This is a genomic window from Bacillus sp. CBEL-1 (assembly GCF_004348885.1).
Taxonomy (GTDB): domain Bacteria; phylum Bacillota; class Bacilli; order Bacillales; family Bacillaceae_H; genus Priestia; species Priestia aryabhattai_A.
In genome coordinates this window covers 227,230-284,900 of sequence record NZ_SBIM01000011.1, presented here as the reverse complement: position 1 = coordinate 284,900, position 57,671 = coordinate 227,230, and the positions used below count along the sequence as shown (strand labels likewise).

The 57,671-nt window shown below is 38.1% G+C and carries 57 protein-coding genes (2 of these 57 only partly in view); 42 read left to right on the top strand and 15 right to left on the bottom strand.

Annotation, left to right across the window (positions count from 1 at the left end; translation table 11 throughout):
- The 3 genes from pdxK to EPL02_RS09590 all read right to left on the bottom strand — a co-directional run.
- Positions 1-734, bottom strand: partial view of a pyridoxine/pyridoxal/pyridoxamine kinase gene (gene pdxK, locus EPL02_RS09600; protein ID WP_094910984.1) — the 5' portion only. 91 nt of this gene lie to the left of the window's left edge; 734 of the gene's 825 nt are visible here — the first part of the coding sequence; its start codon is at positions 732-734; its stop codon lies off the left edge, out of view.
- 240 nt (positions 735-974) lie between these two features.
- Positions 975-2,108 carry an alanine dehydrogenase gene (gene ald, locus EPL02_RS09595; protein WP_094910985.1) on the bottom strand — a complete coding sequence of 378 codons (1,134 nt, stop codon included), beginning with the start codon at positions 2,106-2,108 and terminating at the stop codon, positions 975-977.
- Positions 2,109-2,347: 239 nt separating this feature from the next.
- Entirely contained in the window at positions 2,348-3,595 is a 1,248-nt protein-coding gene (locus EPL02_RS09590; RefSeq protein ID WP_094910986.1) for a PucR family transcriptional regulator, read from the bottom strand.
- 229 nt (positions 3,596-3,824) lie between these two features.
- Between EPL02_RS09590 and EPL02_RS09585 the strand changes: the two genes are divergently transcribed.
- Both EPL02_RS09585 and gndA read left to right on the top strand, forming a co-directional pair.
- Positions 3,825-5,234, top strand: coding sequence for an alanine/glycine:cation symporter family protein (locus tag EPL02_RS09585; RefSeq protein WP_205687707.1), 1,410 nt, complete (start codon positions 3,825-3,827; stop codon positions 5,232-5,234).
- A 180-nt stretch (positions 5,235-5,414) separates the two neighbouring features.
- The gene (gene gndA, locus EPL02_RS09580; protein WP_094910987.1) at positions 5,415-6,827 is read left to right on the top strand and encodes an NADP-dependent phosphogluconate dehydrogenase; all 1,413 of its coding nucleotides are present in this window, start codon (positions 5,415-5,417) and stop codon (positions 6,825-6,827) included.
- A gap of 111 nt (positions 6,828-6,938) precedes the next feature.
- Here gndA and zwf read toward each other — a convergent pair whose 3' ends face one another.
- Positions 6,939-8,441, bottom strand: a complete 1,503-nt coding sequence (zwf, locus tag EPL02_RS09575) for a glucose-6-phosphate dehydrogenase (RefSeq protein WP_094910988.1) — start codon at positions 8,439-8,441, stop codon at positions 6,939-6,941.
- Positions 8,442-8,645: 204 nt separating this feature from the next.
- The gene (locus EPL02_RS09570) at positions 8,646-9,092 is read right to left on the bottom strand and encodes a staygreen family protein (RefSeq protein ID WP_094910989.1); all 447 of its coding nucleotides are present in this window, start codon (positions 9,090-9,092) and stop codon (positions 8,646-8,648) included.
- Positions 9,093-9,276: 184 nt separating this feature from the next.
- Here EPL02_RS09570 and EPL02_RS09565 point away from each other — a divergent pair, with 184 nt between their 5' ends.
- The 3 genes from EPL02_RS09565 (at position 9,277) to EPL02_RS09555 (ending at position 10,754) form a co-directional block, all read left to right on the top strand.
- Entirely contained in the window at positions 9,277-9,957 is a 681-nt protein-coding gene (locus tag EPL02_RS09565) for a uracil-DNA glycosylase (RefSeq protein WP_094910990.1), read from the top strand.
- A 101-nt stretch (positions 9,958-10,058) separates the two neighbouring features.
- Positions 10,059-10,370 (top strand): YwdI family protein, encoded by a 312-nt coding sequence (locus EPL02_RS09560; RefSeq protein ID WP_094910991.1) that lies wholly within the window; start codon positions 10,059-10,061, stop codon positions 10,368-10,370.
- A 15-nt stretch (positions 10,371-10,385) separates the two neighbouring features.
- Positions 10,386-10,754 carry a DUF423 domain-containing protein gene (locus EPL02_RS09555; protein ID WP_094910992.1) on the top strand — a complete coding sequence of 123 codons (369 nt, stop codon included), beginning with the start codon at positions 10,386-10,388 and terminating at the stop codon, positions 10,752-10,754.
- Between the two features lie 35 nt (positions 10,755-10,789).
- Here EPL02_RS09555 and gerQ read toward each other — a convergent pair whose 3' ends face one another.
- The 3 genes from gerQ to hemQ form a co-directional block, all read right to left on the bottom strand.
- Positions 10,790-11,272: a spore coat protein GerQ gene (gene gerQ / locus EPL02_RS09550; RefSeq protein WP_094910993.1), complete on the bottom strand. Its 483-nt coding sequence runs from the start codon at positions 11,270-11,272 to the stop codon at positions 10,790-10,792.
- Between the two features lie 27 nt (positions 11,273-11,299).
- Positions 11,300-11,722, bottom strand: a complete 423-nt coding sequence (locus EPL02_RS09545) for a cell wall hydrolase (protein WP_094910994.1) — start codon at positions 11,720-11,722, stop codon at positions 11,300-11,302.
- A 113-nt stretch (positions 11,723-11,835) separates the two neighbouring features.
- Positions 11,836-12,579: a hydrogen peroxide-dependent heme synthase gene (gene hemQ / locus EPL02_RS09540; RefSeq protein WP_094910995.1), complete on the bottom strand. Its 744-nt coding sequence runs from the start codon at positions 12,577-12,579 to the stop codon at positions 11,836-11,838.
- A 276-nt stretch (positions 12,580-12,855) separates the two neighbouring features.
- On the opposite strand from hemQ, the gene pta reads away from it, so the two are divergent.
- A complete protein-coding gene (gene pta, locus EPL02_RS09535) occupies positions 12,856-13,827 on the top strand; it encodes a phosphate acetyltransferase (protein ID WP_094910996.1) in 972 nt (323 codons plus the stop codon).
- Positions 13,828-13,862: 35 nt separating this feature from the next.
- Here the strand turns inward: pta and lipL are convergent, their stop codons facing one another.
- Together lipL and EPL02_RS09525 are read right to left on the bottom strand one after the other, a co-directional pair.
- Positions 13,863-14,717, bottom strand: coding sequence for an octanoyl-[GcvH]:protein N-octanoyltransferase (gene lipL, locus EPL02_RS09530; protein WP_131887549.1), 855 nt, complete (start codon positions 14,715-14,717; stop codon positions 13,863-13,865).
- A gap of 121 nt (positions 14,718-14,838) precedes the next feature.
- Complete coding sequence (locus EPL02_RS09525; protein WP_094910998.1) at positions 14,839-15,504, bottom strand: RsfA family transcriptional regulator; 666 nt, start codon at positions 15,502-15,504, stop codon at positions 14,839-14,841.
- A 208-nt stretch (positions 15,505-15,712) separates the two neighbouring features.
- Between EPL02_RS09525 and EPL02_RS09520 the strand changes: the two genes are divergently transcribed.
- The 3 genes from EPL02_RS09520 (at position 15,713) to EPL02_RS09510 (ending at position 17,895) form a co-directional block, all read left to right on the top strand.
- Positions 15,713-15,937 carry a YuzB family protein gene (locus tag EPL02_RS09520; RefSeq protein ID WP_094910999.1) on the top strand — a complete coding sequence of 75 codons (225 nt, stop codon included), beginning with the start codon at positions 15,713-15,715 and terminating at the stop codon, positions 15,935-15,937.
- A gap of 112 nt (positions 15,938-16,049) precedes the next feature.
- Positions 16,050-17,351: an HD domain-containing protein gene (locus EPL02_RS09515; protein ID WP_131887548.1), complete on the top strand. Its 1,302-nt coding sequence runs from the start codon at positions 16,050-16,052 to the stop codon at positions 17,349-17,351.
- A 28-nt stretch (positions 17,352-17,379) separates the two neighbouring features.
- Complete coding sequence (locus EPL02_RS09510) at positions 17,380-17,895, top strand: YwgA family protein (RefSeq protein WP_094911001.1); 516 nt, start codon at positions 17,380-17,382, stop codon at positions 17,893-17,895.
- Positions 17,896-17,953: 58 nt separating this feature from the next.
- Here EPL02_RS09510 and EPL02_RS09505 read toward each other — a convergent pair whose 3' ends face one another.
- Positions 17,954-18,139, bottom strand: coding sequence for a 2-hydroxymuconate tautomerase (locus tag EPL02_RS09505; protein WP_025908713.1), 186 nt, complete (start codon positions 18,137-18,139; stop codon positions 17,954-17,956).
- A gap of 146 nt (positions 18,140-18,285) precedes the next feature.
- On the opposite strand from EPL02_RS09505, the gene EPL02_RS09500 reads away from it, so the two are divergent.
- The gene (locus EPL02_RS09500; protein WP_094911002.1) at positions 18,286-18,933 is read left to right on the top strand and encodes a site-2 protease family protein; all 648 of its coding nucleotides are present in this window, start codon (positions 18,286-18,288) and stop codon (positions 18,931-18,933) included.
- An 18-nt stretch (positions 18,934-18,951) separates the two neighbouring features.
- Positions 18,952-19,461: a YwhD family protein gene (locus EPL02_RS09495; RefSeq protein ID WP_131887547.1), complete on the top strand. Its 510-nt coding sequence runs from the start codon at positions 18,952-18,954 to the stop codon at positions 19,459-19,461.
- A gap of 35 nt (positions 19,462-19,496) precedes the next feature.
- Here the strand turns inward: EPL02_RS09495 and EPL02_RS09490 are convergent, their stop codons facing one another.
- Positions 19,497-21,569 carry a transglycosylase domain-containing protein gene (locus EPL02_RS09490; RefSeq protein WP_131887546.1) on the bottom strand — a complete coding sequence of 691 codons (2,073 nt, stop codon included), beginning with the start codon at positions 21,567-21,569 and terminating at the stop codon, positions 19,497-19,499.
- A gap of 368 nt (positions 21,570-21,937) precedes the next feature.
- On the opposite strand from EPL02_RS09490, the gene speE reads away from it, so the two are divergent.
- From speE to argS, 4 genes are all read left to right on the top strand, one after another.
- The gene (speE, locus tag EPL02_RS09485) at positions 21,938-22,765 is read left to right on the top strand and encodes a spermidine synthase (RefSeq protein WP_094911005.1); all 828 of its coding nucleotides are present in this window, start codon (positions 21,938-21,940) and stop codon (positions 22,763-22,765) included.
- Between the two features lie 157 nt (positions 22,766-22,922).
- On the top strand, positions 22,923-23,801 hold the full coding sequence (gene speB / locus EPL02_RS09480) for an agmatinase (RefSeq protein WP_061785339.1): 879 nt from the start codon (positions 22,923-22,925) through the stop codon (positions 23,799-23,801).
- Positions 23,802-23,958: 157 nt separating this feature from the next.
- Positions 23,959-24,408 carry a YwiB family protein gene (locus EPL02_RS09475; RefSeq protein ID WP_025908719.1) on the top strand — a complete coding sequence of 150 codons (450 nt, stop codon included), beginning with the start codon at positions 23,959-23,961 and terminating at the stop codon, positions 24,406-24,408.
- Positions 24,395-26,065, top strand: a complete 1,671-nt coding sequence (gene argS, locus EPL02_RS09470; RefSeq protein WP_094911006.1) for an arginine--tRNA ligase — start codon at positions 24,395-24,397, stop codon at positions 26,063-26,065. The genes EPL02_RS09475 and argS overlap by 14 nt, the downstream gene beginning before the upstream one ends.
- Before the next feature lie 29 nt (positions 26,066-26,094).
- Here argS and uvsE read toward each other — a convergent pair whose 3' ends face one another.
- On the bottom strand, positions 26,095-27,048 hold the full coding sequence (gene uvsE, locus EPL02_RS09465) for a UV DNA damage repair endonuclease UvsE (RefSeq protein WP_131887545.1): 954 nt from the start codon (positions 27,046-27,048) through the stop codon (positions 26,095-26,097).
- 23 nt (positions 27,049-27,071) lie between these two features.
- A complete protein-coding gene (gene cls, locus EPL02_RS09460; RefSeq protein ID WP_131887544.1) occupies positions 27,072-28,268 on the bottom strand; it encodes a cardiolipin synthase in 1,197 nt (398 codons plus the stop codon).
- A gap of 191 nt (positions 28,269-28,459) precedes the next feature.
- Between cls and EPL02_RS09455 the strand changes: the two genes are divergently transcribed.
- The 9 genes from EPL02_RS09455 (at position 28,460) to EPL02_RS09415 (ending at position 41,656) form a co-directional block, all read left to right on the top strand.
- Positions 28,460-30,574 (top strand): (Fe-S)-binding protein, encoded by a 2,115-nt coding sequence (locus EPL02_RS09455; protein WP_094911008.1) that lies wholly within the window; start codon positions 28,460-28,462, stop codon positions 30,572-30,574.
- Between the two features lie 144 nt (positions 30,575-30,718).
- On the top strand, positions 30,719-31,897 hold the full coding sequence (locus EPL02_RS09450; RefSeq protein WP_131887543.1) for an acetyl-CoA C-acetyltransferase: 1,179 nt from the start codon (positions 30,719-30,721) through the stop codon (positions 31,895-31,897).
- A gap of 15 nt (positions 31,898-31,912) precedes the next feature.
- Entirely contained in the window at positions 31,913-32,767 is an 855-nt protein-coding gene (locus EPL02_RS09445) for a 3-hydroxybutyryl-CoA dehydrogenase (RefSeq protein ID WP_131887542.1), read from the top strand.
- 11 nt (positions 32,768-32,778) lie between these two features.
- Positions 32,779-33,891, top strand: a complete 1,113-nt coding sequence (locus EPL02_RS09440) for an acyl-CoA dehydrogenase family protein (protein WP_131887541.1) — start codon at positions 32,779-32,781, stop codon at positions 33,889-33,891.
- Positions 33,892-33,907: 16 nt separating this feature from the next.
- Positions 33,908-35,047, top strand: a complete 1,140-nt coding sequence (locus EPL02_RS09435; RefSeq protein WP_094911012.1) for an acyl-CoA dehydrogenase — start codon at positions 33,908-33,910, stop codon at positions 35,045-35,047.
- A 22-nt stretch (positions 35,048-35,069) separates the two neighbouring features.
- Positions 35,070-35,699, top strand: a complete 630-nt coding sequence (locus EPL02_RS09430; RefSeq protein WP_094911013.1) for a TetR/AcrR family transcriptional regulator — start codon at positions 35,070-35,072, stop codon at positions 35,697-35,699.
- 18 nt (positions 35,700-35,717) lie between these two features.
- The gene (gene icmF / locus EPL02_RS09425) at positions 35,718-38,945 is read left to right on the top strand and encodes a fused isobutyryl-CoA mutase/GTPase IcmF (protein WP_131887540.1); all 3,228 of its coding nucleotides are present in this window, start codon (positions 35,718-35,720) and stop codon (positions 38,943-38,945) included.
- A 210-nt stretch (positions 38,946-39,155) separates the two neighbouring features.
- Positions 39,156-39,701 carry a DNA-directed RNA polymerase subunit delta gene (gene rpoE / locus EPL02_RS09420; RefSeq protein ID WP_131887539.1) on the top strand — a complete coding sequence of 182 codons (546 nt, stop codon included), beginning with the start codon at positions 39,156-39,158 and terminating at the stop codon, positions 39,699-39,701.
- Positions 39,702-40,048: 347 nt separating this feature from the next.
- A complete protein-coding gene (locus EPL02_RS09415; RefSeq protein WP_094911016.1) occupies positions 40,049-41,656 on the top strand; it encodes a CTP synthase in 1,608 nt (535 codons plus the stop codon).
- Positions 41,657-41,695: 39 nt separating this feature from the next.
- On the opposite strand, the gene EPL02_RS09410 is transcribed toward EPL02_RS09415, so the two are convergent.
- Entirely contained in the window at positions 41,696-42,226 is a 531-nt protein-coding gene (locus tag EPL02_RS09410; protein ID WP_094911017.1) for a DUF2529 domain-containing protein, read from the bottom strand.
- Between the two features lie 237 nt (positions 42,227-42,463).
- Here EPL02_RS09410 and EPL02_RS09405 point away from each other — a divergent pair, with 237 nt between their 5' ends.
- The 18 genes from EPL02_RS09405 to EPL02_RS09320 all read left to right on the top strand — a co-directional run.
- On the top strand, positions 42,464-42,838 hold the full coding sequence (locus tag EPL02_RS09405) for a response regulator (RefSeq protein WP_094911018.1): 375 nt from the start codon (positions 42,464-42,466) through the stop codon (positions 42,836-42,838).
- Between the two features lie 225 nt (positions 42,839-43,063).
- The gene (locus tag EPL02_RS09400) at positions 43,064-43,921 is read left to right on the top strand and encodes a class II fructose-bisphosphate aldolase (RefSeq protein WP_131887538.1); all 858 of its coding nucleotides are present in this window, start codon (positions 43,064-43,066) and stop codon (positions 43,919-43,921) included.
- A gap of 122 nt (positions 43,922-44,043) precedes the next feature.
- Complete coding sequence (gene fsa, locus EPL02_RS09395) at positions 44,044-44,688, top strand: fructose-6-phosphate aldolase (RefSeq protein WP_131887537.1); 645 nt, start codon at positions 44,044-44,046, stop codon at positions 44,686-44,688.
- 204 nt (positions 44,689-44,892) lie between these two features.
- Positions 44,893-46,179 (top strand): UDP-N-acetylglucosamine 1-carboxyvinyltransferase, encoded by a 1,287-nt coding sequence (locus tag EPL02_RS09390; protein WP_094911021.1) that lies wholly within the window; start codon positions 44,893-44,895, stop codon positions 46,177-46,179.
- 493 nt (positions 46,180-46,672) lie between these two features.
- Positions 46,673-47,947 (top strand): transcription termination factor Rho, encoded by a 1,275-nt coding sequence (gene rho / locus EPL02_RS09385; RefSeq protein WP_025908737.1) that lies wholly within the window; start codon positions 46,673-46,675, stop codon positions 47,945-47,947.
- Between the two features lie 216 nt (positions 47,948-48,163).
- Entirely contained in the window at positions 48,164-48,364 is a 201-nt protein-coding gene (gene rpmE / locus EPL02_RS09380; protein ID WP_025908738.1) for a 50S ribosomal protein L31, read from the top strand.
- A gap of 201 nt (positions 48,365-48,565) precedes the next feature.
- A complete protein-coding gene (locus tag EPL02_RS09375; protein ID WP_179289231.1) occupies positions 48,566-49,177 on the top strand; it encodes a thymidine kinase in 612 nt (203 codons plus the stop codon).
- Positions 49,178-49,266: 89 nt separating this feature from the next.
- Complete coding sequence (locus EPL02_RS09370) at positions 49,267-49,653, top strand: hypothetical protein (protein ID WP_094911023.1); 387 nt, start codon at positions 49,267-49,269, stop codon at positions 49,651-49,653.
- Positions 49,654-49,739: 86 nt separating this feature from the next.
- Complete coding sequence (gene prfA, locus EPL02_RS09365) at positions 49,740-50,807, top strand: peptide chain release factor 1 (RefSeq protein ID WP_094911024.1); 1,068 nt, start codon at positions 49,740-49,742, stop codon at positions 50,805-50,807.
- 2 nt (positions 50,808-50,809) lie between these two features.
- Positions 50,810-51,652: a peptide chain release factor N(5)-glutamine methyltransferase gene (gene prmC / locus EPL02_RS09360; RefSeq protein WP_094911025.1), complete on the top strand. Its 843-nt coding sequence runs from the start codon at positions 50,810-50,812 to the stop codon at positions 51,650-51,652.
- A gap of 80 nt (positions 51,653-51,732) precedes the next feature.
- Positions 51,733-52,500, top strand: a complete 768-nt coding sequence (gene spoIIR / locus EPL02_RS09355; RefSeq protein ID WP_094911026.1) for a stage II sporulation protein R — start codon at positions 51,733-51,735, stop codon at positions 52,498-52,500.
- A gap of 81 nt (positions 52,501-52,581) precedes the next feature.
- Entirely contained in the window at positions 52,582-53,025 is a 444-nt protein-coding gene (locus EPL02_RS09350; protein ID WP_131887536.1) for a GNAT family N-acetyltransferase, read from the top strand.
- A 187-nt stretch (positions 53,026-53,212) separates the two neighbouring features.
- The gene (locus EPL02_RS09345; protein WP_094911028.1) at positions 53,213-54,253 is read left to right on the top strand and encodes an L-threonylcarbamoyladenylate synthase; all 1,041 of its coding nucleotides are present in this window, start codon (positions 53,213-53,215) and stop codon (positions 54,251-54,253) included.
- A 70-nt stretch (positions 54,254-54,323) separates the two neighbouring features.
- Positions 54,324-54,884 carry a manganese efflux pump MntP gene (locus tag EPL02_RS09340; protein ID WP_076512295.1) on the top strand — a complete coding sequence of 187 codons (561 nt, stop codon included), beginning with the start codon at positions 54,324-54,326 and terminating at the stop codon, positions 54,882-54,884.
- 182 nt (positions 54,885-55,066) lie between these two features.
- Positions 55,067-55,501, top strand: coding sequence for a low molecular weight protein arginine phosphatase (locus EPL02_RS09335; protein WP_094911029.1), 435 nt, complete (start codon positions 55,067-55,069; stop codon positions 55,499-55,501).
- Between the two features lie 50 nt (positions 55,502-55,551).
- Positions 55,552-55,989, top strand: a complete 438-nt coding sequence (gene rpiB, locus EPL02_RS09330) for a ribose 5-phosphate isomerase B (RefSeq protein WP_094911030.1) — start codon at positions 55,552-55,554, stop codon at positions 55,987-55,989.
- 24 nt (positions 55,990-56,013) lie between these two features.
- Positions 56,014-56,565 carry a TIGR01440 family protein gene (locus EPL02_RS09325; RefSeq protein ID WP_094911031.1) on the top strand — a complete coding sequence of 184 codons (552 nt, stop codon included), beginning with the start codon at positions 56,014-56,016 and terminating at the stop codon, positions 56,563-56,565.
- A 122-nt stretch (positions 56,566-56,687) separates the two neighbouring features.
- On the top strand, positions 56,688-57,671 hold the 5' portion of the coding sequence (locus tag EPL02_RS09320; protein WP_094911032.1) for a serine hydroxymethyltransferase. The gene runs 261 nt beyond the window's last position; only the first 984 of its 1,245 coding nucleotides appear in the window; the start codon lies at positions 56,688-56,690; its stop codon lies beyond the right edge, outside the window.

Sequence of the window (57,671 nt, the reverse complement as noted above, 5' to 3'; positions counted from 1 at the left end):
TCGGTAATAAATTCTTTAGCTGTATAAATAGCTGATTTCACATCATTCCCTTTAGCTAATTCCGCCGTAATTGCTGCAGAATATGTGCAGCCAGCTCCATGAGTAAAAGTCGTTTGAATTAGTTCAGACTCTAACAGTTCGAACGTTTCACCGTCGTATAGAACATCTACAGCCTTATCATGATTTAATTTACTTCCACCTTTAACTAATACAAACTGTGCACCTAAACTATGGATTTCTTTCGCAGCTTTTTTCATTTCTTCAATTGTCTTAATTGATCCAATGCCGCTTAATTGTCCTGCCTCAAATAAGTTTGGAGTAACAACCGTTGCTCTTGGTACTAATACATCGCGTAGACTAACTGCTGTTTCTGGGTGTAGTACTTCATCTTCTCCTTTACAAACCATAACAGGATCAATTACTACATTTTTAAGAGCATGCTCATCAATAGTCTTTGCTGCTAGCTCAATAATTTCGACTGAGCCAAGCATACCTGTTTTAAGAGCTTGCACACCTACCCCTTTTACAATGGTATCTAACTGCTTCTCGACAGTTGATGTTTCCTGTGGAAAAACATTATGTGACCAGCCGTTTTCTGGATCCATCGTGACAATTGTAGTAAGAGCAGTCATGCCATAAACACCTAACTCTTGAAATGTTTTTAAATCCGCTTGGATGCCTGCACCACCACTAGTATCTGAACCAGCAATTGTAAGCACTTTATTCATACTCATGGAAAATCCTCCTTCGATCTAAGCTACTTATTTTCTTTTATTCTAGCGCTTTTATAGTAGAGATTCAATTTACAAAATTAAACTTTTTGAATCAAAAATAACTATTCAATGAAAGATAATAATGTTTTACTAATATATAATTTTTGAAAAAATAGCGAAGTGTGAGAGACGAGGGATGTTTTCTTTGAATAATTTGTTATAAACAACAAAGGTCTCTCTAGATAGAGAGACCTTAATTTATTAAATAGAAGTTAACTCTTTGTTTAAGGCAACTTCAACTGGTACATAATCATAGTCTAGGTCGCGTGCCACTGCTTCATATGTGATTGCGCCATTTGCTACGTTTACACCTAATTTAAGTGCAGGGTTTTCTTGAATTGCTTTATAAGCACCTTTGGATGCAATTTGTAAAGCGTATGGTACAGTTACATTTGTAAGAGCAATTGTAGATGTACGAGGTACTGCACCTGGCATATTAGCAACAGCATAGTGAACTACACCGTGCTTTTCGTACGTTGGTTGATCATGAGTGGTGATATGATCTACTGTTTCTACAATACCACCTTGGTCAATTGCTACGTCAACAATCACAGACCCTGGTTTCATTGTTTGTACCATTTCTTCTGTTACAAGTTTAGGTGCTTTTGCACCTGGAATTAACACAGCACCAATTAATAAGTCCGCTTGAGCAACAGCATCGGCGATGTTATAAGGGTTTGAAACCAGCGTATTGATTTGATTGCCGAAAATATCGTCTAATTGGCGAAGACGTTCAGGGCTTAGGTCAATGATTGTTACATCTGCACCAAGTCCGATTGCTAACTTAGCAGCATTTGTTCCAACAACACCGCCGCCGATAATCGTTACTTTGCCACGACTCACTCCAGGTACGCCAGCTAATAGAATACCTTTACCACCGTTTGATTTTTGTAGGAATTGAGCACCGATTTGAGAAGCCATGCGTCCTGCTACTTCACTCATTGGTGTTAATAACGGTAACGTTCTGTTTACTGCAACTGTTTCATATGCGATAGCTGTGACACCTTTATCTTTAAGCGCTTGTGCTAAAGCAGGCTCCGCAGCTAAGTGTAAATAAGTAAATAAAATTAAACCTGGGCGGAAATAATCATATTCGCTAGGTAGAGGCTCTTTTACTTTCATGACCATTTCAGCTTGAGCCCAAACGTCAGCAGCTAATTCAATGATTTCTGCTCCAGCTTTCATGTAGTCTTCATTCGTAAATCCACTTCCGATTCCTGCTTCAGCTTCTACTAAGACGCGATGACCTGTACCAACAAATGATGCTACTCCTGCAGGCGTAATCGCTACACGGTTTTCGTTGTTTTTAATCTCTTTTGGTACACCAATAATCATAATATGTTTCCTCCCTTAAAATAGACGAAATCTTATTTCTAGGTACAGTATATAAAAAACTTTTTTCTTTTTCTTTGTTAGGAAAAAAGAAATCAATCATATTATTTTGTAAAAATACACAAATGGAAGCGGTTACTATTTAGATTTTTCTGATTATTTGTTAGGTGTTCTGACATAGTTTGAGTCTTTTGGTCTATCTGAAGAAAAGAGCCATTCTTCAGGAAGAATGGCTCTGTTACTTAATTTGATGGAGGATTTTTATACTTTTGTAATTTAATATCTAAATAAAGCGTAATTTTTTGGTTTGTATCCTTTAAGTTAATATCACCAATCTCTGAAATGCGCTTTAAACGATAACTTAAAGTATTAATGTGAACATTTAATACTTTAGCAGCATCGTTAATGTTATTATCCGAATCTAAAAATACTTCGAGTGTTTCCACTAAGTTACTGTTGTGGCGCAAATCGTACTCGTTTAATTTAGCCAATGAGTAATTTTCAAAGCGATCTTGCGTTCTTTTTTCTAGCAGCACGTCTAAAAATTGATAGATACCTAATTCTTGATAGCCCGCGATATGAGCTGTTTCTTTTGGGAACTTTTTCTTAATGTCCAATACGTTTAGTGCTTCATTGTAGCTTTTGGCGATGTGGTCATAAGAAGAATACATGCTGCTAAAGCTAGATTCAATTTGCTCAATTGAGAATCGTTCCTCCATTGTATCTTTAAAGAATGTTACAAACTCATGCTGATCTTTTAATGGAGCTAAAATTGAATCTAAAGAAAGGAACAAAATTAGATCATTGCAGTCAATTGTATATAGAATAATTTTCAAACGGTGCATGGTTTTTAATAAATAAGAAATTTGACGTTCAGCTTCTGGTGTAATATCTTCCTGAAATCGAAATACTGCAATCGAAAAAGACGTAGGTGGAGTAATTTGCGCATCATAAAAAGCTTGCGTAATATCTTCTTTTGACTCCATGTGTCCTGTGAGTAGCTTCCAAAAAAACTCTTGTGAGCGTTCCTCACGCTTGTACTTGCGAATTTGAAGCTGAAGTAATTTATTGCGAAGTACCGTAGCGGCTTTCTTTAATAGAAGTAACTCTTCTTCATTTAAGGCCTTATCGACTTCTACAGCCCAAATAAAACCTAGCACCTCTTCGTTTTTCCAAATTGAAATAGCTACGCGATTTCCCAATCCAATTTCATTGATATTTTCGACGCGAATAGGGTCATCTGTTTTTAATAATTGAGGAATGATCCCTTCTTTCCACAAGTTATTAATTACTTTCTCTGGTACACGTCGGCCAATTATTGTTGCGATACGGGCTTGATCTGTCCGTTCGTCATGCGTACTATATGCCAAAAGACGGTGGTTAGAATCTTCAATAGTAATTGGGCATTGTAAAACTTCACTAATACGGTCTGCAAACTCTTCAAGCGTGTCAAAGTTTTCCTTAAATGGATCTCGAATCGGTTTGTTCATATTAAATCCCTCTTTAATAAAAATAATTACATATTGATTTATCATAAATCTTTTGATAATCTTTTGACTATTGATTAAAAACATTTTGTGAAAATAGACAAAAACAAATTAGTCTTTTTAATGATTTTAACAAAAAAACTTGTCTAAGAAAATGTTAAAATTATATCAGGGAATCATTTATTAGAGCTTATTTAGAATGTAAGCGCTAACAGATGGGGAGGAAACATCAATGGACATTCTAGATATTTTAGGGAAAATCAATGGAGTTCTTTGGGGAACACCTAGCTTAATTCTTTTATTTGGGACAGGCTTATTTTTAACCTTTGCATTAAGAGGCCTACAGTTCCGTAAGTTGATGTATGCGTTCAAATTAGGATTTACAAAAGAAAAGGAAGAAGATGCAAAGGCTGAAGGTGATGTAAGTAACTTTAAAGCTTTGATGACAGCTTTAGCTGCAACAATTGGTAACGGTAATATTGCTGGTGTAGCAACAGCCATCACGCTAGGTGGACCAGGGGCAATCTTCTGGATGTGGATTGTAGGGTTACTGGGAATGGCTACAAAGTATGCTGAAGCCTTATTAGCAATGAAATTCCGTGTGAAAAATGATAAAGGTGAATATTCAGGTGGTCCGATGTATTATGTCGAAAGAGGGTTAGGACCAAAGTTTAAAATTTTAGCTATCGCATTTGCTCTTTTTGGAGCCTTTGCCGCATTAGGTATCGGAAACAGCGTTCAGTCTAATACAATTGCAAGCGTTGTAGACGAAAGTTTTGGGATTAGTGGCATTATAACAGGGATTGTATTAGCTGTTTTAACAACTTTAATTATCTTTGGTGGTATTCAGCGTATTAGTACAGTGGCAGGGGTTTTTGTACCGCTGATGGCTTTACTATACATTGCTGGTTCACTATTAATTATTTTCTTAAATGTTGATAAAATTATTCCATCATTTGCATTGATTTTCGAATATGCATTTTCACCAGTAGCTGCAACAAGTGGATTTGTTGGGATTGCGGTTTCTGAAGCAATTCGTAGCGGAGTATCACGTGGAATCTTCTCAAATGAAGCAGGTTTAGGAACGGCTGCTTTAATTGCAGGGAATGCTCGTTCAGATCATCCGGTTAAACAAGCCCTTGTGGCGATGACAGGTACATTTATTGTTACTATCGTTGTTTGTACAATGACAGGTTTAGTACTAATTATTACAGGGTTCTGGGACCCAACAGGAGGAGCTATCTCTGGTGTGGCGCACAACGCTAACTTAGATGGAGGAGCCTTAACTTCAGCAGCCTTTGCCGCATCTTTAGGCAAAATTGGGGAATATATTGTTGCATTTTCTGTTATTTTCTTCGGATTCTCAACAATTGTAGGTTGGTATGTATACGGAGAAAAATGTTTTGAATATTTATTTGGCACAAAAGCAACAGGTCTTTATCGTGCAATTTATGTAGCGGCTTGTGGCCTTGGGGCAGTAGCAAACTTAACGGTTGTTTGGGCATTTGCAGATATGGCGAATGCACTGATGATGATTCCAAACTTAATTGCTCTTGTGTTGTTATATAAAGTTGTTGTTCATGAAACAAATGATTATTTTGAAAATCATTACAAAGTAGCAACAATGAAAAAAGCAAGCTGATATCAAAAAAGCGTCTGCATAAGCAGGCGCTTTCGTTTTTTTTTAAATAAAACCGTGGTACTATACAGATATGTATAATACATGATATGAAGGTTGCTGCTTCTAGCTTGAATGTTTTTGTGTGGTTCAGTTAAGATTAAAGTGACTAATTCATATTAAAAAACGAAGGGAAGAGAGAACATGACAAAGCAGCAAATTGGTGTTATTGGCTTAGCGGTTATGGGAAAAAACCTTGCGCTAAACATTGAAAGCAGAGGCTATTCAGTATCTGTTTACAACCGTTCACCGGAGAAAACAGAAGAGTTTTTAAAATCCGAGGCAGAAGGTAAAAACTTTGTTGGTACATACAGTGTCGAAGAGTTTGTTAATTCTCTTGAAAAACCACGTAAAATTTTATTAATGGTTAAAGCTGGTGCAGCAACAGATGCAACAATTGATTCGTTAAAACCATACCTTGAAAAAGGCGATATTTTAATTGACGGTGGTAACACATTCTTCCAAGATACAATTCGTCGAAATAAAGAATTAGAAGAGCTTGGTATTAACTTTGTTGGTACAGGCGTTTCAGGCGGAGAAGAAGGCGCATTAAAAGGTCCTTCAATCATGCCTGGTGGTCAAAAAGAAGCTTATAAGCTAGTAGAGCCAATCTTAAAGTCTATCTCTGCTAAAGTAGAAGGAGATGACTGCTGCACATACATCGGACCAAATGGTGCAGGGCACTATGTAAAAATGGTTCATAACGGAATTGAATATGGCGATATGCAGCTGATTTCTGAAGCGTACTTCATTATGAAAAACGTTTTAGGTTTAGAAGCAGATGAATTACACGAGGTATTTGCTGAGTGGAACAAAGGAGAATTAGATAGCTACCTTATCGAAATTACAGCTGATATCTTTACAAAGAAAGATGACGAGACAGGCAAGCCGCTTGTTGACGTGATCTTAGATACAGCAGGACAAAAAGGTACTGGTAAATGGACAAGCCAAAGCTCATTAGACTTAGGTGTGCCTCTACCAATTATCACAGAGTCTGTATTTGCCCGTTTTATTTCAGCAATGAAAGAAGAGCGTGTAAAAGCAAGCAAAGTATTAAGTGGTCCAGAAACAACTTCTTATGAAGGCGATAAAACAGAGCTAATCGAAGCAATTCGAAAAGCGCTATATATGAGTAAAATTTGTTCATACGCACAAGGATTCGCTCAAATGAAAGCTGCGTCTGAAGAGTATGATTGGAATCTACAATATGGCGATATTGCGATGATCTTCCGCGGTGGTTGCATCATTCGTGCACAATTCCTACAAAAGATTAAAGAAGCATACGATCGTGATGCAGACTTAACAAACTTATTGTTAGATCCGTATTTCAAAGATATCGTAGAAGGATATCAATCTGCGCTTCGTGAAGTGATTTCAATCGCAGTTAAACAAGGTATTCCAGTACCAAGTTTCTCAAGCGCGTTAGCTTACTATGACAGCTACCGTACAGAAACACTTCCAGCCAACCTTTTACAAGCACAACGCGACTACTTTGGAGCTCATACGTACCAACGTATTGACAAAGAAGGCGTATTCCACACAGAGTGGTTAAAATAAAAATAATGAATAAGAAAGCGGGTTGCTTTTGACAGCAACCCGCTTTTTCTATTCGACAAAGCATTTGTCGAATAAAAACGCAGCGAATATTTCGCTGCGTTTTTGCTTTCATTATTTATTGTTTGAGAAGTTGCCTTCCCCAACAGGCCACCACTGGAAGCCTTCTTCAGCAAGAAGAGCATCCGATGCTTTTGGTCCCATTGAACCTGATTCATAGTTCGGGAAGTCTGTTGCTTTATTTTGCTCCCAAGCTTCTGAGATAGTATCAACAAATTTCCATGATAGAGCAACTTCATCCCAGTGTGTAAAGTTTGTCGCATCTCCAAGCATGCAATCGTAAATTAAGCGTTCATAAGCTTCTGGCGTATTCATCTTATCTCCGCAGTTATTGCAGTAGTTAAGGTTAATTGGCGTAGAAGCTGTTGCTCCTGGTGTTTTACGCGCATTTAAATGAAGAGTAATCCCTTCTTCTGGTTGAATATGAATAACAAGTAGGTTAGGATGAATATCCTTACCACGATTGAAGTATAAGTTCATTGGTAAATCTTTAAACTGAACAACAATAGTTGTTGCTTTTTCTTTCATGCGTTTACCTGTACGAATATAAATTGGTACACCAGCCCATCTAAAGTTGTCAATCATTAGTTTACCTGAAACAAACGTTGCAGTATTAGACTCTTCATCCACAGAATTTTCTTCACGGTAGCCAATTACTTCGTTTTCTTCCACAATCCCTTTTCCGTACTGGCCGCGTACAAAGTATTGATCTACCTCATCCGTTGACATTGAACGAAGCGCACGTAATACTTTTACTTTTTCGCTACGAATTTCTTCTGGTGTAAGTTTAATTGGTGGCTCCATAGCTAATAGAGCAACCATTTGTAAAATATGGTTTTGAACCATGTCGCGTAGTGCACCTGAAGATTCATAATAGCGTCCACGATCTTCTACACCAAGCGTTTCACTTGATGTAATTTGGATGTTTGAAATATATTGGTTGTTCCAAAGAGGCTCAAATAGCGCATTTGCAAAGCGAATTACTTCAATGTTTTGAACCATTTCTTTTCCAAGGTAGTGGTCAATACGATAAATTTGATCTTCAGAGAAAGCGTGACGAATTTGCTCGTTAAGCTCTTTAGCAGATTCATAATCGTGACCAAATGGCTTTTCAATTACAAGGCGGCTCCAACCTTCAGTAGCTGTTAAACCTTCATTTTTTAAATTAGACGCAATTGTTCCAAAGAATTCTGGGGCCATTGCTAAATAGAAAATACGGTTTCCAGGAACATTGTATTGTGTATCAAGCTCTTCCGTTAATGTTTTTAACTCTTGATATGATTCTACGTTTGTAACATCAAATGGCTGGTAGTAGAAGTGTGAAGCAAACGTATCAATATCAGCGTCTTCTGTTTGCAGATTACCAACAGACTTTTTAACGTTTTCACGTAACTCTTCGTTTGTCCATGGTCTTCTGGCTACTCCAACAACTGCAAAATCTTCGGATAGTTTATTTTCTCTATATAAGCGGAAAATAGATGGAAATAGTTTACGTTTTGCTAAATCACCTGTAGCTCCAAAAATTACAATAATTGATTTTGGCTGTTCATTTGTCATTGCTTCTAGACCCTCTCTTTATCAAAATTACGTTTAGTTTAAGCTAATATATCTAATATAAAATTGTAACGATTTATAAATGGTAAAGCAAATCTATATGATTTGTAGTTATTATTCCATGTTTTGCATGAGTTTAAAAGTATTTTGTTTGGTAAATGAAAAAAGCTACGCCAATTAAACGGCAGTAGCAATGTTTTGAAAGCGCTATTTGTATTGATATAATGCACCTAATGATTTTTTACGATCTAAAAAAGAATGGGCAGAGTCAATATATAAAAAAATAGGACAATGTTCTAGCAGAGGATGCCTTTGAAAGAATGCTTTTTCAGAATGATATAGGGTATTTAAATAAAGCGGCAAAATTTCTAAAAGATGCATATAACGCTCTAGTGCTGTATCTTCTGAAATAGTATGGTCAATATAAAAATAAAGTGACAGTGAGTAGAATCCTTTATTGAATAAAAAAGAAGCCAAGCATTCGTTACGACTTTTACTAATATGATCATAGGCAAATTCTAAACCGACGTAAATGGACGGTATTGACGATTGATGAGATGGGAAAATGGTATATTTTCGAGGAATCATCGGTTCGGTAGGTGTAATTCCTAATCCGTATGTGACATCCACTTGGCGGGGACTAGCAATTATCATATAAACCCCTCCTTAATAGGAAAAGATGCACTCTTTATAGTGTATACAAAAGCAACTTGAACATGACTTTAACTGGAGAAATATGGTGATTATAATGTGTTATTCACTGAAAGCATGCAGTTTAGGTACAATAACAAAAGAATGAAGAATTACATAATGACTAAATATGAAAGGGATGAACGATATGTCTATTTTAAAAAATGATTGGAATGAGTTATTAAAGGCGGAATTCGAAAAGGAATATTATATTCAACTGAGGCAGTTTCTTGTGAATGAATATAATAGCGAAACTATATATCCTGACCGATATGATATTTTTAACGCTCTACATTATACTCCTTACAAGGATGTTAAAGTTTTATTATTGGGTCAAGACCCTTATCATGGACCTGGTCAAGCTCACGGGTTAAGCTTTTCCGTTCAGCCTGGAGTAAAAACTCCACCTTCACTTGTAAACATTTATAAAGAATTACATCAGGAGCTAGGATGTGAAATTCCTAATAATGGATACTTGACTAAATGGGCTAAGCAAGGGGTATTGCTTTTAAATACGGTATTAACTGTTCGACGCAGCCAGCCGAACTCCCATAAAGGACAAGGTTGGGAGATTTTCACAGACCGTATTATTGAACTGGTTGCTCAAAAAGAGGAGCCCGTGGTTTTTTTACTTTGGGGTAAGCATGCGCAAGCCAAGAAAAGCTTGATTACGGGAAAACATCATTTAATTTTAGAAAGTCCTCATCCAAGTCCATTTTCTGCAAATCGTGGATTCTTTGGTAATAATCATTTTCTCTTAACAAATAATTTTTTACAAGAAAATGATTGTACACCAATTGACTGGCAAATTGATAACATCAAATCGTGAACATTTAGCGAACTACAATTGAATCATCGCTCAACTTATGAATTTTTGATAAACTATAAACAGATTAGATTCGCAATAGGCAAAGTAAAAGAGGTGAAATGATGGAAATAAAGTTAGAACAGCTATTAGATAAAATGAGTGCGGAGTTAGCAAAAGCGAAACAAGAAGCGCATCATTCTGCTCGCGTGAGGGATCAATTAATCGCAATTAAAACATTATGTGAACTGGCATTAGCTGACGGAAATTCATCTTCTTCAGTCAAATCAACAGCTCCATCAAGCGTTGTCATGCCTTCACAAATTCAAGCTCAGCCTTCGATGCAACAACAAATCATTCAATCATCTAGGCAAAATTTTGAAGGGGAAAAGCTTGCTTCAGACGATGCTAACGGAGATAGCTTATTTGATTTTTAAAAAAGGGGTAGGAACATGAAAATCTTTGTTATTTTAGGTGCTATCAATGCAGCTTTAGCTGTTGCTTTAGGTGCATTCGGAGCTCATGGATTAGAAGGCAAGATATCGGAAAAATATTTAGAAGTATGGAAAACAGGTGTTCAATATCATATGTTCCATGCTATCGGCTTATTTGTAGTCGCTTTCTTACTTGCAAAGGCTCCTCAGTCAACGTTGTTGTCAACGTCAGGTTGGTTGATGATGGGTGGTATTGTATTATTTTCAGGTAGCTTATATGTTTTAAGTACGTCTGGAATCAAGGTATTAGGAGCTATCACACCTTTAGGCGGGGTAGCATTCATCACAGCTTGGGTATTAATTGTTATTGCAGCGTTGAAATGGTGAAAAAAGGCCTCTAGCTTAAAGCTAGAGGCCTTTTTTTAACGAGGTGAGTAATTGCTTAATGGTGGTCCGCCACCATTAAAGGGATAGGTATACTGAATTTCCTCATCGAACGTAATGTAATCTAAGTAAACCATTAATAGTAAGTAACGCTTCCCTGTTTGTGGGTCGCTTAAGATTAAGTGGTCACGCCCAGCAGCTTCAATGATACCTTTGAAGACTTTAGCATTCCATTGATTATTATTTTCAAATGTCATGTAAACCGTTGCAATTTTTCCGCGATTTAAACGCAAAATGTTTTCAATATATGACTCTTCTATTGGTAGCTGGCCAGGGTCTTGAGGAGCACCGGAACCTCCCGATGGAATTTGAGGCGGCATTTGTCCCGATGGACTTTGTTGCTGACCTCCACCACCTCCTTGTTGCTGTTGATAAGGCGTATAGTAAGGATAGTTATAGCTCATATATGGGTTTTGCATATAAGGCTGGGTCTGATTTTGGTTACCTTTTGGTTTTTTCATAGTACCCTCCTTTAATTCTACATGTATTTAGTAAACACTCGGACAATCCGCTTGAGTTGGTGCAAAAAAGCAATGAGACTTGAACCTTCCAGTGTTTGGTTGGTTATACCATGTAGCGGGACAGTTGCCACCTGGTTTAAAAAACCATAAAGAATTTGTAGCTGGTGAAAATCTTTCTCCTCTTAATACACGGCGAGCTAAATCAATATCTGCTTGCCGTGCACGCTGATAAAAATATCCTTTTTGCGTGGCTTCAAAACCTCCAGGGCTTTGGAAGACCATCTGTCTGATGGTTCGAATATCTTTAAAGTCTAAACAAGAAGCTCTTGCTCGGTTCACACCCACGTTACCTACAAGAAGCATTCCTTGTTTTCCTTCACCTTCAGCTTCAGCTCGCAGGAGTCTGGCTAGAAGCTTAACATCTTCTTCGGTGTGCGCGACAACCGCCATTTCCTCACCTCGCTTACCTGTGACGCTATTGTATGTATATGAATAAAAAGAGAGAATATGACCATTAAAAGGGCATAAAAAATGCTTCCCCTTATAAGAGAGGAAGCATAGGATTAGACTGAAAGAAAGTGATTGAATCGATCGACTTCAAGTAAGTTCCCAACGAAGAAACTACCAAACTCTCCATAGCGTGCACTTACTTCATCAAATCTCATTTCATATACGAGTTTTTTAAATTGTAATACGTCATCAGCGAATAACGTAACGCCCCATTCATAGTCATCAAAGCCAACAGAGCCTGTAATAATTTGCTTCACTTTACCTGCATATTGACGGCCAATCATACCGTGACTGCGCATTAAGCTACGGCGCTCTTCCATCGGCAACATGTACCAGTTGTCGTCACCTTGACGACGCTTATCCATTGGATAGAAGCAAACATACTTCGATTTTGGAAGAGTTGGGTATAAGCGTGCACGAATGTGCGGATTTTCATATGGATCTTCACCTGCTGGTAAGTAGTTACTTAACTCAACAACAGATACATATGAATAAGCTGGGACAGTGAATTCTGCTAGCTTTGTTTTATTGAATTCATTTTCAATTTCATTTAGTTCTTCCATCGTTGGACGTACAAGCATGATCATAAAATCTGCTTTTTGACCGACAATACTATATAGTGCATGACTTCCTTCAGCTGCATTTTCCGTACTTGTCCACTTTTCTGTTAAGGCTAAAAATTCATGAATAGCGGTTTCGCGTTCTTCGTTTGATAGCTGTTTCCATGCTGTCCAATTGATTGTTCGAAAATCATGAAGAGCGTACCATCCATCCAGTGTTTGAGCTGCTTCTGCCATATTCTTTCACTCCTAAACTACAGTATAATGACTTCTAGTTTTACTATATCATAGTTTATCCGAATGCTTGGATTGAAAAACTCATGAATTGTGATTAAAAAAGCACAATTTACGCTATGCTAAAAGGGAAGTTGAAAGTATATTTAATTGAATTTTAGAAATTTAAAGACTTTTTACTGTTATCAAATTGTTAAAGGACATGCCTTTGATTTTTTTTCGAAGTGGAGTATCCTATTACATGGAAACTGTTTTTTAACATATTGAGGAGGACTTAGTTTGAGCAATTTATTTACTGGTTTAAAAGAAAAGGTATCTGCAAGCAATGTATCAATCGTATTTCCAGAAGGTTTAGATGAGCGTATTCTTGGAGCGGTAGCTCGTTTAGCTGCAGATAAAGTTGTAACGCCAATCGTTATTGGAAACGAAGAAGAAGTACAGGCTAAAGCAAAAAGCTTGAACGTAATTTTAGATGGAGTGCAAATCTTTGATCCTCATAATTATGATGGATTTGATGAAATGGTAGCTGCATTTGTAGAGCGCCGTAAAGGAAAAGCGACTGAAGAAGCAGCGCGTAAAATTTTATTAGACGAAAATTACTTTGGCACAATGCTTGTTCATATGGGCAAAGCAGATGGCCTTGTAAGCGGAGCTGCACATTCAACAGCTGATACAGTGCGTCCAGCGCTACAAATTATTAAAACAAGAGAAGGCGTAACAAAAACATCAGGCGTATTCATCATGGTTCGTGGTGACGAGAAGTACGTATTTGCTGATTGTGCAATTAATATTGCTCCAAATAGCCAAGATTTAGCTGAAATTGCAATCGAAAGTGCACGCACAGCTAACATGTTTGACGTAGATCCACGTGTTGCAATGCTTAGTTTCTCAACAAAAGGATCAGCTAAATCACCAGAAACTGAAAAAGTAGCAGATGCTGTTAAAATTGCAAAAGAGATGGCACCAAACCTAACTTTAGACGGTGAATTCCAGTTTGACGCAGCATTTGTACCATCTGTTGCTGAAAAGAAAGCACCGGGTTCAGATATTAAAGGTGATGCAAATGTATTTGTATTCCCAAGTCTTGAAGCTGGTAATATTGGATACAAGATCGCTCAACGCTTAGGTAATTTCGAAGCAGTTGGCCCAATTCTTCAAGGTTTAAACAAGCCGGTTAACGACCTTTCACGTGGTTGTAACGAAGAGGATGTATACAAATTAGCTTTAATTACAGCTGCTCAAGCACTGTAAACGCATAAAAAAAACGCCATTTAACGGCGTTTTTTTTATGCATTTAGAAAAGCCCCTAACGCTTTTTCGTTTCGGTCATACATTCGTTGTAGCTGTGTGTCAAACAATTCAAGTTCTGCTGCTTGTAGGGGAACCATCTCTAAGGAAGCTCCGGTGGATTGTAATGTTTGAAACGTTAGCATCATTACATCGCTTACCGTTAGCTCAACGTTTAACAGCTGTGAAAGAGAGGCCATTGTCTCTGGAACAATCGTTGGATATGTAAACTTTGTCTCAGTATTTGCTAGGCCTCTTTGGTAAAATTCTTTAATAACACTAGCTCTTTTGGCTCCATCACCTGATACGCAGAGATAAATCTGTACAGCAACTCCACCTCGTACACGGCGCTGTGAGATACCTGCAAATTTTTGACCACCGATGCTTAAGTCGTAGCTTCCTGGACAGTATGAACCGACAATTTCTCTTGCTTCAATGTCAGTTGTATAGCCAGCAAACATTGCTTTAATTAAATCAAACATCGCATCATATCCTCGGTCTATATCAATGCCTTTTTCTGCATCCGGAAAGATAAGTGAAATATTTAGAACACCTTCATCAAGTACGACGGCTAGTCCTCCAGAATTACGAACAATTGGTTGATAGCCTTGTTCTTGCAAATAGCGAATACCTTCAGCTAAACGTGGAAGCTTTGTGTCTTGAATACCAAGAACAATTGTATCGTGATGCACCCAAGAGCGAACTGTCGCGGGAGACTCGTCCTTTCCAACACTTGTGCAAAGAGTATCATCTATCGCGAAAGATTGCTTTGCATCAAATTCTGGACCTAAGCTTGATTGATCAATGATGCGCCATGTTGGCTGTTGTAAAAGATTTGATTTATATATAGACATGTTCCATAACTCCTTTATGAAGTAAACGAACATATTATAGCATATTTAAGAATCAGAGTATGACAAGGCGTAAGTTATTTCCAATAAAAAAGGGGGCATAAGGATGCCACCTTTGGATGCATTATTCAGCTAACTTTTCTAAATTTCCGTTACGGTCCATTTTAAACGAAGTAGCTGATCGGTCTTCTTCGTCAAATAACACCAGCTTGCGGGCACGGTTCATGATTTGCATTAATGTTTCATAGTCTTCTTGAATAGTAGTAGCATTTGCTTCAAGCTGCGTTACTTGCTTTTCAAGATCTTGAATTTTGCGGTGTAAGTCATCGTTTTCTTTACGTAAACGAGAATTCTCATGTTGAATTGCCTGCATGTTTCCAGTTTGGCCTCTAAATGTTTCTAAATAGCGTATGACTAAGTCAATCGATAAACTATCATTACTGGCTGTTATAGTGGGAGCAGAGACTGGGATTGCCTCGTACACTTCCTCTGTAACGTGTTCTATAGTTGGTGTAGGTGGTGTATATAAAAGCTTTTTCTTGCCTTGTTCTTGTCCAAGGGCACGCATGCGTTGCTTACGCTGTTTTTTCGCGAGCTGGAGCGCTTTTTCATATTGATGTCTTACCACGGCATTCCAGCGAAATCCGCAAGCCGCAGACGTACGATTTAGTTCATCTCCAACTTCTTCAAACGCGTTTAATTGGGTACTTCCTTCTCTTACATGTCTTAAAACCGTTTCTGCTAAAAGTAAATCATTTTCTTCTGTCCACGCATCTTGTCTATCTTTCACGTATTTCACTCCTCATTTTTATATGATTGGTAGCTACCATGTTTTGTAGTATTTAGTATGTACGGATTAGCGTAGAGTTATACTATTTTTTCTAGAAGTATGATAGATTTTGGCACTTTTCGAAACTTGCACTCCTATGCAAATAACGGTAAAATACCCTTTAGGCAAAAAAGATATGTGTAAGCACTTTTGAAAGGATTGTGTCAGCATGACAAATGAATTTAGAATTTGTGATGATTGTCAGGCAACAAATGTGAAGACGTTGTTACCTCGACTTCAAAAAATAGATGCATGTGCAGATGTAAAAGTGGGCTGTCAATCATACTGTGGTCCAGGACGTAAAAAGTCATTCGCATTTGTAAATAACCGCCCTGTAGCTGCGCCAACAGAGGACGAGCTAATTGAAAAAATTGAGAAAAAACTAAACAAATAAAATAAAATCACCTTTGTCCTAAGCAAAAGGTGATTTTTTATTCTGACTAGGAATTTTTAAACACCTTGTCGAAGAAGACATACTAACAACGTCAAGATAGAGAGGTATGTAAATGGCATATCTAAATGAAAAACTTAGTGAAGAAAAAGTATTTAAAGACCCTGTTCACCGCTATATCCACGTACGAGACCGATTAATCTGGGAGCTCATCGGTACATCTGAATTTCAGCGTTTACGTCGAATTCGTCAGCTAGGAACAACCTATTTAACGTTTCACGGTGCTGAACATAGTCGTTTTAATCATTCTTTAGGTGTATATGAGATTGTGCGTCGAATCATTGATGACGTATTTCGAAACCGCCCAGAATGGGACGACGATGAAAGGCTTCTTTGCTTATGTGCGGCACTTTTACACGATTTAGGACATGGTCCATTCTCTCATTCTTTTGAAAAGGTATTTCACCTGGACCATGAAGAGTTTACTCAAGCAATTATTTTGGGAAATACAGAAGTAAATCGTGTATTGAAAAAAGCGGGAGCAGATTTTCCAAAAAAGGTAGCAGAAGTGATTGCGAAAACGTACAAAAATAAGTTGGTGGTGAGCTTGATTTCAAGCCAAATTGATGCCGACCGAATGGATTATTTACAGCGTGATGCTTATTATACAGGGGTAAGCTATGGACACTTTGATATGGAGCGTATTCTGCGCGTAATGCGGCCACAAGAAGAGCAAGCTGTCATTAAGCATAGCGGTATGCATGCAGTTGAGGATTACATCATGAGTCGTTATCAAATGTATTGGCAAATTTATTTTCATCCTGTAACGCGCAGTGCGGAAGTCATCTTAACTAAAATTCTACATCGTGCGAAAGAGCTTCATCAAAAATCCTATGAGTTTCGCCAGCCGCCTGTTCATTTTTATTCGATTTTTAAAGATGAAATATCACTAGAAGAGTACTTAAGGTTGGACGAGTCTGTTGTCATGTTTTATTTTCAGGCTTGGCAAGATGAAGAAGATAATATTTTAGCAGATTTATGTCGTAGATTTATGAACCGTAACCTTTTTAAATATATCGAGTTCAATCCAAACCTCCAAATGAAAATGTGGATGGAGCTAACAACATTATTTAAAAAAGCTGGAATTGATCCTGATTATTATTTAGTTGTTGATTCATCCAGTGACTTACCGTACGACTTTTATCGTCCAGGTGAAGAAGAGGAGCGCTTGCCAATCCATTTGTTAATGCCAAACGGTGAAGTAAGAGAGCTATCGCGACAGTCTGAAATTGTTGAGTCCATTTCAGGGAAGAAACGAACGGATCATAAACTTTATTTTCCACAAGATCTAATCGATCAGTTATCGTCAAAAAGAAAAGTGAAAGACCAAATTTTACAGCTATTAAAAAGTAATTAGAGTTAAATAGTATAGGAGTTGAAGGGCTGTGTTAAATGATCACGCAAAGATTATTAAAGTGTTCTCAGCAGCGGGAGAAATTGTAGGGAGAAAAAAGCTCCAAAAAATGATTTTTATTGGAAAAAAGCTAGAGTTTCCTTTTTATGAGCGCTATAATTTCCATTTTTTTGGTCCGTATTCAGAGGAACTTACCCTTCGAGTAGAAGAATTGTGTAATCTAGGCTTTTTGCAGGAATTAAAAGAAAATAAGGGGGGCTATATGCAGTACCGATACGCACTAACTCAGGCTGGAAATGAGTTTCTAAGCCATTATGAGCTAGAGTTACCCCATTTACAGGAAGTCATGACGGATATGAACAACCAGTCTTCAAAGTTTTTAGAGCTTGTCTCAACAATTTTATACTTTGATGGATTATCGAAAGAAGAAGTGAGTGAAAAAGTGTTTACGTTAAAGAGTAAACAGAACTATACAGAAGAAGACATTGAACAAGCATATGCATATATTGAAAATCTAAAAGCGGTTACGTTTGACCGTGTTCATTAATAAAAAGCCCTCTGCATCGGTTCAGAGGGCTTTGTTCAATGAATAAACGATATGTATCTTATTGATCGCTTAAGCGTTTACCGTTTACTGCATAGTGGTTTTTTGACATTTCTTCAATAAAAACCGCGATTTTCTCAGAAGGGGCACCTGTTGTTTCAGATACAGCAGCGGTTACTTTCTCAACAAGAGCTCTTTTTTGATCTTCAGTGCGACCTTCAAGCATTTTTACCGTTACATATGGCATAATAATTTCACTCCTTTTCTTCAGTGTCTTCTTCAGTGTAGTCCTTTTACATTGAAAAATACACCCTCATCTAATGATGAAATAATTAAATTATAGTATACTCGATGTATTATTGTAATTCAGAATGATTATAAAGGAGAGAGCGAGTGAATCAATTTTTAGCTTTTCCGCTTGAATATATTCCGTACGTTGCTATTACGCTAATTATCGCATTTACGCTACATGAATTTGCGCATGCTTTTGTTGCATACAAGTTTGGAGACGAGACGGCAAAGAAACAAGGGCGGTTGACGCTATCGCCTCTTTCCCATTTAGATCCGCTAGGAACAATTCTTCTACTTGTCGTGGGGTTTGGCTGGGCTAAACCTGTACCTGTTAATCGTTTTTTCTTCAAGAATCCGCGTCTAGCTGGTGTATTAGTTTCAATTGCAGGGCCGCTTAGTAACCTATTGCTTGCATTTTTAGGGGTTCTTGGTTGGTTTTTGGTGCTGCGCTTTGGCTTAGATACAGAGCCAATATATACATTTTTTAATCTGTTTATCACGATTAATCTTGTTTTATTTTTATTTAATCTGCTGCCATTTCCGCCGCTTGATGGCTATCGTATCATAGAAGATCTTGTTCCAAACACAGTGCGCGCAAAAATGACGCAGTATGAGTCGTGGGGAATCTTGTTATTTTTAGTGTTAATTATTACACCGCTTGACCGCTATATTATTGCCCCTATATATGACATTGGGATCCCATTTTTTGTTGAGCTGTTTCAGCAACTTCTGGGACCGTTATTAACTTAAGTAAGGAGCGTTTTAACAATGGATCAACCGAAAAAAAAGAAAAATATTGGATTTAATATTATTAAGAATGATTCAACAGATGGACATGGAGGTTTTGGGGTTGGAGCACTAAGCTTAGAGAACATTTCACCGGTTTTTGTGTGTCCATCAGACGAAGAAGCTTTTGTTGATATCGGTGCGATGCATGCAAGGAGCGTGGTTGAAAAAGGAATTAAGTTTTTACCAAACAAAGACGAAGTTCCTAACGGCAAGCTCTATTGGCTTGTTTGGGTGACAATTGATCGTAATCCAGCAGGCCCTTATTATGCTGGCGTAACGGCATGTGAAATGACGGTAGATCGTGAGATTCGTCGTGGATACAAGTCGCTTCCAGAGCATGTGAATAAAATGGATAAATCTATGAAGCGCCGTATTATGGTAGACGAAATGGATAATAAGTCAAAAACAATCTTAAAAGATTTTCTATCTGCTCATGATAAGGAAATTTGGGAACGTTCTAGTGACGAATTAAAAGAAGCTTTATCATGAGAAAAAGGCCCTTGGCATTATGCCAAGGGCCTTTTTTAAAACCAATCGCGCAGACGATGAAAAAACCCATCCGCTTCTTCCTTCTTCTTTGGTGCTTGTTTTTTCTCTTCAGAAGCGCCTTTATCTCGACAATACGTAGTCGGTTGAGTACCTGTTAAATAATATGCTTTGTATTTCTTCGAACAAGCTTTTGTTGCGATATCACCTGTCTCAGGGTTGATATTTACGCTAACTAACCCTTTAGGTGCTTTAAATCCTTGCTTCTTCTTTCCTTCAAGTGCATCTTCCATAAACAATGCCCACATTTTTTTTGCATAAGCTTTTTCCTCGACACGTTCAATTTGTTTGCCTTGGTCATAACCTACCCAAACGCCTGATACGAGCTGAGGGGTGTATCCAATCATCCAGCTATCCGTCGATGTAGTACCGGATTTACCAGCATAATCTCTTGACAAGTATTTTAAAATTGGCTTTCCTGTTACTGTTGTATATCCATTTAATTCCTTTTGGAACATACCTGTCATCAAATGCGTTGTTAAAAATGCTAATCGCTTGTCAACAATTCTCTTTTTTTCTTGAGGTGCTTCATACACCATGTCTCCATCAGCTGTTTCAATTCGCTTAATGAATGTTGGTGAAATTTCGTTACCACCGTTTGCAAAGATGCCATATGCATTAACCATATCAATCACGCGAACAGGGGATGTGCCAAGAGCTAGGGATGGTACCTGCTTCAGCGGAGTCGAAATGCCTAATGATTTAGCTGTTTCGACCAATCGGTGCTCCCCGATAAATAAATGTGTTTTAACAGCATAAATGTTGTCTGACAGCGCAATGGCCTGTGCTAGTGTAATCGGATTATTTGCATAATAGCTGTTATAGTTACTTGGTTTATATGTTGAAACTCCATCATCTAAGGTAAACGTTGTCTCTTCACTTTGCATGGCGGTAGATTCCGTAAAGCCGTCTGCTAAAGCAGCATAATATAAAAATGGCTTCATTGTAGAGCCAGGCTGGCGCACAGCTTGAGTTGCTCTGTTAAATGGGCTTTCCTTGTAATCTCTACCGCCAATTAGTGCCTTTATTTCACCTGTTTTTGGATCCATTGCCACAAATGCTGTTTGAATATCAGAAGCTTTATTCATAACGGTATTCATTGCTTCTTCCGCTTTCTTTTGTACGCTACTATCAAGCGTTGTGTAAATTCGCAAGCCGTTTGAATGGATCATCGCCTCTGTAATTCCTAGCTCGTTTGTTAACTGCGATAAAGCTGCACTCATGAAATAAGACGCATCTTGTTTCTTCACATTTGCTTCATCTTGTGTTTTTTTGGCATATACCAAAGGTGTTACGAATGCTTTATCCGCATCTTTTTGCGAAATTTTTCCTTGGTCAACAAGTAAGTTTAAAATGATGCGCTGACGCTCTTTTGCATTTTCTTCATGAAGAAGAGGAGAATAGTAAGTAGGCCCTTTTGGAATTCCGGCTAGCATACTAGCTTCACTTAGCGTTAATTCCTTTGCTTTTTTATTAAAATACGTTTTTGAAGCAGCCTCAACTCCATAGGCGCCGTGTCCATAGTAAATAGTATTTAAATAACCTTCAAAGATTTTATCCTTGTCATAGTTAAATTCCAGGCGAATAGTATAAAGCGCCTCTTGGAATTTCCTTGTCCATGTTTTATCATGTTCTAAAAAAAGATTTCGTGCATACTGCTGCGTAATTGTGCTAGCACCTTGTACTTTACTCATTGCTTTAATATCAGCAACAATTGCTCCACCGATCCGTTTAATATCAAAGCCATTATGATCATAAAACCGCTTGTCTTCAACTGCTAATGTGGCTTCTTTAATATTGTCAGATACGCTTTCTAGAGGTACCCAATAACGTTTTTCACCGTTATGTAATTCGTCTAATACTTTACCGTTGCTGGAATAGAAAATAGCGGTTTGCGGGACAGTGAGCGTAGGTGGACCGGCAATTTTGGCGTATAAAAATATACTGATATAGGCAATCCCGATACATACAGTACATAGAAGTGCAAGAACAAGTAGAATGCGAAAAAGGCGTCTAGCTTTCTTAAAGTGTTCAATTAATACAGTTTCCATTGTCATCACCTCATGAGTTAACTCCTTTGGTTTCTAAAAAAGTTACGTTTTAAAGGGTACCCAGATTGATATGTGCTTTTTATTAAAAAAGGGTTTTTGTGAGCTAAATCCATTTATTTAAGCCTTTTTAATGTGTAGATTTATACAGGTAATTCAGGTAAATACAGGCTTTTAAAATGAGGTTATAGCAATTTAAAGGAATATATAGTTTAGTATGAAAAAGAAAAAGCTCTTTTAAACCTAGAAGTCTAAAAAAAAACCTTTGCTTTTCACTTAAATTCATCTATACTTTTTTTCATGTTTGTATAAATTATGTTAGGGTAATCTATGCATAGGCTAAATTCTCAAAACAGAAGGGAAGAGTTTAAATGGAATTATGGTTTACTGAAAAACAAACGAAGAATTTCGGAATTACGGCGAAAATTAAGCGCACTTTACATACAGAACAAACTGAGTTTCAAAAGCTAGATATGATTGAAACAGAAGAGTTTGGTAACATGCTAGTTCTTGATGGAATGGTAATGACAACTCAAAAAGATGAGTTTGTTTATCACGAAATGGTGGCACACGTGCCTCTATTTACACATCCAAATCCTGAAAATGTTTTAGTAGTAGGCGGCGGAGACGGTGGCGTAATCCGTGAAGTATTAAAACATCCTAGCGTAAAGAAAGCGACGCTAGTTGAAATTGATGGAAAAGTGATTGAATACTCTAAGAAGTATTTACCGGAGATTGCTGGTGAATTAGAAAATGAACGCGTTGAAGTAAAAGTAGGCGACGGTTTCATGCATATCGCAGAAAGTGAAAACGAATACGATGTGATTATGGTTGATTCTACTGAGCCAGTAGGTCCAGCAGTAAATTTATTTACGAAAGGGTTCTACGCTGGAATTTCAAAAGCGTTAAAAGAAGATGGTATCTTTGTAGCTCAAACGGACAACCCTTGGTTTACTCCTGAGTTAATTACAAACGTACAGCGTGATGTAAAAGAAATTTTCCCAATCACTCGTCTTTACGTAGCAAACATCCCAACGTACCCAAGTGGTCTGTGGACGTTCACAATTGGTTCTAAGAAGCATGATCCACTAGAGGTTAGTGAAGATCGCTTTATTGATATCGAAACAAAGTATTATACGAAAGAGCTTCATAAAGCAGCATTTGCTTTACCGAAGTTTGTAGCAGATTTAGTAAAATAAGGTGAAGCTTCAATCATTGAGGAAGTTATTTCTCTCTGATTATTCGTTGAATCACTCGAGCTTTTACAGACAGTTTAGCTGGTGTAAAGCAGACACAATAGACAAGATGTCAGTCGAAAGGCTTGGCGTCTTGTTTTTATGACAAGGAGGCATTCTCATGCGTTTTGATGAGGCATATTCAGGTAATGTATTTATAAAAAGTCATCCTAGCTTTGAAGAAAGTGAAGCCGTACTATACGGTATGCCAATGGATTGGACAGTAAGCTACCGACCAGGATCTCGTTTTGGTCCAACACGCATTCGCGAAGTATCAATTGGATTAGAAGAGTATAGTGCATATTTAGATCGAGAGCTTGAGGAAGTAAAATATTTTGATGCTGGAGATATTCCGCTCCCTTTTGGAAACGCACAGCGAAGCATCGACATGATTGAGGGCTATATCGATGAGCTGCTAGCAGCCGATAAATTTCCGCTTGGGATGGGTGGAGAGCATTTAGTTTCATGGCCAGTTATGAAAGCAATGTATAAGAAGTATCCAGATCTTGCTATCATTCATATGGATGCGCATACGGATTTACGTGAAGAGTATGAAGGTGAACCTCTTTCTCATTCCACACCAATTCGTAAAATTGCCGAGCATATTGGACCAAGCAACGTTTATTCATTTGGTATTCGTTCAGGTATGAAAGAAGAGTTTGTATGGGCGAAAGAGAACGGCATGCACATTTCAAAATTCGAAGTATTAGAGCCGTTAAAAGAAATCTTACCTAAGCTAGCAGGACGTCCAGTTTATGTAACAATTGATATCGATGTGTTAGATCCAGCTCATGCCCCAGGTACAGGTACAGTAGATGCGGGAGGTATAACATCAAAAGAACTGTTAGCCTCTATTCATGAAATTGCTAAATCAGATATTCGCGTTGTAGGTGCAGACTTAGTAGAGGTTGCCCCAATTTATGATTCTTCTGAGCAAACGGCAAATACGGCTAGTAAGCTTATTCGTGAAATGATTTTGGGTTGGGTTCAAAAGCGCTAAACAAATGTATAGAAGAGTAGGTTGCATTGAGAGAAATGTGGCCTACTCTTTTTTTACAAGATGAGCGAAAACTTGAAGTATTATTGAATTCTTGTCTCGGAATGTTTATACTATTTAAGTTATAAAGTATTCGTAAAAATTAAGGAAGTGTCTTGAGATGAATAACGCTTCAACAATTAAAAAGCCAATCGCAATTAAGATTGTGACGGACATTCGAGACGGGCACATGAAGGAAACAACAGCGGTGGAAGCTCAAGGAACGTACTATAAAAAAGACGAAGTCGTTTATTTGACGTATACGGAGCATCAAGAAGAAGTAGGGGATATTAAAACGTTACTGAAGATTAAAGAGGATGAAGTAACGATTAACCGTACCGGTGCTGTGAAAATGAAGCAGTCTTTTCGTAAAAAAGTTAAGCTTGAAGGAACGTATATGAGTCCTTATGGCCGTATGGATATGATGACATATGCTCATAACATTGAATATAAAAAGCTCCAAAAAAGAGGTCATCTCTTTTTTACGTACGATTTGACTTTACAAGGTCAATCAGTAGGTAAGTACGCTGTAACGATAACATTCAAGGAGGAAGAACATGAACATTGTTGAGCAAGTGCAAAGTAAGTTAAAAGCTGAGATTCAAGATGCAGTTGTAAAAGCTGAGCTAGCAACAAAAGATCAGCTACCGGAAGTCGTGTTAGAAGTACCAAAAGATAAAGCACACGGTGATTATTCTACAAATATGGCAATGCAGCTTGCACGAATTGCAAAAAAAGCACCTCGCGCTATTGCAGAAGAACTAGTAGCACAGTTTGATAAATCAAAAGCTTCAATTGAAAAAATTGAAATTGCAGGTCCGGGATTTATTAACTTCTACATGAACAATTCATACTTAACAGAGTTAATTCCAACCATCTTAAAAGCTGGAGAAGCTTACGGTGAATCAAACGTTGGAAACGGTGAAAAAGTTCAGGTTGAGTTTGTATCAGCAAATCCAACAGGTGATTTACACTTAGGGCATGCTCGTGGTGCAGCTGTAGGGGACTCTTTATGTAACGTTCTTGCAAAAGCAGGTTATGACGTATCTCGTGAATACTACATTAATGATGCTGGTAATCAGATTAACAACTTAGCTTATTCAGTGGAAGCACGTTATATGCAGGCTTTAGGTATGGATAAGGAAATGCCGGCTGATGGCTACCACGGTGAAGATATTATCAAAATCGGTAAAGAGTTAGCTGAAAAATATGGTAATCAGTATGTACAAGCTGATGAAACAGAGCGTTTTGAGTTTTTCCGCCAGTACGGATTAGATTATGAGCTGGAAAAATTAAAGCGTGATTTAGAGCAATTCCGCGTGAAGTTCGATGTATGGTATTCTGAGACATCTCTATATAAAAACGATAAGATTCAAGTTGCACTTGATACGTTAAAGCAACAAGGTCACGTTTATGAAGAAGAAGGAGCAACGTGGTTCCGTTCGACAACATTTGGTGATGATAAAGATCGAGTATTAATTAAAAATGATGGTTCATTTACGTACTTAACACCAGATATCGCTTATCATCAAGACAAAATTCAGCGCGGCTTTGATAAGTTAATCAACATTTGGGGTGCTGACCACCATGGTTACATTCCACGTATGAAAGCTGCAATCCAAGCACTTGGTTATGGAAAAGATACGCTAGAAGTTGAAATTATTCAAATGGTTCAGCTATATCAAAACGGTGAAAAGATGAAGATGAGTAAGCGTACTGGTAAAGCTGTTACGATGCGTGATCTTGTAGAAGAGGTTGGGTTAGACGCAACGCGCTACTTCTTTGCAATGAGAAGTGGAGATACGCACTTAGACTTCGACTTAGATTTAGCAGTTTCTCAATCAAACGAAAACCCAGTGTACTATGCACAATATGCACATGCTCGTATTTGCAGTATCTTAAAGCAAGGTACTGAAGTTGAAGAATTAACAAAAGGAAACGTAGACTATACGCTAATTCAGTCTGAGAAAGAAATGGACTTATTAAAGAAAATTGGTGAGTTCCCGCAAGCTGTTTCTGAAGCAGCAACAAAACGTATTCCTCACCGTATTACAAACTATATCTTTGACTTAGCATCAACGTTCCATAGTTTCTATAACGCAGATAAAGTTATTGATACAGATAACATTGAAACAAGCAAAGCGCGCTTAGAGCTTATCAAAGCAGTGCAAGTTACTTTACAAAATGCATTAAAATTAATTGGTGTTTCGGCTCCTGAAAAGATGTAAAAAAATCCCCTTTGAAAGGGGATTTTTTTTTACATCTTTAGCGTAGCTCCACCAATTCTTTTTACACCGCGAATTTTGGATAAGTCCTCTACAAGTTTTAATAGTGCTTGGTCTTTTAGCTTTGCTTCAATCATCACATCAAAATCTTGATTCAGCTCTTTGGCTAGTTGAAAAAACGGCTTCACAAAATCAGCAGATACGTAATCAGCATGACTGCGAAATGCTTTGTCGGACTTTGGTGAAGAAATATGTACCTTAGGTCGAATGTTTACATGCTTCCAAGTTTCAAAAATCCGTGGCAATAAATCTTCAAGAGACTGTGTTCCCAAATTTGCTTGATGGTGGTGAAAGTCAAATACAAGCGGAATTTGTTCTTTTTCACAAACTGCTAGCGTTTCTTCGGTTGTGTAAGTTTTATCATCGTTTTCAAGTGTCATTTGCTCTTTAATATGCACTGGAAGTTTCTTTAAGTTCTGGTGAAAGCGTTCCAAGGCCTTAATCTTATCTCCGTACGCTCCTCCAACATGAATATTAATTAACGATCCCTCCACGACGTCCATTGCTTCTAGCATTTGATAGTGATAGTTCATATCTAAAACAGCATTATCAGTAATATGCGGCTTATCGCTTGTAAACAACGTGAACTGGTTAGGGTGAAAACTTACTCGTAGCTGATGAGACTTTATTAAGTGACCAAGTTCGTTCCACTCTTGTTGAAAAGGTGTTACAAAATCCCAGGCAACTTCAGGATGAGTCGCCAAAGGAACAAGGGAAGAAGAAAGACGGTAAAGCATGATTTCATGTGCAATGTTATAGTGTAGAGCTCGTTTGGTATGGTACAAGTTCTGCTGAGTAACATCATACAATTTCTTCATACGTTCATCTTTTGAGAGCTTACTCCAGCGTGCAAACGTTAATGTTTTTGCAGGTGAGCAATCCCATAAAGAGAGGGCATGAGAAACATAGCCGAATCTGACATTCATGTTTGTTAACTCCTTTTTCATAGCTATAAAAGCGGGGATATAAACGTAGCTACCCCCTGTTTAAATCTATCAAACCAATTGCGTTTTTTTATATCGGATAAAGAAAGAAGAGGACAATCGTGTAAACACATATGGAACGTTTCTTTTACATGCTTAATAAAAGCAGGGTCAAAGATAAAGCAATTGATTTCGCCATTTAAAAACAAACTTCTTTTATCAAAATTAGCGGTTCCTACATCACAAATTCGCTCATCAGCAATCATCACTTTTCCGTGATAGAAACCATAATAAAATTGATGAACCTGGCACCCCGCTTCGACTAAAGTTGGAAGGTAAGAGAATGCTGCATCGCGAACGAGTGGATGGTCTGCTCGCATCGGGATGAGAATATAAACCATAACCCCTCGTTTTCGTGCTTCTAAAATGGCTGTCATTAAGGCTTCTGTTGGGATAAAGTAAGGAGTTCCAATACAAAGTTCATCTTTTGCTTCGTTAATGATGTGCAAGAAATGATCCTCTAAGGAAACACCTTCCGTTGAGCGAAGCTGAACGGTTTGCATAGAGGGGTCTTTTATTTGCTTACTAATTCCCTCTTCCTCGTGTTCTTCATTGTTCGCAGATGAGCCCCAATCTGTTAAAAACTGCGTTTGCAAATCAGTGACGGCTTCTCCCGTTATTTTTAAATGATAATCTTTCCAAATGCCTAACTTCGGGTCTAAGCCCAAATATTCTTGACCAATATTAAACCCTCCAACATAACCGACGGACTCATCAATAATGGTTATTTTTCGATGATTTCTTGCGTTGATTGTGTAAAATAAGTAAGGGAATTTTATACGGCGGCTAAATGAAAACTTTACTCCGCAAGATTGAAGATGATTTCTCGTCTTTCGATTAAGTTTCATACTACCGATGCGGTCAACGAGTAGGCGAACGTCAACTTTCTGATTGGCTTTTTCGCAGAGAAGATCCACAAATTGTTGGCTAACCTGATCGTTCTTAACAATGTAAAAAGAAATGTGAATGGAATGCTGAGCTTGTTCAATTGACTTAAACAAGTCATTGTAAAGCTTTGTTCCATCTGTAAAAAGTTTGAGAGACGCTTGACGCATTGGAAATGTACGCTCTTTTTGCATGAGTTCCTTTTTGCCAACACCTAAATCAATAGCAAACCATGCCACAATCAAAATAACGATTAAAATAATTATAGTAGCCAACATTTCCTTTCCCTCCCTCCATCAAGCGAATAATTTACGATGATTATCTTATTTCTGTTCTTAGTTTCACCTCGTTTAAATAGAATATGAACAAAAAAGAAAGAAAACATGTTGACTGAATGTTCATTCATTATATAAAATGAAGAAAAGTTCATTATTTTCTAAATTTTCATCAGGGAGAGGGAGGGAATTATGTGTCAGCTTTATTGTGGGTCAATTTAATTTTGTTTCTAATTGTAACCGCTTACGCTGCGTCGCTGTTCATTTACTTAATTCGAACCAGGTTGATGTATATTCAATTGGGTAAGAAAGTTGAGTTTGATCAAAAGCTAAAAGAAAGGCTAAACAAAGTCTGGGTTAATGTCTTTGGTCAGAAAAAGTTACTAAAAGATAAGAAAAGTGGAATTATCCACGTTCTTTTTTTCTACGGTTTTATTCTAGTTCAGTTCGGTGCAATTGATTTTATTTTAAAAGGGCTAGTTCCTGGATCACATCTACCACTAGGTCCGCTATATCCAGGCTTTACATTCTTTCAAGAAATTGTAACTGTATTAATTTTAATTGCTGTTGTATGGGCTTTCCACCGTCGTTATGTTGAAAAGCTTGTTCGATTAAAAAGAGGATTTAAATCAGGATTGGTTCTCCTGTTTATCGGTAGTTTGATGCTTTCGGTACTAATTGGAAACGGAATGTCACTAATCTGGCATGATCATGATTTAGCTTGGACGGAGCCAATTGCGTCATCTGTTGCGTTTCTTTTAAATGGAATCGGTGAAACCGCGTCTATTGTCATTTTTTATGTAGCATGGTGGGTTCATTTACTGGTTTTATTAGCATTTTTAGTGTACGTACCTCAGTCGAAGCATGCACATTTAATTGCAGGTCCAGCGAATGTGTTTTTTAATCGTATTTCTAAGCCGGGGAAGTTAGAGAAAATTGACTTTGAAGACGAGTCTCAAGAAACATTTGGTGTGGGGAAAATTGAAGATTTTACACAGAATCAACTCATTGACTTGTATGCATGTGTAGAGTGTGGACGTTGTACGAATATGTGTCCAGCGACTGGGACAGGAAAAATGCTTTCACCTATGGATTTAATTTTGAAACTGCGCGACCATTTGACTGAAAAAGGAGCTGTCGTGACTTCTAGGGCGCCTTGGGTTCCTACGTATGCTTTTGCCAATACAAAAGGAAATCAGCTTGCTGTTATGGGGGCAAGCCAAAGCAGTAGCGAAGTAGCGGCTACTTTAGAATACAATCCTTCTTTAATTGGAGACGTAATCACAGAAGAAGAAATTTGGGCATGTACGACCTGTCGAAATTGTGAAGATCAATGTCCTGTAATGAACGAGCATGTGGATAAAATTATTGACCTTCGCCGCTTTTTAGTTTTAACAGAAGGAAAAATGGATCCAGATGCTCAAAGAGCGATGACAAATATCGAGCGTCAAGGAAATCCATGGGGGCTAAATCGTAAAGAAAAAGAAACATGGAGAGAGATGCGAGAAGATATTCATGTACCAACGGTTAAAGAAATGAAGAAAAGCGGAGAGGAATTTGAATATTTATTTTGGGTCGGTTCAATGGGGTCTTATGATAATCGAAGTCAAAAAATTGCGCTTTCCTTTGCCAAGTTGCTAAATGAAGCAGGAGTTAAGTTTGCCATCTTAGGAAACAAAGAAAAGAACTCTGGAGATACGCCTCGTCGACTAGGGAACGAGTTCTTATTTCAAGAGTTAGCTGCGAAGAATATTGAGGAATTTGAAAAGAATGACGTAAAGAAGATTGTCACGATTGATCCTCATGCATATAACATTTTCAAAAATGAGTATTCAGACTTTGGGTTAGAAGCAGAAGTTTATCATCATACAGAGCTTTTAGCACAGCTTGTAAAAGAAGGAAAGTTAAAGCCAAACTTTCCAATTGAAGAAACAGTTACGTTTCACGATTCCTGTTATTTAGGAAGATATAACGAAGTATATGATCCGCCACGTGAAATCTTAAAAGCAATTCCAGGAGTGAAAATAGTTGAGATGGTTCGAAATCGTGAAAGTGGAATGTGCTGTGGTGCAGGAGGAGGGCTCATGTGGGCAGAGGAAACTTCTGGTCAGCGAATTAACGTAGCGCGTACAGAACAAGCGCTAGAAGTAAACCCGGGTATTATTAGTTCTGGTTGCCCTTACTGTTTAACAATGATTAGCGATGGTACAAAAGCGAAAGAAGTTGAAGAAAAAGTAGGAACATATGATGTAGCTGAGCTTTTAGAAAAATCAATCTTTGGAACAAGCGAAGCAAAACAACCTGTTTGATAAGAGAGTTTATTACACAAGCATAAAGGTTTAGAAGCCCCCCAAATGCTACTAAAAGCACGGGGGCTACAACCTTGTAAGGGATAGAAAGTTTGCTTGCCATCAAGTTGAGCAAACGTTCAATCGAAAAAGGGGGAGTTATAGATGAAGAAGTCTGTCATTGTCAGTGCTGTGCGTACGCCTTTTGGTAAATTAGGGGGAGGGCTAAGCTCACTCACTGCCTCAGAGCTCGGTGGCCACGCTATAAAATCGGCGGTTCAGCGTGCTGGTGTAGAGGCAGAAAAGATTGATTCGGTTATTATGGGCTGTGTACTTCAAGGGGGACAAGGACAATTGCCATCTCGTCAAGCGCTGCATCATGCTGGTTTACCTTGGAGTGTGCAAACAGAAACCATTAACAAAGTATGTGCATCAGGGATGAGAAGTGTTATGTTAGCAGACCAGTATATACGTTTAGGTGAAGCTTCAACCATTGTGGCCGGAGGCATGGAGTCTATGAGCAACGCACCATACCTTTTACCAAAAGCAAGATGGGGTTTTCGAATGGGAGATGGCCAAACGAAAGATTTGATGATTCATGATGGTTTAACATGCAGCTTTACAGGAGTTCATATGGGAACTTACGGAAATAGATTAGCAAATGAACTGAATATTTCCCGAGAAAAGCAGGATGAGTGGGCTTTACGTAGTCATCAGTTGGCTGTTCAAGCAGAGAGAGAGGGAAAGTGGCAAGCTGAGCTTGTGGCCATCGATGTAAAAGGACGTAAAGGAACAGAAGTAGTGAAGCAAGATGAGGGGCCACGCCATGATACGTCATATGAAAGACTGAGTACGCTGCGACCAGTATTCAATCATGATGGAACAATTACGGCAGGCAACGCACCGGGTGTAAATGACGGCGCAGCAGCATTGCTTGTAATGGATGAAGAAGAAGCAAAGCAAAATGGTTATCAACCGATTGCAACGATTATAGGTCATGACTCATTAGCTGTTGAGCCACAAAAATTTCCTGTTACGCCAGGGTTAGTAATAGAGAGTGTGTTAAAGCGTTGTAATAAAACTGTTCAAGATATTGATTTATTTGAGATTAACGAAGCCTTTGCAGCTGTAGCGCTTATGAGCATGCAAGTAGCTAACTTACCTGCTGACAAAGTGAACGTAAACGGAGGAGCTATCGCACTTGGCCATCCAATTGGGGCAAGCGGAGCGAGGATTTTAGTTACCCTTATTCACGAACTAAAGCGCCGTGGGGGTGGCTTAGGAATTGCAGCAATTTGTAGTGGCGGTGGCCAAGGTGATGCTGTGATGGTAGAAGTACATTAAAAAGGGGAGAAGGCCATGGATATTAAGAACGTACTTGTAATTGGAGCAGGACAAATGGGGTTAGGGATTGCTCAAGTTTTTATGACGTCAAATTACCATGTTTCACTTTACGATATGTCAGAAGAACAGATTAAAAAAGGAATTGCATTTATCGATAAGCAGTTAAATCGCCAAGTAGAAAAAGCTGCTATGACAAAAGCGGAAAAGGATGAAGTGATGGAGAGATTAAGTCCAATTTCGTCTCTTTCTAAGGCAAAGCAAGTAGATTTAGTAGTGGAAGCCGTCGTGGAGAAAATGGAGGTTAAACAAATGCTCTTTAAAGAGTTAGATCAGCTTATGCCACCTCATACAATCTTGGCTACCAATACATCATCCCTACCCATTACCGAAATTGCAGCCGCTACTAATCGGCCTCAACAAGTCATTGGAATGCATTTTATGAACCCAGTGCCTGTGATGAAGTTAGTGGAAATTATTCGAGGGTTAGCTACAAGCGATGAAGTGTATAAAGTAATTCACGAAACGTCTGAGCGTTTAAATAAAGTTCCTGTAGAAGTAGAAGATTTTCCTGGGTTTGTATCAAACCGAATTTTAATGCCAATGATTAATGAAGCGATTTATACGTTATATGAAGGTGTTGCAAGGAAAGAGGATATTGATGCAGTGATGAAGCTTGGCATGCGTCATCCAATGGGGCCGCTGACGCTAGCTGATTTTATTGGCTTAGATACCTGTCTATTTATTATGGAAACACTCCACAAAGGGTTTGGAGATGATAAATATCGACCGTGTCCGTTGTTAAGGAAATATGTAAAAGCGGGTTGGTTAGGGAAGAAAGTAGGTCGTGGCTTTTTTATATATGACAAGTAAGGAGTGATGAAATGCTTGCTTTTACGGATAAACAGCTCAGCTTTCAACAGCTCATTCGTAAATTTGTGGCGGATGAAGTGATAAAAGTGGTGCCCAAAATGGAGAACGGAGAGTTTCCAAAAGAGGTGTTAAAAGTCATGGGGAATGCAGGCCTTCTTGGAATTCCTATTCCAAAGGTTTACGGTGGTCAAGAGCTCGATTTTATTTCATATACCATGGCCATCCATGAAATCTCCAAAGTAAGCCCTGCTTTAGGCGTTATTTTATCTGTTCATACGTCCGTTGGTACCAATCCAATTCTTCGCTTTGGAACAGATGAACAAAAGCAGAGGTATGTGACAAAACTATCCAAAGGAGCATATCTGGGCGCTTTTGCTTTAACTGAACCGAATGCAGGCTCTGATGCAGCTAGTTTAAAAACAACTGCTGAAAGAAAAGAAGACCACTATATTGTAAACGGTTCCAAAATTTTTATCACAAATGGTGGAGAAGCAAATACGTACATTATGTTTGCGAAAACTAACAGAAGCTTAGGTTCCAAAGGAATTACCGCGTTTATTGTAGAGAAAAATATGGTTGGGTTTCACGTTGGAAAAGATGAAAAAAAGATGGGGTTAAACGGTTCTCGTACTGTGCAGCTTCACTTTGAAAATATGAAAATACCAGTTGCTAATCGCCTTGGCAACGAAGGAGAGGGCTTTAAGATTGCGATGGCCAATTTAGATGCAGGGAGAATTGGCATTGCAGCGCAGTCCTTAGGGATTGCAGAAGGAGCTCTTTATGAAGCCAAGAAAAATATAGTATTTACTGAAGAAAAAGAGAACATTCTTCAGCAAGGAAAACTTGCTGACATGGAAACTCAAGTGGAAGCAGCTCGACTACTTGTTTATCGCGCGGCTCATTTATATCAACAAGGCATGAAATGTACAAAACAAGCTTCAATGGCAAAGCTTTTTGCTTCACAAGCTGCAATGAATATTACGACAGAAGCCATTCAGCTTATTGGACTTGGAGGAGCGACACAAGCCCATGCTGTAGAACGTTTATTCCGAGATGCAAAGGTATGTGAAATTTATGAAGGAACAAGTGAAATTCAGCGTATCGTAATCAGTAAATCTTTATAAATTGGGGGAGCTTAACATGTATTTTAAACTATCAGAAGAGCATGAAATGATTCGGAAAATGGTTCGAGATTTTGCTAAGAATGAGGTAGGGCCTACAGCTGAAGAGAGAGATGAAGAAGAGCGTTTTGATCGAGATATCTTTCGAAAGATGAGTGAGCTAGGATTAACTGGCATCCCGTGGCCAGAAGAGTATGGAGGAATTGGAAGCGACTATTTAGCTTATTGTATAGCCGTTGAAGAGCTGTCGCGCGTATGTGCATCAACAGGAGTGACACTGTCAGCCCATACCTCTCTTGCTGGGTGGCCAATCTTTAAGTTTGGTAGCGAAGAGCAAAAGCATAAGTACTTAAAACCGATGGCTCAAGGAGAAAAAATTGGTGCTTACGGACTTACTGAGTCGAGTGCAGGATCTGATGCGGGAGGCATGAAAACGACCGCTGTAAAAGAAGGCGATTTTTATGTATTAAACGGCTCGAAGATCTTCATTACAAACGGTGGAGAAGCGGATATTTATGTCGTGTTTGCCCGTACAAATCCAGCAGAAAAACAAAAAGGAACGAGCGCATTCATCGTGGAGAAGAATACGGAAGGATTCTCTGTTGGAAAGAAAGAAAAGAAGCTAGGTATTCGTTCATCACCCACAACGGAAATTATCTTTGAGAACTGTCGAGTGCCAAAAGAGAATCTACTGGGCAACGAAGGAGACGGCTTTAAGATTGCCATGATGACGCTGGATGGTGGACGAAACGGTATTGCTGCTCAAGCGGTAGGGATTGCTCAAGGAGCTCTAGACGCAGCGGTGGCGTATGCAAAAGAGCGTCACCAGTTTGGCAAGCCCATTATTGCGCAGCAGGGAATTGCGTTTAAGTTAGCTGATATGGCAACTAGCATTGAGGCAGCACGACTATTAACGTATCAGGCAGCTTGGTTAGAAGGAGAAGGGCTACCTTATGGGAAGGAATCCGCTATGTCAAAACTTTATGCAGGTGATACTGCTATGAAAGTCACGACAGAAGCTGTTCAAGTATTTGGTGGATACGGATATACGAAGGATTATCCTGTTGAGAGATATATGAGAGATGCAAAAATTACCCAAATTTATGAAGGGACTCAAGAGGTTCAGCGTTTGGTTATTTCTCGTTACCTTTCAAAATAAAGAGCGGAGAAGGTGGATGTTGATGAGTAAAAGAGAAGTGCTTACCTCTATTAAGGATGAGCGGTTAATTGAAGAAAGACGGACGCAGATGGTGAAAGGTGCAGTTAGTCTTTTTAAAGAAAAAGGTTTTCATCGAACGACCACGAGAGAAATCGCAAAATCATCAGGATTTAGTATCGGTACGCTTTATGAATACATCCAGTCAAAAGAAGATGTTCTTTATTTAGTTTGCGACAGCATTTATGAAGAAGTAAGAGAGCGCTTAGAAGAGGAAATGCACCTTGAAGGCTATACGGTTCAATGCTTAGAAAAGGCAATTACGCATTATTTTAAGGTGATTAATGAACTTCAAGATGAAGTTCTTGTTATGTACCAAGAAGCAAAATCATTATCAAAAGATGCTCTCCCCTATGTATTAAAAAAAGAGCTTGAGATGGTGGGCATGTTTGAGACATTAATTCGTGGTTGTATCCAAAGCGAGCAATTCCTTCTAGATGACAAAGAGGTAAAGTTGCTAGCCCATCATATTTTTGTCCAGGGGCAGATGTGGGCGTTTAGACGTTGGTGGCTGCAGCAACACTACACGCTGGAAGAATACACAAACATACAGCTGAAGTTTTTGCTAAAAGATTTTTCAGTCCAATCTGTTTAATGGGGAGGCGTCATTATAATGGAGCAAAAGAAAAGAGTACGTTTTGTAACGGCGGCTAGCTTATTTGATGGCCATGATGCGTCTATTAATATTATGCGACGCATTTTGCAATCGTTAGGAGTAGAAGTCATTCACTTAGGCCATAACCGGTCTGTTGAAGAGGTGGTGAATGCTGCTATACAGGAGGATGTTCAAGGAATTGCAATTTCTTCATACCAAGGAGGTCACGTCGAGTACTTTAAATATATGTATGATTTGCTAAAAGAGAAAGGGGCTTCCCACATTCGTATTTATGGAGGAGGTGGTGGAGTTATTATTCCAAGCGAAAGAGAGGAGCTTCACCACTACGGGATTGCTAAAATTTTCTCTCCAGAGGATGGGCGCTTAATGGGGCTGCAAGGCATGATTCAGTATATGGTGGACGAGTGTCAGATGGTGGCTGTGCCTGAAGTACCCCCGGTCAATCAGTTAGAAAAAACCAATCATCAAGTCATTGCTCAGTATATTACATTAGTTGAGAATGCGCTTTTAAATGGGGTTATGCAAGAACAAGCGGCAACTCTAGAAGCGATTAAAAGAGATTTAAAACCGGCATCATCTATTCCCATTTTAGGTATAACGGGAACAGGGGGGGCTGGTAAAAGCTCTTTAACAGATGAATTAATTCGGCGCTTTCTAGAAGAAAATGAATCTCTTCATATTGCTGTATTATCAATTGATCCAACTAAGCAAAAAACAGGTGGAGCGCTGTTAGGAGACCGAATTCGAATGAATAGCGTTTCATCTAATCGAGTTTATATGAGGAGTTTAGCAACACGTTCTTCTAAACATGAGCTATCAGCAGCTATTAAAGATGCAGTTGATATTGTAACGACAGCGGGCTTCGACATGATTATCGTCGAAACGAGTGGTATTGGGCAAGCGGATGCTGAAATTAAAGATTTAGCCAATCTATCCATGTATGTCATGACTAGTGAATTTGGTGCCCCATCGCAGCTTGAAAAGATTGAGATGCTTGATTATGCCGACTTTGTTGTTATTAATAAATTTGAGAAAAAAGGGTCTGAAGATGCGAAGCGCCAAGTTCAAAAGCAATATCAGCGTAACCATGAACGATTTGAGGACTCACCAGGCAATATGCCTGTATATGGAACCATTGCCAGTCAATTTAACGACCCGGGAACTAATTATTTATATAATGAGTTGATTCTCACTATTAATCAACAGTTCAATACTCAGCTTAAACCAACTCTATCTACAGATGAAAAACAATCACATACCATTATTCCTCCAGATAAACAGCAATATTTACAGGAAATTGTAAATACAGTGCGAGGCTATCATAGCTATGCAAAAGAGCAAGGGGACTTTGCGCATAAAGTCCATCAAGTAAAAAGCGTTATAAATGAGGTTAGACATAAAGAAAGTCAGCATGAGCTGAAGGAACTTTTGCAAAAATATGAAAACCAGTTATCTAAAGAATCAAAAGAGAAGTTAGAAAGGTGGGAAGAATTAAAGATTAACTATCGTCAACCTACGTTGACAACTTACGTGCGAGGAAAAGAAATCAAAACAGATTTACAAATTGAGACATTGTCAGGATTGAAAATTCCAAAGGTAGCGTTGCCTACATTACGAGATGATGGAGATGTTTTACAGTGGTTATATAGAGAAAACGTTCCAGGTGGATTTCCTTTTACAGCCGGAGTTTTCCCATTTAAGCGAAAAGGTGAAGACCCTAAACGACAGTTTGCTGGAGAAGGCACACCAGAAAGAACGAACCGTCGCTTTCATTATTTGTCAAAAGATGATAACGCGAAGCGTCTAAGCACAGCCTTTGATTCCGTGACGCTATATGGTGAAAATCCAGCGGAACGTCCTGATATTTTCGGGAAAATCGGTGAAAGTGGCGTTAGTATATGTACATTAGACGATATGAAAAAGTTATATGAAGGCTTTGATTTATGTGCACCTTCTACATCGGTTTCTATGACGATTAACGGACCAGCTCCTATTTTATTAGCTATGTTCATGAACGTAGCTATTGCTCAAAAGGTAGATAAAAAAGAAAAAGAGTTGAAACGTCAGCTGAGTCTAGAAGAATACGAAGTGGTAAAAAACGAAGCCTTAACCACGGTTAGAGGAACTGTCCAAGCAGATATTTTAAAAGAAGACCAAGGACAGAATACATGTATTTTCTCTACAGAGTTTGCTTTGAAGATGATGGGAGATATTCAAGAATACTTTACGCAGAATCAAGTTCGTAATTATTACTCTGTGTCAATTTCGGGCTATCATATTGCAGAGGCAGGAGCTAACCCCATTTCTCAGCTTGCTTTTACGCTTGCTAATGGATTTACGTATGTAGAGTATTACTTAAGTCGTGGTATGAATATCGATGACTTTGCACCAAACCTTTCCTTCTTTTTCAGTAATGGACTTGATCCCGAGTATACGGTAATTGGTCGCGTAGCTCGACGTATATGGGCCATTGTTATGCGTGATAAATATGGAGCAAACGAACGGAGTCAAAAGTTAAAGTACCATGTACAAACGTCTGGGCGTTCACTTCATGCTCAAGAAATTCAGTTTAACGACATTCGTACAACACTACAGGCATTAATGGCTCTTCATGATAACTGTAACTCTTTGCATACGAATGCGTATGATGAAGCTATCACAACACCTACGGAAGAATCAGTACGTCGTGCGATGGCTATTCAATTAATTATTACGAAAGAAAATGGGTTAACAAAGAATGAAAATCCGCTTCAAGGTTCTTATATTGTAGAAGAGTTAACAGATTTAGTGGAGGAAGCTGTTTTACAAGAATTTGAACGTATCAATACACGAGGTGGAGTATTAGGTGCTATGGAGCTACAGTACCAGCGCGGCAAAATTCAAGATGAATCAATGGAATATGAGATGAGAAAGCATAATGGTTCCTTACCAATCATTGGAGTAAATACGTATCGTAACCCCGATGAGCAAGGTGATATAAGCGTTAATGATATGCAGCTTGCTCGCGCATCTTGGGAAGAAAAGAATTATCAAATCGAGCAGCTTAAAGCGTTTCAAAAAAAACATATTGGTGATGCAAAGCCAGCGCTTGAAAGGTTAAAAAAGGTTGCCAACAATGGAGAGAATATCTTTGCTGAGCTTATGAATACCGTCCAAGTTGCCAGCCTGGGTGAAATTACACAGGCGCTTTACGAATGTGGTGGGCAGTATCGTCGAAATATGTAAATTGTTTTAGAAACAGAAACTATTAGCTATATAGAGCTAGTAGTTTCTGTTTCATTTTGCAATTTCCAAGAGATTTTTAGAATCGAGGCTAGCATAAATGTATTGAATTTGTTTATAATGAATGGTATGTATTTATTCGTGTCCATCATTTGAACTTATGATGAATTGATTTAATAGATTTTAGATATACATAGAAAGGGCGTGTCACCTTTGAGTTTAGAAAAATACTCAAAAGAAGAATTAAAAGAGATGTCAATGATCGAAATTGCGTATGCGCTGTTAAGTGAGAAAACAGACCGTCAAGCTATTTCATTTAAAGAAATTATTGATGAAATTGTAAAAGCAACAGAGATGTCAGATACAGAATTAAAATCAAGAATTGCTCAGTTCTATACAGATATTAATATCGATGGCCGTTTCCTAACAATTGGTGAAAACTATTGGGGTTTAAGAGGTTGGTATCCTTTTGATCAGGCAGAAGAAGATATTGTACCAGCAGCGAAGCCTAAGAAGAAGAAAGCGAAAAAAGCTGTTGTAGACGAGCTAGATGATTTTGATGATTTAGAAGAAGAAGATCTAGATTTCGATGATCTTGATGAACTAGCTGAAGAAGACGATGACGATGATTTTGACGATTTAGATGAAGAAGATGTTATTGAAGAAGACGAAGAAGAATTTGATGACTTAGATGAAGATCTAGATGAAGAAGATGATGAAGAAGACGAAGAAGATCTTGAATATGAGGATGAAAAATAATCTATCATAATGGTTCTTGACTTTTGTCATTGAAATATGTAGAATCTTTTTTGGGCTCTTTAAACGAGTATTTAAGAAGTTTAAACATATTATATAGAACATTGCTCCCAATCCTGTTATGGCATTGGGAGCAATTTTTTTTTAAAAACTTGGCAACTTGGAGTTAAAAACTATAAAGGCTCTTTGTGCTGTCGAGTTTTTGCTTTTTCGTACTGAACAGTTGAATTCTTATTCAAGCATTCTTAGTCATGCTTTCAATAATTTCATACATGATGAATGAATTGTGATTGTTTATGTAAAAACTTTTAGTATTGTACACTTTAACAAATTTAGAGGGGGAAGACCAAATGACAAAATATATTTTCGTAACAGGTGGCGTTGTATCTTCTTTGGGGAAAGGGATCACTGCTGCTTCTCTAGGTAGACTATTAAAAAATCGTGGATTAAATGTAACCATTCAAAAGTTTGATCCATACATTAACGTAGACCCAGGAACAATGAGCCCTTATCAGCATGGTGAAGTATTCGTTACAGATGATGGTGCAGAAACAGATTTAGACTTAGGGCACTATGAGCGCTTTATTGATATTAACTTAAATCGCTATAGTAACGTAACAACAGGGAAGGTTTACTCAACTGTATTGAAAAAAGAGCGCCGTGGTGACTACCTAGGTGGAACAGTTCAAGTAATTCCTCATATTACAAATGAAATCAAAGAAAAAGTATTCCGTGCAGGTAAAGAGACAAACGCAGACGTTGTTATTACTGAAATTGGTGGAACAGTAGGAGATATCGAATCTCTGCCATTCTTAGAAGCTATTCGTCAAATTAAAAGCGATATCGGTCGCGATAACGTAATGTACATTCATTGTACATTAGTGCCATATTTAAAGGCTGCAGGTGAGATGAAAACAAAGCCAACACAGCATAGTGTTAAAGAACTTCGTAGCTTAGGGATTCAACCAAACGTTATTGTTGTACGTACAGAAATGCCAATTTCTGAAGATATGAAAGAAAAGCTAGCTTTATTCTGCGATATCGATAAAAAAGCAGTTATTGAATGTGCAGATGCAGAAACGCTATACGAAATTCCATTATCTCTACAAGACCAACACTTAGACCAAATCACGTGCGATCACTTAAAGCTAGATTGTAAAGAAGCGGATATGACAGAGTGGAAAGAGCTTGTAGCTAAAGTAAAAGGCTTATCTAAAACAACAAAGATTGCTCTTGTTGGTAAATATGTAGAGCTTCAAGATGCTTACATTTCAGTTGTTGAAGCAATGCGACATGCTGGCTATGCGTTCGATGCAGATGTAAACATCCAATGGATTAACTCAGAGCACGTTACGCAAGAAAACGTAAGTGAACTATTAGGTGATGTTGATGGAATTCTAGTACCAGGTGGATTTGGTGACCGCGGTATTGAAGGTAAGATCGTAGCTACTCAATATGCTCGTGAGCAAAAAGTGCCATTCTTAGGTATTTGCTTAGGTATGCAACTTGCATCTGTAGAGTTTGCTCGCAACGTATTAGGTTTAGAAGGAGCACACTCTGCTGAAATTGCTCCAAGCACAAATTATCCAATCATCGACTTATTACCAGAACAAAAAGATGTTGAGGATTTAGGTGGAACACTTCGCTTAGGCTTGTATCCTTGTAAGCTAACAGAAGGAACATTAGCTCATCAAGCGTACCAAGATGAAGTTATTTATGAGCGTCATCGCCACCGTTACGAGTTCAATAACGAATATCGTCAAGAGATGGAGAAGAAAGGCTTTATCTTCTCTGGTACAAGTCCAGACGGTCGTTTAGTGGAAATTGTTGAGTTAAAAGACCACCCATGGTTCTTAGCAGCTCAATTCCACCCAGAATTTACTTCTCGTCCGAACCGTCCACAACCTCTATTTAGAGAGTTCATTCGCGCATCAATTGAATTAGGACAACAACAATAAAATGTGATAAAAAAGACGCTGTGTTACAGCGTCTTTTTGTTATTCGTTTTCATCTAGGATTTCTTTTAATGTAAACGATAAACCATAATAAGCATAAAGGGCCGTCATAAGAGCTGGAAAGCCAAAGCGTTCACCATTATCATCAGGTATAAGAGGTTGTAAAAGATAAGTATTAATGTGAACATCTGATAGGTCATGAATGCTATCACTTTGTACTTCTTTAGGAACGGCACCGATGCTAACAAATGGAATTCCTTCTTTAAGCAGCATATGTGCAACTTCAACTGCTTTTTCATCTGTGGAAAATCTTGTAACAATGAGGACTCGATCGACTGATGTTAAACTGCGAATGTCATCGAGAACTAAAGGTTTTGCATGAGTTAACGGTTCTGCACTCTGCGTCGCTTCGTACGTCACAGCTTGCATTTCATTTACTCCATAAATATAAATATTCCCTTGTCCAACGGCTGCTTGAGCTAAAATACGAGACCCATCTTCTAAGTTGAGTTCTTCTTTTTCGCCTATGCGTTTAAAATAGCTAGACAATTGTGTTGTGAAAATTTTAAGCATGATAAATTCACCTTTCTCTTTCTCAAGAGTGTTTGCTAATCATTATAGCGAAAAAATATATCCATATTCTAGTGTAAAACAAGTTATAATAAAAAGGTATTAAAAAACGAGGTAAGAATAATGACTGAAATTCCTGTATTTTGTAAGATTTTCTTAAATGAGCAGGGATTTGTCGCTTTATAACGAAATACATATGTTAGTTTTGTCTCAACAAGAGGCGGTATAGAAGGTGGGATTATGTTGACTGAAAAAATCTTAATTGTAGATGACCAGTACGGAATTCGTATTTTACTAACAGAAGTATTGCAAAAGGAAGGGTATCAAACTTTTCAAGCAGCGAATGGGTTTCAAGCGATTGACATTGCAAAAGAACAACAACTTGATCTTGTCTTACTTGACATGAAGATTCCAGGAATGGACGGAATTGAAATTCTAAAAAGATTAAAAGAGTATGACAAGACAATAAAAGTAATTATAATGACCGCTTATGGTGAATTAGATATGATTCAAGAAGCAAAAGATTTAGGTGCATTAACGCACTTTGCAAAACCGTTTGATATTGATGAAATTAGGCAGGTTGTTAGGGAATATATACCATTAAAGTCTAAGTAAGTGCTTACAAATAAGCGTGTTTCTAAGAAATTTTTAATATTAACCTAAAAATCTTGCTGTTTTGTTTTTAAGTTGGTATCCTAATTACTGTATTAATCATTCGACAACATATTGTGTGCAGATACACCGCATTTCTACATGGAATGTCAGATTCAAGAGCATACTACTTTAGGTAGGCTTTTGGTTAGTATCTAACTCACATAGATTATTAAGGAGGATTTCAACATGCCTTTAGTATCAATGAAAGACATGCTTATTAAAGCAAAAGAGGAAGGCTACGCAGTAGGCCAATTTAACCTAAACAACTTAGAGTTCACTCAAGCTATCTTAAAAGCAGCTCAAGAAGAAAACTCTCCAGTTATCCTAGGTGTATCTGAAGGTGCAGCACGTTACATGGGCGGTTTCAAAACTGTAGTATCAATGGTTAAAGGTTTAATCGAAGACTACAATGTAACAGTGCCAGTTGCAATTCACTTAGACCATGGTTCAAGCTTTGAATCATGTGCAAAAGCAATTCATGCAGGATTCACTTCTGTAATGATTGATGCTTCTCACCACCCATTCGAAGAAAACATTGCAACTACTGCTCGAGTAGTTGAATTAGCACACTTCCACGGTGTATCTGTAGAAGCTGAGTTAGGAACTGTTGGTGGACAAGAAGATGACGTAATCGCTGATGGCGTTATCTACGCTGATGCAAAAGAGTGTGAAGAGCTTGTTAAACGTACAGGTATCGACTGTCTTGCTCCAGCATTAGGTTCAGTTCACGGTCCTTACAAAGGTGAGCCAAACTTAGGTTTTGCTGAAATGGAAGAAATCGGTCAAATTACTGGTTTACCATTAGTATTACACGGTGGTACTGGTATCCCAACAAAAGATATTCAAAAAGCTGTTTCTTTAGGAACTGCTAAAATTAACGTAAATACAGAAAACCAAATTGCTTCAGCTAAAGCTGTACGCGAAGTACTAGCTGCACAACCTGAGCAATATGACCCACGTAAATACTTAGGACCAGCTCGCGATGCAATTCAAGCGACAGTTCAAGGGAAAATGCGTGAGTTTGGTTCTTCAAACAAAGCATAATTACCATTCCGCATTAAGTGATTAATGATGAGATGGTGCAAAGCCGCCTTGCTCAATAGTTGTAAGGCGGCTTTGTTTTAATTATAATTTTCATATAATTAAGAAAAAGGGGATGGGGACAGGTGAAATTTTTTATTGATACAGCTAACTTATCAGAAATAAAGGAAGCGCATTCATTAGGTGTGATTGCTGGTGTTACAACGAATCCAAGTTTGGTAGCAAAAGAGAATATTACATTTGAAGATCGTCTTCGAGAGATTACGGAGCTGGTTGAAGGGTCAGTAAGTGCCGAGGTCATTTCTTTAGATGCAGAAGGAATGATACGAGAAGGTAAAGAGTTGGCAGCCATTGCGCCAAATATTACGATTAAAGTGCCAATGACTCCAGATGGCCTAAAAGCAGTAAACGAATTCAATAGTCTTGGAATTAAAACCAACGTAACGCTTATTTTTTCTGCTAACCAAGCATTGTTAGCTGCAAGAGCTGGAGCTACATATGTTTCGCCATTTTTAGGACGCCTTGATGATATCGGATTTAATGGTATGAACTTAATTTCAGATATTGCAGAGATTTTTGCTACTCACGATATTCCAACTGAAATCATTGCTGCTTCCATTCGTCACCCAATGCATGTAACGGAAGCTGCTAAGCAAGGAGCTCATATTGCAACAATTCCTTACAAGGTTATTATGCAACTTTTTAAGCACCCTTTAACAGAAGCAGGAATCGAACAGTTTCTATCAGATTGGGAAAAACGACAAAAATAATGTAGATAAGATGATATGGCATTTACGAATAAACTGAGTAAATGCCATATTTTCTTTAAAATTGTCGAAATTATACATGATTTTTGGATTTTCGTGTACACTAGTAGATAAGAGGAAAAATACAAGTAGTCTACATAGTGGTAGTTCCAATTTTTTCCTTAACTACAGAGTGGAAAACTTTCTTTCGCTGGAAGGGAGCTATAAATGGAAAAGCTGAAAATACAAGGTGGCTTTACTCTAAGTGGAACAGTTCGTGTAAGCGGTGCTAAAAATAGCGCTGTGGCACTGATTCCAGCTACAATTTTAGCGGAGTCACCTGTTACAATAGAGGGGTTACCTCGTATATCAGATGTTGAATTGCTGAGTGATTTAATTGAAGAAATTGGTGGCAGTGTCACAAGTGATAATGAAGAATTAACGGTAAACCCGACTCATATGACGGCAATGCCTTTACCGAGTGGAAAGGTAAAAAAACTGCGCGCTTCTTATTATTTAATGGGAGCAATGTTAGGACGCTTTAAAAAAGCGGTTGTTGGTCTTCCTGGCGGTTGTTATTTAGGACCTCGCCCAATCGACCAGCATATCAAAGGTTTTGAGGCGCTAGGTGCGACTGTTACAAATGAACAAGGAGCTATTTATTTACGTGCTGAAGAACTAAAAGGAGCTCGAATTTATTTAGACGTAGTAAGTGTCGGTGCAACTATAAATATCATGCTAGCTGCTGTCAGAGCAAAGGGACGTACTGTTATTGAAAATGCAGCTAAAGAACCTGAGATTATTGATGTTGCAACACTATTAACAAGTATGGGAGCAAAAATTAAAGGTGCTGGAACAGACGTTATTAGGATCGATGGTGTAGATACTTTACACGGCTGCCGTCATTCAATTATTCCAGATCGTATTGAGGCCGGTACTTATATGGTAATGGGTGCTAGCATGGGAAAAGAAGTGATTGTGGATAATGTAATTCCGCAGCACTTGGAATCTTTGACTGCTAAAATGAGAGAAATGGGCATTCATATTGAAACAAGTTCGGACCAAATTTTGGTGGCTACAAGAGAATTATTAAAGCCTGTAGACATTAAAACATTAGTGTATCCAGGATTCCCAACAGATTTGCAACAACCGTTTACTACTTTATTGACAAAAGCATCTGGTACAAGCGTAGTAACAGATACAATTTATGGTGCTCGTTTTAAACACATTGATGAACTAAGACGCATGAATGCTTCCGTAAAAGTAGAAGGTCGCTCTGCAATTATTAATGGCCCTGTACAGTTGCAAGGTGCACGTGTTAAAGCTTCAGACTTACGCGCAGGAGCCGCTTTAGTGACAGCTGGTTTAATGGCTAAAGGAATTACTGAAGTTACTGGATTAGAGCATATTGATCGTGGATATAGTCACTTAGTGGACAAGTTATCAACTCTAGGTGCAATGATTTGGCGAGAAGAAATGACTGAGGAAGAAATTGAGCAATTTCAAAATTCTTAATCATAGTTTTTCTCATCAGGTCAGCTACTAGACATTATGCAAATTTGGTCTATAATAGAGTAAGTTGAAAATCAGTGAGGGGAATCCCTCACTGATTATTCGTTATAAATAATAAATTGGTGTGTGCAATGCATTTGTACCTATCATTTCTTATTTAATATGAATTGAAAAGGTTTTCAGTCGAAGCTAGTAAACTATAACGTGTTTTTTGGATTTGACCGTTATGCGTCAAAAAAAGATTGATTAAAAAGATAGAAAAAGGTTAGAATATAAGTTGCTACATCAAACAATTCGTGGTTTTGGCCACTTCGTTATGAAAGTAACCTGTTTTTTCTTCTAATAAGTGTATAATTATAATTGATTCTACTTATGTATACTTCTAGATTACCTTCTCCATCTTTAACACACTGTTCCGACCGTATCATTTTCTGCTAGATAGTAACTTAATATGGAAGGAAACTCAAAAATTATTCATTAAAAGCGTGGTGTCCTAATGAACTTAACATTATCCAGTTTAGAAAATATGAAATTAAAAGAGCTATATGAACATGCGAAAGCATATAAAGTTTCTTATTATAGCAAGCTAACGAAAAAAGAGCTTGTTTTTGCAATTTTAAAAGCACAGGCAGAACAAGACGGTCTGCTTTTCATGGAAGGTGTCCTTGAAATTATTCAATCGGAAGGGTTTGGTTTTTTAAGACCAATCAACTATTCTCCAAGTTCTGAGGATATCTATATTTCTGCCTCTCAGATTCGACGTTTTGATTTAAGAAACGGAGATAAAGTATCTGGTAAGGTTCGTCCCCCTAAAGAAAACGAGCGTTACTATGGCTTGTTACACGTAGAAGCAGTTAATGGCGAAGATCCAGAGACATCAAAAGAGCGCGTGCATTTCCCGGCCCTAACACCTATTTATCCAAATGAGCAAATGCGTCTAGAAACACAACCTAGAAGTTTCTCAACCCGAATTATTGATCTCATTTCACCAATTGGTTTTGGCCAAAGGGGATTAATTGTTGCGCCACCTAAGGCTGGTAAAACAATGCTTTTAAAAGAAATTGCCAACAGCATTACAACAAATCACCCAGAAGCAGAGCTTATTGTTCTCTTAATTGACGAGCGCCCTGAAGAAGTAACCGATATTGAACGATCTGTTGATGGAGATGTTGTCAGCTCAACGTTTGATGAGGTGCCAGAAAATCATATTAAAGTCGCAGAGCTTGTACTGGAACGTGCAATGAGACTAGTAGAGCATAAAAAAGACGTTGTCATCCTAATGGATAGTATTACTCGTCTAGCTCGTGCTTATAACCTCGTTATTCCGCCAAGTGGACGAACGTTGTCAGGTGGTATTGACCCAGCAGCTTTCCATCGTCCAAAACGATTCTTTGGTGCGGCTAGAAACATTGAAGATGGTGGAAGCTTGACCATTCTTGCAACAGCTTTAATTGATACAGGCTCTCGTATGGACGACGTAATTTACGAAGAGTTTAAAGGAACTGGAAATATGGAGCTTCACCTTGATCGCTCACTTGCTGAAAAACGTATTTTCCCAGCAATTGATATTCGTCGTTCAGGTACACGTAAAGAAGAGCTTCTTATTCCAAAAGAGCAGCTTGATCATCTATGGGCTATTCGTAAGTCGATGGCTGATGCACCTGATTTTGCTGAAAAGTTCTTAAAGCGTCTTCGTCAAACCAAGTCAAATGAAGAATTTTTTGCTTTATTGACTGAAGAGAAGAAAGCTTTATTAGCTAATAAAAGATAAAAGAAAACAGACCAAATTAATTTTATATAAGTTTTAAATGAAGTGTTAGTTGATGGAAAAAAGATGTTTTGAATAGGTGGTTGCAAAACGAAACAACCCTTGTTATAATTTCATCATGTGTGTTGATAAGATACACGATGTTGCAATTATGCTCATCATTTTTCTTATCAATAAACTCTGTTTCAGAATGATTCAGGGCGGAAGGAGATGAAAAGAATGAAAACAGGAATTCATCCAAAGTACAACAAAATCATGGTGAAATGCAGCTGTGGTAATGAGTTTGAAACTGGTTCTGTAAAAGAAGAGATGCGCGTTGAGACTTGTTCACAATGTCACCCATTCTATACGGGCCGTCAAAAATTCGCTGAAGCTGGTGGCCGTGTTGATCGTTTCAACAAAAAATACGGTCTTAAATAATCAAGATTGTCGAAGCAAACAGGCAAGTGGCTTATCTCTTGCCTGTTTTTTTACTTCTTAAAATAGGAAAAAAGTTAAAGATTTCCATTGTAGGTGGAGAAATCTTTTCTATATACATGTTCTACATAATTAAAGGTAGACTAGATAAAGTTAGTAGCGGTTCGCTCATAATGGAGTGATAGGAAGGGAGAGTCCCGCATGGTGTACGTAATGAAACAAAGCGGTTGGATTGAAGTAATTTGTGGAAGTATGTTCTCAGGGAAATCAGAAGAGTTAATTCGTCGTGTTCGTCGCACGCAGTTTGCTAAACAAAATGTGCAGGTATTTAAACCTGCAATTGATGATCGATACAGTGAAGAAGCAGTTGTGTCACATAATGGAACATCAGTTATTGCGCATCCAATATCCATCTCTACCGATATTTTAGATAAGGTTAGCGCAGAAACAGACGTAGTGGCAATCGATGAGATTCAATTCTTTGATAATCAAATTGTTGAAGTTGTACAAGCTCTTGCAGATAAAGGGTTTCGTGTCATTGTAGCAGGACTTGATCAAGACTTTCGTGGTGAGCCTTTTGGACATGTACCTCAGCTGATGGCAATAGCTGAATCAGTTACAAAATTGCAAGCTGTTTGTGCATCATGTGGATCTCCAGCAAGTCGTACTCAACGCTTAATTAATGGAGAGCCAGCTTCTTATGATGATCCCATTATATTAGTGGGTGCATCAGAATCTTACGAACCTCGCTGCCGTCATTGTCATGTGGTGAAAAGTTCAAAAACAGCAAGTAACTTTCAAGAGTTAACAAAGTAAAAAAGCAAGGCCAAACGGCCTTGCTTTTTTTATGGAATTGGATGAAAAGAGAGGAATGCGGAAAGCTAACAAGATAGGAGGGTGATAGTATGAAACACTTAATCATAATACTGTTTACAGCTTTTCTTGTAACCGCATGTAATCAAGGAAACAATTCTCAAGAAGCTCAATCAAAAAAAGAGCGGGCTGAGCTTGAAAATTATGAAGAATTTACGGATCAAAACCCTAATTTTTTAAATACAACGAATAAACAAACTGCAGTAAAAGATGATGCAGCTAAGATTGAGGAAATTATTAACGTTAAAACTCCCTATAAGCCTGGAAATATTGTTATCAGTGGAAAAGATGCTTGGGTGACGGTCTATGTTGGAAAAGAATATAACGTTCACGAGAAGAAAAAGATTATAAAAAATCTCAATGAGGCTTTCTATGAGGGTTTGCCTAGACTTCAATTTCATGTAAACGTCAAGCCATAATCCATGTTAAGACTCACTTTGTTTTGACTGAATCCATGAGCTATACTATAATTAGAACGTTATGGATAAAAAATGAGGTGAATGACGTGTTTGATCGTTTAGAAGCCGTGGAGGCACGCTATGAGAAGTTGAATGAGCTTCTTAGCGACCCTGAAATCGTAAATGACCCATCTAAATTAAGAGAGTATTCAAAAGAACAATCAGATATACAAGAGACTGTTACGTGTTACCGAGAGTATAAAGAAGTAAAAGAGCAGCTACAAGATGCAAAAGCGATGCTTGAAGAAAAACTTGATGCGGATATGCGTGAAATGGTTAAAGAAGAAATTCAAGAGCTAGAGCCACAGGCAGAAGAATTAGAAGATAAACTTCGCATTCTGTTAATCCCGAAAGATCCAAATGATGACAAAAACGTTATTATGGAGATTCGTGGTGCTGCAGGAGGCGATGAAGCAGCTTTATTTGCTGGTAACCTGTACCGCATGTACTCCCGTTTTGCCGAGACTCAAGGCTGGAAAATTGACGTAATGGAAGCTAACACAACAGGTGTTGGTGGATATAAAGAAATTATTTTCATGATTAACGGTAAAGGTGCATATTCAAAAATGAAGTTTGAAAACGGCGCACATCGCGTTCAACGTGTACCTGAAACGGAATCTGGTGGACGTATTCATACTTCAACAGCAACCGTTGCATGTTTACCGGAAGCAGAAGAGGTAGAAGTAGAGATTCATGAAAAAGATATTCGTGTTGATACGTTCGCATCTAGTGGACCAGGTGGACAAAGTGTAAATACAACTATGTCCGCTGTTCGTTTAACTCATTTACCAACAGGAACAGTTGTGTCGTGTCAAGATGAAAAGTCCCAAATTAAGAATAAAGAAAAAGCAATGAAAGTATTACGTGCGCGTGTTTATGATAAATTTCAGCAGGAAGCCCAAGCTGAATACGATGCAAATCGTAAGCAAGCAGTAGGTTCTGGGGATCGTTCAGAGCGTATTCGTACGTATAACTTCCCTCAAAACCGTGTAACGGATCACCGAATTGGTTTAACAATTCAAAAGCTTGATCAAATTCTAGAAGGTAAGCTAGATGAAGTCATTGATGCATTAATCATGGAAGATCAAGCGAGAAGAATGGAAGATTCGAACTAACAATGAAAGTTTTTGAAGCCCTAAAATGGGCTTCTTCTTGTTTAAAAGAAGCGAAACGAGATGAAAATGCGGGGGAAATGCTGTTGCGTCATCACCTTGGCATGACTCGAACTTACCTACTTGCTTCATTACAAGAAGAAGTTCCAGCAGTAACAATAAAAAAATTCCAATATGATGTTAACAAACATGTAGATGGTATCCCGGTACAATATCTCATTGGTTCGGAAGAGTTCTATGGAAGGACGTTTCAAGTAAATGAGGAAGTGCTAATACCGCGTCCCGAAACGGAAGAGCTTGTATTAGGTTTAATTGAACGTATGAAACAAAAGTTTGGGCATAATCCAATTCAAGCTGTTGATATTGGAACAGGTAGTGGTGCAATTGGTGTTACACTTGCTTTAGAAGTTCCAGCAATAGAAATGACGTGCACTGATATTGCAGAAGAATCTTTAGCGGTAGCAAAAAAAAATGCTAAATGCTTGGGTGCCAAGGTTCAATTTGTACATGGTGATTTATTAAAGCCTTTTATTGAGACAGCTCAACGGTTTGATGTTGTGGTATCTAATCCTCCTTATATTCCTGATAGTGATGAGTTATCAACCGTTGTAAAGGACTATGAGCCTAATCGAGCTCTTTTTGGTGGTCAAGATGGTTTGAATTTCTATCGACGCTTTATGGAAGAGCTCCCGCTTGTTATTAACAAACAAGGAATTATTGCATTTGAAGTAGGGGCTGGACAAGCTAATGTCGTAGCAGATATGTTAAAAAAGCAGTTTCACAGTGCGAAAGTTGAAGTTGTTTTTGATATCAATGGAAAAGATCGAATGGTATTTGCTTCTTTATAAAAATAATAGATTTTAATAAGTTGCTAGTTTAGGATAGAAAATGATTGTCCATACTGTCTTGTGAAGGGATGGTGGACATAATGAAAAAACAAGCAATCATTTATTTTCTTTTACTTATTATTGGAGCAAATATCCAAATTCTATATACAAACCAAAAGGTCGAAGCTAATGAGCCCATGGTAATTCCAGATGAAGCGATTCGTTTGCGTATTCTAGCAAACAGCGATAGTGAGAAAGATCAGCATGTAAAGCGATTGATTAGAGATGAAGTAAATGCACAAATCACTACGTGGGTACAAGAGCTTACGTCAGTGGATGATGCCAGAGATGTTATTAAAAGCAACTTGCCAGCATTAGAAGCAATTGCTAAGGAAGTTATGAAAGAACAAGGTATGAATGAGTCTATACACGTTGATTTTGGAAAGGTGAGCTTTCCAACAAAGCTATATGGCCAGTTTCTTTATCCTGCTGGTGAATATGAGGCAGTACTAATCACTTTAGGTGAAGGTGAAGGAGCAAACTGGTGGTGCGTACTATTTCCACCCATGTGCTTTTTGGATTTCTCAAATGGTGAAGCTATTCAATCACCAATGCCAGAGGAAGAACAACCTGTAGAAAAGAAAGAAGTGGTTGAATCGGTCGCTGAAGAAGTAGCGAAAGTAGATGCTAATCATATTGATCATTCAAACCTTGTTGCATCGACTTCAAATTTAGCACAAGAAGTAGCTGTAAAAGAAGCGAAAAAAGAAAAGCAGCAGAAGAAGTCTAGTAAAAAAGTACAGAAAAAAGAAGAAGAAGTAGAAGTGAAATTCTTTATTGTAGAACTAGCTTCATCTTTATTCAAATGATAGAAAGTAAAAGTATATAGTTCTATTTGTTTCTCATATTTCATAGTTTTGTTACTAGAAACTAAAATGAGGTGATGAGAAATGAAGGAACAATTAAAGTTAGCAGAAGTGAAAGATTGTGGGCGAATTCAATCTTTCTTAACAAAAGCAGGTATTAGTTCAGAAGGTGTAGCAGAAAGTATTCATCATTTTGTTATTATGGAAGATGAGAATGACGAGCTGTTAGCAACTGTTGGATTTGAAAAAGATGGAGAGCATGGGTTATTACGTTCTCTTGTTGTTTCGCCTTCCCTCATGAGATCGGACATTTTATTATTATTTAAAAGTATTGTACAACTAGCAAAAAAAAATGATGTGCATCAATTATATTTAGTGACCAATAAGGCTTCATCTGTACAGTTTTTTTCTATGATGAATTTTAAGCAAATCCACTACGAAGAATTGCCGGGTGGCTTGAAACATCACTCTTATCTACGAAATCTTCCAAGTTTAGAGCAAGTATATGTGATGGCTTATCAAGATTAACTTTTACACATGTGAATAAATGTCATCCACAAAGTTATTAACAAACAAACAAGCTTTATCCACATTTTGTGGATAAAGCTTGTTTGTTGCAATCGTCTATTGATAAAATAAGTTAAAATCTTGTATAAATAGTAGGTAATATAGATGGTTTTGCCTATATATAGTTGTGCTAATAGGAGTGAATGAAATGAATACAAAAATCTGGTCTGTGGATAAAGAAATGAAAGAACATGATAGTTATCCACAGATAGAAAAAGCAGCTTCTTTATTAAGAAATCAAGAAGTGGTTGCGTTTCCTACAGAAACAGTCTATGGATTAGGAGCGGATGCAACCTCTGAAGAGGCTGTGGATAAAATTTTTAAGGCAAAAGGGCGTCCAAGTGATAACCCACTTATTGTACACATTGGCGACATGAAACAGTTAGATAGGATTGTAAGCGAGGTTTCAGAAACGGCTCGAAAAATAATGAATGCTTTTTGGCCAGGACCAATTACGCTTATCTTTCCTAAAAAAGGATTTGTAGCGGAAAACGTAACCGCTGGATTAGATAGTGTTGCTGTTCGAATGCCTTCGCATCCCGTAGCTCTAGCTTTATTAAAAAAGGCAAATGTACCAGTAGCTGCACCAAGCGCAAATCTATCGGGAAAGCCCAGTCCAACAAGCGCTCAGCATGTTGTGAGCGATTTAGAAGGTAGAATTAGTGGAATTGTCGATGGGGGAGTGACAGGAGTGGGTCTAGAATCTACTGTTTTAGACTGTACAGAAGATATTCCAGTGATTTTACGACCTGGTGGCGTTACAAAAGAACAATTAGAAGCTTTAATTGGAGAAGTAAGGGTAGACCAAGCTCTTAAAGATGAGAAGGAAGCGCCGAAATCCCCTGGAATGAAGTATACCCACTATGCTCCTAACGCGCCGCTCATCATTGTAAAGGGTTCAAAGGAATTTTTGCAGAAGCAAGTTGAATATTTTCAAAAACAAGGAAAGAAAGTTGGAGTTTTAACAACGCATGAACATCAAGACTTTTATCATGCAAATCAGATTTTAACTTGCGGCTATCGAAGTAAGTTAGAGACGGTCGCAAGTGAACTCTATCATGTTTTACGTTCCTTTAATGACTATGACGTAGATATTATTTTAAGTGAGAGCTTCCCTGAACATGGAGTAGGTCAAGCTTTAATGAATCGGTTAGTAAAAGCGGCTGGTCATCAGTTTATTGTTCAATAATTTTAGATTCATCTTCTAAACCATTTCGTGCGTGCATAAGGTGAAATAGGCACGTCCGAGGAGGTTGAAGATGGATATTTCAGGATTGATTAGTGAACTGATTACATTAGTTATTATGGCATTTGCGTTAGGAATGGACGCCTTTTCGGTCGGACTCGGTATGGGTCTAGTCCGTTTACGCTTTCGCCAAATTTTCTACATTGGAGTAATAATAGGTCTTTTCCATATATGGATGCCCCTTTTGGGTATGTTTATTGGAAAGTTGTTGTCTGATAAGCTGGGAATGTTGGCTACATATGGTGGAGGCGTGTTATTACTCATATTAGGAATCCAAATGATTTACTCATCCTTCAAGCGTGACGAGGAACCGTTTATTAAACCAGTAGGATGGGGATTAATTATCTTTGCATTAAGTGTTAGCTTAGATAGCTTTTCCGTGGGCTTAAGCCTTGGAATCTTTGGAGCACGAACATTTTTAACAATTATGATTTTTGGCGTAGTAAGTATGCTTTTAACATGGTTAGGCCTTTTGCTTGGAAGGCGTGTTCAAGGCTGGCTAGGTTCATACAGTGAAGCGTTAGGTGGAAGCATCCTCCTTGCATTTGGAATCAAGCTTCTTTTTCAATTATAAATAGTTTACTAATTCAGTATCCTATAGAAGCAAGCTCAATTCACATAGAGCTTGCTTTTTTGTGCTTACATTTAATGAAAAGTATCATAGGTCATGGGTGTTGAACTCTTCTATATATTAAGGATAAAATAAAGGCAATGTAGAAAGGGTTTATTAGTAGTAAAATAAGGAGAGATTTTAGATTGAAAAAAGTCTTATTTGTTTGTACAGGAAACACATGTCGAAGCCCTATGGCAGCAGCTTGGTTAAGGAACCAAAAAAAGCATGAGATGGAAGTGAAATCAGCGGGTTTATTTGCAATGGACGGCCAACCGATTTCCACGCATGCAGCAGCTGTTTTAGCACAGCAAGGTATTGATGCATCACATACATCATCTAGTATCACAAGAGAGATGTTAGATTGGGCAACTCATATCTTTACCATGACGAGTAGTCATAAGCAGATGCTAGCAAGTCAAGCTCCTGATACGCTAGATAAACTGTTTACGCTAAAAGAATTTGTAGGTGAAAATGGAGACGTTGCCGATCCTTACGGAGGCAATTTATCTGTTTATCAAATGACATTTGAGGAAATACAGCAGCTTATTAATCGAGCAGTTAAAAAATTAGAAAATTAAAAATGGTAGTTTTAAAAAATACCTTTAACAGTCTATAGGGAGGATTCATTATGAAAGTAGCAATTGCATCAGATCATGGCGGTATAAATATTAGGAAAGAAATTATGCAATTAATGGAGGAACTAAACATTGAGTATATTGATTTCGGTTGTGAATGCAGCGATTCAGTAGACTATCCAGACTATGCAATTCCAGTTGCTGAAAAAGTAGCAGGCGGAGAAGTTGACAAAGGAATTCTAATTTGTGGAACAGGAATTGGAATGAGCATTGCTGCTAATAAAGTAAAAGGTGTTCGTTGTGCACTTGTCCACGATACGTTTAGTGCTAAAGCGACTAGAGAACATAATGATACAAATGTACTAGCTATGGGTGAACGGGTGATTGGCCCAGGTTTAGCTAGAGATATTGCTAAAATATGGTTGACGACGAGTTTTGAAGGTGGACGTCACGAAAATCGTGTAAACAAAATTAAAGCATATGAAGAGTAAATGATGTAAAGGAGGCGCTTTAGAATGTCTAATGCTCAAGATTGGGGCCAAGAACTAGAAGTGGTGCTAGCAGACTTTTCAAATCAGGTAAAACTTCCGCAAAATAGTTTATTTGTAGTTGGTTGCAGTACAAGTGAAGTAGTTGGAGAGCGAATCGGAACATCGGGAACCGAAGAAGCAGCAGAGGTAATCTATGGTAAGCTTGAAGAATTTGCAGAGAACAAAGGCATCTATTTAGCGTTTCAATGCTGTGAACATTTAAATCGAGCGCTAGTGGTAGAAAGAGAAGTAGCGTTGAAGCAAAGTTTAGACCTGGTAACCGTTGTACCTGTTCGAAAAGCAGGTGGAGCGATGGCCACTTATGCATATCATCATTTCAAGGATCCTGTTATTGTTGAATTCATTAAAGCTGATGCAGGCATTGATATTGGAGATACATTCATTGGTATGCACTTAAAGCATGTGGCTGTTCCTGTTAGGTGTTCTTTGAAGCAAATTGGTCAAGCGCACATGACTATTGCTTATACTCGACCAAAATTAATTGGTGGACCAAGAGCCATTTACGAACGATTGTAAATAAATATATTAATATAATGCACATTTTTTGTTTTTTATTCTAAATAAACCATGTTACAATGTAGATGAATTAATAAAAAACGAACATTGTTCATACGAAACGAAACGAGGAGAGGATTTCGATGGAGAAAAAGTTAGTGCAGCAAGATCCAGCAGTCTATAATGCAATTCAAGATGAATTAGGTCGTCAACGTACAAAAATTGAGTTAATTGCATCAGAGAACTTCGTAACAACGGCAGTAATGGAAGCTCAAGGTTCTGTACTTACAAATAAATATGCAGAAGGTTATCCAGCTAAGCGTTATTATGGTGGCTGTGAACACGTAGACGTAGTAGAAGATTTAGCTCGTGACCGTGCAAAAGAAATCTTTGGTGCAGAACATGTGAATGTTCAACCTCACTCAGGTGCTCAAGCAAACATGGCTGTGTACTTTACAATTTTAGAGACAGGAGATACAGTTCTTGGTATGAACTTATCTCACGGTGGACATTTAACGCATGGTAGTCCAGTAAACTTTAGCGGCGTGCAGTACAATTTCATTGAATATGGTGTAGACGCAGAAACACATCGTATTAACTATGAAGATGTATTGGAAAAAGCACGTACTCATAAGCCGAAGTTGATTGTTGCTGGTGCTAGTGCGTATCCTCGTGAAATTGACTTTAAAAAATTCCGTGAAATTGCAGATGAAGTGGGAGCATATTTAATGGTAGATATGGCTCATATCGCTGGACTTGTAGCAGCAGGCCTTCATCCGAATCCAGTTCCACATGCTCATTTCGTTACAACAACTACGCATAAAACATTACGCGGACCGCGTGGTGGAATGATTTTATGTAAAGAAGAATTTGCAAAAGCAATTGATAAATCAATCTTCCCTGGAATTCAAGGTGGGCCATTAATGCACGTTATTGCTGCTAAAGCCGTAGCATTTGGTGAAGCGTTACAAGAAGAATTTAAGCAATATGCACAAAACATCATTGATAATGCAAATCGCTTAGCTGAAGGCCTAACAAAAGAAGGTTTTACATTAGTTTCTGGTGGTACAGATAATCATCTTGTTTTAATCGATGTAAGCTCAATGGGACTAACAGGTAAAGTGGCT

What these genes read in the sequence shown, in the direction of transcription:
- ald (WP_094910985.1), bottom strand. Translation starts at nt 2,108, where the DNA reads ATGATTATTGGTGTACCAAAAGAGATTAAAAACAACGAAAACCGTGTA.
- EPL02_RS09590 (WP_094910986.1), bottom strand. Translation starts at nt 3,595, where the DNA reads ATGAACAAACCGATTCGAGATCCATTTAAGGAAAACTTTGACACGCTT.
- EPL02_RS09585 (WP_205687707.1), top strand. Translation starts at nt 3,825, where the DNA reads ATGGACATTCTAGATATTTTAGGGAAAATCAATGGAGTTCTTTGGGGA.
- gndA (WP_094910987.1), top strand. Translation starts at nt 5,415, where the DNA reads ATGACAAAGCAGCAAATTGGTGTTATTGGCTTAGCGGTTATGGGAAAA.
- zwf (WP_094910988.1), bottom strand. Translation starts at nt 8,441, where the DNA reads ATGACAAATGAACAGCCAAAATCAATTATTGTAATTTTTGGAGCTACA.
- EPL02_RS09570 (WP_094910989.1), bottom strand. Translation starts at nt 9,092, where the DNA reads ATGATAATTGCTAGTCCCCGCCAAGTGGATGTCACATACGGATTAGGA.
- EPL02_RS09565 (WP_094910990.1), top strand. Translation starts at nt 9,277, where the DNA reads ATGTCTATTTTAAAAAATGATTGGAATGAGTTATTAAAGGCGGAATTC.
- EPL02_RS09560 (WP_094910991.1), top strand. Translation starts at nt 10,059, where the DNA reads ATGGAAATAAAGTTAGAACAGCTATTAGATAAAATGAGTGCGGAGTTA.
- EPL02_RS09555 (WP_094910992.1), top strand. Translation starts at nt 10,386, where the DNA reads ATGAAAATCTTTGTTATTTTAGGTGCTATCAATGCAGCTTTAGCTGTT.
- gerQ (WP_094910993.1), bottom strand. Translation starts at nt 11,272, where the DNA reads ATGAAAAAACCAAAAGGTAACCAAAATCAGACCCAGCCTTATATGCAA.
- EPL02_RS09545 (WP_094910994.1), bottom strand. Translation starts at nt 11,722, where the DNA reads ATGGCGGTTGTCGCGCACACCGAAGAAGATGTTAAGCTTCTAGCCAGA.
- hemQ (WP_094910995.1), bottom strand. Translation starts at nt 12,579, where the DNA reads ATGGCAGAAGCAGCTCAAACACTGGATGGATGGTACGCTCTTCATGAT.
- lipL (WP_131887549.1), bottom strand. Translation starts at nt 14,717, where the DNA reads ATGTCTATATATAAATCAAATCTTTTACAACAGCCAACATGGCGCATC.
- EPL02_RS09520 (WP_094910999.1), top strand. Translation starts at nt 15,713, where the DNA reads ATGACAAATGAATTTAGAATTTGTGATGATTGTCAGGCAACAAATGTG.
- EPL02_RS09515 (WP_131887548.1), top strand. Translation starts at nt 16,050, where the DNA reads ATGGCATATCTAAATGAAAAACTTAGTGAAGAAAAAGTATTTAAAGAC.
- EPL02_RS09505 (WP_025908713.1), bottom strand. Translation starts at nt 18,139, where the DNA reads ATGCCATATGTAACGGTAAAAATGCTTGAAGGTCGCACTGAAGATCAA.
- EPL02_RS09495 (WP_131887547.1), top strand. Translation starts at nt 18,952, where the DNA reads ATGGATCAACCGAAAAAAAAGAAAAATATTGGATTTAATATTATTAAG.
- EPL02_RS09490 (WP_131887546.1), bottom strand. Translation starts at nt 21,569, where the DNA reads ATGGAAACTGTATTAATTGAACACTTTAAGAAAGCTAGACGCCTTTTT.
- speE (WP_094911005.1), top strand. Translation starts at nt 21,938, where the DNA reads ATGGAATTATGGTTTACTGAAAAACAAACGAAGAATTTCGGAATTACG.
- speB (WP_061785339.1), top strand. Translation starts at nt 22,923, where the DNA reads ATGCGTTTTGATGAGGCATATTCAGGTAATGTATTTATAAAAAGTCAT.
- EPL02_RS09475 (WP_025908719.1), top strand. Translation starts at nt 23,959, where the DNA reads ATGAATAACGCTTCAACAATTAAAAAGCCAATCGCAATTAAGATTGTG.
- argS (WP_094911006.1), top strand. Translation starts at nt 24,395, where the DNA reads ATGAACATTGTTGAGCAAGTGCAAAGTAAGTTAAAAGCTGAGATTCAA.
- uvsE (WP_131887545.1), bottom strand. Translation starts at nt 27,048, where the DNA reads ATGAATGTCAGATTCGGCTATGTTTCTCATGCCCTCTCTTTATGGGAT.
- cls (WP_131887544.1), bottom strand. Translation starts at nt 28,268, where the DNA reads ATGTTGGCTACTATAATTATTTTAATCGTTATTTTGATTGTGGCATGG.
- EPL02_RS09450 (WP_131887543.1), top strand. Translation starts at nt 30,719, where the DNA reads ATGAAGAAGTCTGTCATTGTCAGTGCTGTGCGTACGCCTTTTGGTAAA.
- EPL02_RS09445 (WP_131887542.1), top strand. Translation starts at nt 31,913, where the DNA reads ATGGATATTAAGAACGTACTTGTAATTGGAGCAGGACAAATGGGGTTA.
- EPL02_RS09440 (WP_131887541.1), top strand. Translation starts at nt 32,779, where the DNA reads ATGCTTGCTTTTACGGATAAACAGCTCAGCTTTCAACAGCTCATTCGT.
- EPL02_RS09435 (WP_094911012.1), top strand. Translation starts at nt 33,908, where the DNA reads ATGTATTTTAAACTATCAGAAGAGCATGAAATGATTCGGAAAATGGTT.
- EPL02_RS09430 (WP_094911013.1), top strand. Translation starts at nt 35,070, where the DNA reads ATGAGTAAAAGAGAAGTGCTTACCTCTATTAAGGATGAGCGGTTAATT.
- icmF (WP_131887540.1), top strand. Translation starts at nt 35,718, where the DNA reads ATGGAGCAAAAGAAAAGAGTACGTTTTGTAACGGCGGCTAGCTTATTT.
- EPL02_RS09415 (WP_094911016.1), top strand. Translation starts at nt 40,049, where the DNA reads ATGACAAAATATATTTTCGTAACAGGTGGCGTTGTATCTTCTTTGGGG.
- EPL02_RS09410 (WP_094911017.1), bottom strand. Translation starts at nt 42,226, where the DNA reads ATGCTTAAAATTTTCACAACACAATTGTCTAGCTATTTTAAACGCATA.
- EPL02_RS09405 (WP_094911018.1), top strand. Translation starts at nt 42,464, where the DNA reads ATGTTGACTGAAAAAATCTTAATTGTAGATGACCAGTACGGAATTCGT.
- EPL02_RS09400 (WP_131887538.1), top strand. Translation starts at nt 43,064, where the DNA reads ATGCCTTTAGTATCAATGAAAGACATGCTTATTAAAGCAAAAGAGGAA.
- EPL02_RS09390 (WP_094911021.1), top strand. Translation starts at nt 44,893, where the DNA reads ATGGAAAAGCTGAAAATACAAGGTGGCTTTACTCTAAGTGGAACAGTT.
- rho (WP_025908737.1), top strand. Translation starts at nt 46,673, where the DNA reads ATGAACTTAACATTATCCAGTTTAGAAAATATGAAATTAAAAGAGCTA.
- rpmE (WP_025908738.1), top strand. Translation starts at nt 48,164, where the DNA reads ATGAAAACAGGAATTCATCCAAAGTACAACAAAATCATGGTGAAATGC.
- EPL02_RS09370 (WP_094911023.1), top strand. Translation starts at nt 49,267, where the DNA reads ATGAAACACTTAATCATAATACTGTTTACAGCTTTTCTTGTAACCGCA.
- prmC (WP_094911025.1), top strand. Translation starts at nt 50,810, where the DNA reads ATGAAAGTTTTTGAAGCCCTAAAATGGGCTTCTTCTTGTTTAAAAGAA.
- spoIIR (WP_094911026.1), top strand. Translation starts at nt 51,733, where the DNA reads ATGAAAAAACAAGCAATCATTTATTTTCTTTTACTTATTATTGGAGCA.
- EPL02_RS09350 (WP_131887536.1), top strand. Translation starts at nt 52,582, where the DNA reads ATGAAGGAACAATTAAAGTTAGCAGAAGTGAAAGATTGTGGGCGAATT.
- EPL02_RS09345 (WP_094911028.1), top strand. Translation starts at nt 53,213, where the DNA reads ATGAATACAAAAATCTGGTCTGTGGATAAAGAAATGAAAGAACATGAT.
- EPL02_RS09340 (WP_076512295.1), top strand. Translation starts at nt 54,324, where the DNA reads ATGGATATTTCAGGATTGATTAGTGAACTGATTACATTAGTTATTATG.
- rpiB (WP_094911030.1), top strand. Translation starts at nt 55,552, where the DNA reads ATGAAAGTAGCAATTGCATCAGATCATGGCGGTATAAATATTAGGAAA.
- EPL02_RS09325 (WP_094911031.1), top strand. Translation starts at nt 56,014, where the DNA reads ATGTCTAATGCTCAAGATTGGGGCCAAGAACTAGAAGTGGTGCTAGCA.